Genomic DNA, 57,671 nt, shown 5'->3' with positions numbered 1-57,671 from the left:
GAACTAAAATTTGCCCCCGTATTGACGGAAGATGGGCTGTAACTAACCGGAAAGGATATCCGGGAGATACCCGATGAGGAACAGGGAATTTGGCGAAGATGTATGCAACTGGCTAGCTGGTATAAAAAATCAAAAAATAAATGGTGGGCACTGCCCCTAATTCTCCCCAGCCTGCTGCTGCCGCTGGTGGCAACGTTTAACGCGCAGACTGTACTGGACGGCGGGCGAGTATTCCTGCTGTATATGTCGCTGCCGCTGTTGACCGCCTGTCTCTTACTGTTCGGTCGCGCAGCTTTGCCCGGCATCATCCTGGCGCTGTTGATTCGCTACGTTCCCTCCGAGAGCGGCTGGGTTGCATTGCTGGCCGTTTTACACTTTGTCGTGCCGATTACGATTAGCTGGGGCTGTTACCGCTATTTTGTGCCGCGGCGCAGCGCTGTGACTTTTGGCATGTTGCAGCTCACCGCCCAGCGCATGTTTTGGCTGGTGCTGGTGAATGCTCTGCTGTTTTTGGTGTTCTACGAGCTGGGGTTATTTTTAGGCTGGTACGATCGCAGCTTTTCTATTCTGTCCGCCACGCCGTGGAGCCCCCGTACATTAATTAATTTCCAGGCCGTGCTGGTGTGGGGATTAACCGGGCTACCCTTCTTTTATTTTATTTTGCGGATGATAGTGCACCCGCGCTTTATCAAAAGCTTCTGGTCACGTATGTGTGGGCAGCGGCAGAAAGGCGTGACGCGAAGTGAAATGCTGCTATGGGCAGCGCTTGTTGGCCTGCTTATTTGGCTGCTGCTGTATCCGATTAGCCAAAGCAAAACTATTTTTAATACCGATTACACGCTGACGCTTATTCTGCCCGTTATGCTGTGGGGAGCGATGCGTTTCGGTTTCCTGTTTATCACCAACGCCTGGACCGTGGTGCTGATTATTCTCTGCGGTGGGTTCCACAATTATTTGCCTCCGGACATGGGCTTTCAGCTGCATTTAGCCATCGCCTCGTCCTGTTACGCGGTGTTCTCTATAACCATCTACTTAATGGCGGCGGTGACGACCCGGCAGCGCTTCTTGCACTACAAAGCGCGGCGCGTGGCGTTTATCGACCCGATGATGCAGATGCCGAATCTACGCGCGTTATGTCGTGACCTGGGGAACACGCCCTGGTCCGCGCTGGGATTTGTGTCGATTCCCGAACTGGAGCTGCTTGGGCGCAATTATGGCGTTTTACTGCGCATTCAATACAAACAGCAGCTGGCGGAGTATTTGCGCGGCCAGTTGTCGCCCGGAGAGAGGGTGTATAACCTTTCCGGGCACGACCTTGCCCTGCGCCTCAATTATGAGTCTCACCAGGCTAAAATCGAGTTCCTGTACGCCCACGCCCGGCGGTTCCGCTTTATGTGGGACGGCATGCCGCTGCAGCCGCAAATCGGCATCAGCTATTGCTTTGTGCGCCACCCGGTGTCCCATCTCTACTTATTGCTCGGTGAGTTAAGCACCATGGCCGGGGTGTCGCTTTCCACGCAGCAGCCCGAAAGCCTGCAGCAAAAAGGCTCAAATCACATTCAGAATGCGGTCAAACGTAAAGTTGAAATGATGAATCGCCTGCAAAACGCGCTCGACGAAGACCTGTTTGTGCTGATGGCACAGCGTATTGAAGGGCTGCGGGGCGACGCCTATTACGAGGTGCTGCTGCGGATGCGTGGGGATAAAGGCGAACTGCTGTCGCCGGATCTCTTTTTACCCGTAGCCCATGAGTTTGGGCTTTCATCCCGCATTGACCGCTGGGTGCTGAATGCCGCCCTTCAGTTTATGGATAAGCACCGCGACAGTTTGCCCGGCTGCAGGCTTGCGATTAACCTGACGCCCGCCTCAGTGTGCCAGTCTCAGCTTCCGGAAGATGTTCAGCATCTGCTGACGAAGTACCGCATTGAGCCGTGGCAGCTGGTCTTCGAAGTCACAGAAAGCCACTCTTTAACCAACCTTGAACAGGCCAATATAACGCTGAAGATGCTGCAGCGCATGGGCTGCCGGGTCGCCATCGACGACTTTGGGACCGGCTATGCCAGCTATGCACGCCTCAAAGAGCTGAGCGCCGACATCCTTAAAATCGACGGCAGTTTTATCCGCAATATTTTAACCAGCAGCCTGGACTACCAGGTGGTGAGCTCGATATGCCAGCTGGCAAGAATGAAGAAGATGCAGGTTGTGGCGGAATATGTGGAAACGCAGGCGTTGAAGGATGCCGTCCGGGCGATGGGCATGGATTATGTTCAGGGGTATTTGATTGGTCGCCCTCAGCCGCTGGAGAGCCTTATAAATGAACAAAGCCCCTCAGCGCCGGAAGGCGCAAAGGGGCTGATGGAGTGAATCAGGCGGAGAGCGCCGCCTCGGCCTCTTCTTCGATGGTCAGCTTCCACCCGGTCATGCTTTCCCAGTACAGCTGTTCGCGCTCCAAATCCAGCTGCACCAGCGTGTTCTGGCTGAACCAGTCGTGCGGGAAGCGCAGCGTCCAGTGGTTATCGTCGGTTTCCAGCACCAGCGTCGGTGGCGTGGTTGTCGCCTGGCGCTGGTTATTCAGCAGCGTGGCCAGACGAATCAACTGAATCAGCGGCAGGAACTGTTTCTTTTTAAACAGCGTGAAGCGCGGCAGATCGTCCAGCTTGATGGCTTTGCGGTGGTAGCGCACCAGGGAAGCCATCAGCATCTGCTGCTCCTGATTGAAGCCCGGCAGGTTGCTGTTTTGCAGAATATAGGCCGAGTGGCGATGCATCCCGCTGTGGTTGATGCTGAGGCCGACTTCGTGCAGCATCGCGGCCCATTTCAGCAGCGCTGCCATCTGCGGGTTAGCCAGCTTGTGGTTTTGTTTTTCCCACTGCTGGTAAAGCAGTTCAACGGTTTCCAGTACCCGGCGGGCCTGATCGCTGTCGATGTGATACTGCTCCGCCAGGCTTTGCGCGGTGCGAATACGAATATCCTGATGGCGGAAACGACCTTCCATTTCGTACAGCACGCCTTCGCGCAGAGCGCCGTCAGAGAGGCGCAGTTCGCGGATAGCGAGCGCATCAAACACGCCACACAGAATGGCAAGCCCTGGCACGAACACCGCTTTACGCTCTTCGGACAGGCCCGGCAGGCTCAGGGCGTCGAAGGTTTTAAACTTCAGCACTTCCTGCTGCAGCATCTCCAGGCGCTCCGGGGTGATCATCCCGTCTTTTTCGCCCATCTCAATCAGCACTTCATGCGCCGCTTTGATAGAGCCAGAGGCGCCCAGCGCGACTTTCCAGCCCTGCAGGCGATATTGCCAGGCAAGGGTTTCCAGTTTTTGGATAGCCGCCATGCGGGCGCGCTTAAAGCTTTCCGGGCTGATGACGCCGCCGGGGAAGAAGTTTTGCGCGAAGCTGACGCAGCCCATACGGCGGCTTTCCACCAGCATTGGCTCAAAATCTTCACCGATCACCAGCTCGGTGGAGCCACCACCGATATCAATCACCAGCTTGCGGCCTTTCTCCGGCTGAGTATGTTCCACTCCCATAAAAATCAGACGGGCTTCTTCGTTCCCGGGAATGATTTCGATCGGATAGGGGATCACTTTCTCCGCACGTTTCAGAAACTCCGCGGCATTGGTGGCCTCGCGAAGCGAGTGGGTGCCCACAATGCACACGTTGTCCGCTGCAAATCCCTGCAGGCGTTCGGCAAATAGCGCCAGGCAGGAGAGCCCACGCTCCATGGCCTCTTCGCTTAATTTGTTATCGGGCCCGAGGCCGTCCGCGAGGTGCACGCGCTGCTTCAGGCGGCCAATGATTTGCATGGCGCCATCCACCACACGGGCAATGACCATGTGGAAGCTGTTCGAGCCGAGGTCGACCGCAGCGAACTCCTGCGGCCGTGGAGCATGGTTTGATATCGGCATAATTTTATCTTCGCCTGAGAGCGTTAGTCAGGTTGTTCCAGAGATTTAATATAATCGTAGATCGCCAGTTGCGAACGCACTTTACGGCGGTTGCCGCGCGGTACATAGCGATTACTCAGTTCTTTGTCGATGATGCGCGCTTTCACCGTGTCGTTAAGCTGGATATCGATGATATCAAGCATACGCTGCTTCAGGCGCGGATCGAGGACCGGGACGGCCACTTCAATACGGTAGTCGATGTTACGGGTCATCCAGTCGGCTGAGGAGAGGAAGACTTTTTTATCGCCACCGTTTTCAAAAATATAGACCCGGTCGTGCTCAAGGTAACGGTCAACGATACTCAGCACGCGAATATTATCGCTGATCCCGTCGAGTTCTGGAATCAGCGAACACATGCCGCGCACCAGCAGGTTCACCTTCACGCCCGCGCTGGAGGCAGCATAAAGTCTATCCACCAGGCCTTTGTCCACCAGGTTATTCAGCTTCAGCGTGATCCCGGCTGGCTGTCCGCTTTGGGCGTTCTTGATTTCGCGATCGACCAAATCGTACAGCAGGCGACGCGAGTTTTGCGGCGACACCAGCAGATAGTCGAAGGTCACCGGGCGGTACGGATTTTCGATGAAGTTAAACACGCGACGCACTTCGTTGGTGATGCGGGCATCAGCGGTTAGCAGAGAATAGTCCGTGTAGAGACGGGCGGTTTTCTCGTTAAAGTTACCGGTCCCGATGTGCGCATAACGCACAATCTCTTCGCCTTCCATACGTGAGATAAGGAACAGCTTGGCGTGAATTTTCAGCCCCGGAGCGGAGAAGATAACGTGGACGCCCGCCTCGGTAAGACGCTTCGCCCAGTGGATATTCGCCTCTTCGTCAAAGCGTGCCTGCAGCTCTACCACCACGGTAACTTTCTTGCCGTTATGCGCGGCGTGGATCATTGAATCAATAATGCGCGAGTCTTTTGCCACGCGGTAAATATTGATTTTAATCGCCAGCACGCTCGGGTCGAAGGAGGCCTGGCGCAGCAGCTCAAGGACGTGTTCGAAGGTGTGGTACGGGTAATAAAGCAGCACGTCGCGCTCGCGGATGGCATCGAACCCGTTACGGAATTTATCGAACCAGATATGGCGCAGGCGCGGCAGCGGCTTGTTCACCAGGTTAGCTTTCCCGACGTTCGGGAAGCCAATAAAGTCTTTAAAGTTGTGGTAACGCCCGCCGGGGATGATCGAGTCGTAGTTGGAAATGGTCAGCTTGTCGCGCAGCATTTCCACCATCGCATCCGGCATGTCACGCTGATAAACAAAGCGCACCGGCTCGGCGGTCAGACGCTGTTTCAGGCTGGACGACATCAGTTCCAGCAGGCTGGATTCCATTTCGGTGACCAGATCGTACTCGGCGTCACGCGTCATTTTCATCGAATAGGCGTTGAGCGCGTCATAGTCGAAGAAGCCTTTGAAGATATCGTCCAGGCAGTAGCGCAGGATGTTATCCAGCAGGATCATCGGCTTACGGCGACGGGGCGCTTCAGGCGGCAGGTTCACAAAACGTGGGACTTTGTCTGACGGGATCTCCAGCAGCGCGTAGCGAATGCTGTCCCCGCGAATGATTTCCACCGCCAGATAGGTGTAGTCGTCCTTCAGGAACTGCACCAGGTCGGTATCGCGGTTGATCAAAATCGGCGTGATGTGCGGGCGAAGCTGATGTTTGAAGTAGCTGCGCAGCCAGCTTTGCTGATTCTCGGAAAGCTGACGTTCGTTAATCAGGAAGATTTGGTTCCGCGCCATCTCCAGCAGCAGCTCGTTATACAGGCTGTCAAATTCCTGATCGGCCTTCAGCACCCTGGCCTGAATCTTATTCAACAGGTGGCGCTGGTTGGAAGGAGAACCCTGTTCTTCACTGATTAAAATACGGCGTTTCAGTTCGGCGAAACGCACTTTATAGAATTCATCGAGGTTATTGGAATAGATGCCGAGAAAACGCATCCTTTCAATCAACGGGTTGAGCTTGTCCGCCGCTTCCTGCAGAACGCGTTCGTTAAAAGACAACCAGCTCAGTTCTTTTTCGATATACAGCTTATCCTGACCCATTAGTCCTCACACTCCGTTTTCGTGGACGTGGCAATGCCGTCACCGTCACGTCAGTTATTATGGCGAGCTTTAGCGGAGAATGTCCAACTATGCAGATGAAACTCTCTCATCTGACCATGACAACTTTATGAGAGACAGACAAAAATGTAGAAGCGCTTTCAATCTGGTTAAAAACTCAGGTGAGAGCAAAACTTGCAGAAGGCATCAAAAAAAATAAACCTGGAAAATCAATTCATTGATTTTCGGCAGATAAACAACAAAGAGGAAAAAACCACGCTTTTTCCCTCTTTGTTCATAACGTTAAAGGGCCGAAGCCCTTTTTAGTTAAATTATTCTGCTGCATGCCCCTGCGGGGGCAGCTGCACGCCATCAAGCCAGGCGGCGTTTTGGCGCATTTTTAGGCGATCGTCGAGGAACCAGCTTACGACCAGCGGGTAAATCGCATGTTCCTGATGCTGAACGCGGGCGGTGATTTCGTCCTCATCATCCCCTTCAAATACCGGCACTTTGGCCTGCAGAATGACCGGGCCGCCGTCCAGTTCATCGGTAACAAAATGCACGGAAGTGCCGTGCTCTTCGTCGCCGTTTTCCAGCACCTGGCGGTGGGTATGCAGGCCAGGGTATTTTGGCAGCAGGGAAGGGTGAATGTTGAGTAAACGACCGCTGTAGCGCGCCACAAAGGCCGGGCTGAGAATGCGCATATAACCCGCCAGCACCACAACGTCCGGCGCGTAGGCGTCGATCTCCTGCATTAGCTGGCGGTCAAACGCCTCGCGGCTGGCAAACTCGCTTGCCGCCAGAGCGTGGGTGGGGATCCCGGCTTCGCGGGCGCGCTCCAGTCCGAACGCATCGGCTTTATTGCTGAACACCGCACTGATGGTGCCGTTAATCTTTTTCTGCTGGCAGGCGTCAATGATCGCCTGCAGATTGCTTCCGTTACCGGAAATCAGCACCACAATGTGTTTCATTACTCAATAACCACGCGCTCTTCGGAATCAGATGCCTTGATAATACCGATTTTCCACGCCTTTTCACCTTTGGCCTGCATCAGCTCGACGGCTTTATCTGCTTCTGCCGCCGGCAGCGCAATGACCATGCCCACGCCGCAGTTAAAGGTGCGGTACATTTCGTGGCGGCTGATATTGCCGGCCTGCTGCAGCCAGTTGAAGACCGCCGGCCACTGCCAGGATGACTCGGTGATGACGGCCTGGGTGTTGTCCGGCAACACGCGCGGGATGTTTTCCCAGAAGCCGCCGCCGGTCAGGTGAGCGATGGCGTGAACATCCACGCTTTCAATCAGTTCAAGGATGTTTTTCACGTAAATGCGGGTTGGCTCGAGCAGGTGATCCGCCAGCGGTTTCCCTTCCAGTTCGGTAGTCAGCGGGTCGGTGCCGCTTACTTCCAGCACTTTGCGCACCAGCGAGTAGCCGTTGGAGTGCGGGCCGCTTGAACCCAGCGCAATCAGGACATCGCCATCGGCAACTTTAGAACCGTCGATGATTTCAGACTTCTCAACCACGCCGACGCAGAACCCGGCCACGTCGTAGTCTTCACCGTGGTACATGCCCGGCATTTCAGCGGTTTCACCGCCGACCAGCGAGCAGCCTGACTGCAGACAGCCTTCGGCGATGCCGGTGATAACGCTTGCGGCGGTATCCACGTCCAGCTTGCCGGTGGCGTAGTAGTCGAGGAAGAACAGCGGCTCGGCGCCCTGAACCACCAGGTCGTTGACGCACATGGCCACCAGGTCAATGCCGATAGCGTCGTGGCGTTTTAAATCCATGGCCAGACGCAGCTTGGTGCCCACACCGTCGGTGCCGGAAACCAGAACCGGTTCGCGATATTTTTGAGGTAACGCGCACAGCGCACCGAAACCGCCCAATCCACCCATCACTTCCGGGCGGCGGGTCTTTTTCACTACGCCTTTAATTCTGTCGACCAGAGCGTTACCAGCATCAATATCTACACCGGCATCTTTATAGCTGAGAGAGGTTTTATCGGTCACTGTACGTTCCCCACGGGTGGCATAAAATAAAAAACGCGGCAATTCTAACAGTGCAGGCAAACGTTTGCGAGCCTCTTATCATCGGCAAGAAAATAATTCCTGAGATAGACTCAATCCAGTCCGGTTGATCTCGATCATCCCATTAGCTGTAGCGCAGCGGCAAAAAAGCGGTATAATCCGGCGATTTTTTTTGTGGTAGCCAACTATCTCGGGGGAGAAAGAGTATGAAGATCGTGGAAGTGAAACACCCACTCGTCAAACACAAGCTGGGCCTGATGCGCGAGCAAGACATCAGTACCAAGCGCTTTCGTGAACTCGCCTCTGAAGTAGGCAGCCTGCTCACCTATGAAGCCACTGCTGATCTGGAAACCGAGAAAGTCACCATCGAAGGCTGGAACGGCCCGGTGGAAGTCGACCAGATCAAAGGCAAGAAAATTACCGTTGTGCCGATTCTGCGTGCCGGCCTTGGCATGATGGAAGGCGTGCTGGAAAACGTACCAAGCGCGCGTATCAGCGTCGTCGGCGTTTACCGTGATGAAGAAACCCTGCAGCCAGTACCTTACTTCCAGAAGCTGGTCTCTAATATAGAAGAACGCATGGCGCTGGTTGTTGACCCGATGCTGGCGACCGGCGGCTCTATGATTGCCACCATCGACCTGCTGAAAAAAGCGGGCTGCACCAGCATTAAGGTGCTGGTTCTGGTTGCTGCGCCGGAAGGCATCGCCGCGCTGGAAAAAGCGCACCCGGACGTAGAGCTGTACACCGCTTCTATCGATCAGGGCCTCAACGAGCACGGGTACATTATTCCTGGCCTCGGTGATGCGGGCGATAAGATATTCGGAACTAAATAAGATTCATCAGCCGACTTTGAAAGTCGGCTTTTTTTTGATTGCAGCAAACACCGTTCGTTAAAAATAACACGTAGAGGAAAACAACATGACCCGCCGCGCCATTGGGGTAAGTGAACGCCCGCCCTTACTGCAAACGATTCCGTTGAGCCTGCAGCATCTGTTCGCCATGTTCGGCGCAACCGTGCTGGTGCCAATTTTGTTCCACATCAACCCGGCCACGGTGCTGCTGTTTAACGGCATCGGCACTTTGCTTTACCTGTTCATCTGTAAGGGAAAAATCCCGGCTTACCTGGGGTCCAGCTTCGCGTTTATCTCCCCGGTATTGCTGCTGCTGCCGCTGGGATATGAAGTGGCGCTCGGCGGATTTATTATGTGCGGCGTGCTGTTTTGCATTGTGGCGCTGATTGTGAAAAAAGCCGGTACCGGCTGGCTGGACGTAATGTTCCCTCCGGCGGCGATGGGGGCGATTGTTGCCGTCATCGGCCTGGAACTGGCTGGTGTGGCGGCCAACATGGCCGGACTGCTGCCAGCGGAAGGCACATCCCCGGATTCCACTACCATTATTATCTCGCTGGTGACGCTGGCGGTAACGGTGTTTGGCTCCGTACTGTTCCGTGGTTTTATGGCCATTATCCCGATTCTCATCGGCGTGCTGGCGGGCTACGCGCTCTCCTTCGCCATGGGCGTGGTAGACGTGACGCCAATCCGCGAAGCGCACTGGTTCGCGCTGCCAACCTTCTATACGCCTCGCTTTGAATGGTTCGCCATCTTCACCATTTTGCCTGCGGCGCTGGTGGTTATTGCCGAGCATGTCGGTCACCTTGTGGTCACCGCGAATATCGTGAAAAAAGACCTGATTCGCGACCCGGGCCTGCACCGCTCAATGTTTGCCAACGGTATCTCTACCGTGTTCTCCGGCTTCTTTGGCTCTACGCCAAACACCACCTACGGTGAAAACATCGGGGTTATGGCGATCACTCGCGTGTACTCAACCTGGGTTATCGGCGGCGCGGCGATTATCGCCATTCTGCTGTCCTGCGTGGGCAAGCTGGCGGCCGCGATTCAAATCATCCCGGTGCCGGTGATGGGCGGCGTTTCTCTGCTGCTGTACGGCGTGATCGGTGCCTCCGGTATTCGCGTGCTGATCGAATCCAAAGTGGATTACAGCAAAGCGCAAAACCTGATCCTGACTTCCGTGATCCTGATCATCGGGGTGAGCGGGGCGAAGGTGCACATCGGGGCTGCAGAGCTGAAAGGCATGGCGCTGGCGACCATCGTCGGCGTGGGGCTGAGCCTTATTTTCAAAGTTATCAGCATACTGCGTCCGGAAGAAGTGGTGCTGGATGCGAAAGACAACGAGGCTCACCACTGATCGTTTAGCCACCGGGCGGATCCTCGCCCGGTTCTATCCTGCCCCAAAACTGTGTTAGACTCGTCTCGATTTTCTGCCTGTTATGGTTGAGGTACTTCTGAATACGCCGGCACAGCTCTCACTGCCACTCTATCTTCCCGACGATGAAACCTTTGCGAGTTTCTGGCCGGGTGACAACCCTTCTTTATTAGCCGCCCTGCAGGCGGTACTCCGTCAGGATCACAGCGGGTACATCTATTTCTGGTCGCGTGAAGGCGGCGGGCGCAGCCATTTGCTGCATGCGGCCTGCGCAGAGCTTTCCCAGCGTGGTGAAGCCGTGGGCTATGTGCCGCTGGATAAGCGTACCTGGTTTGTGCCGGAAGTGCTTGATGGGATGGAGCAGCTGTCGCTGGTTTGCATCGACAACATCGAATGCGTGGCCGGAGATGAACCGTGGGAAATGGCGATTTTCAATCTTTATAATCGTATTCTGGAGTCCGGTAAAACACGCCTGCTTATCACCGGCGACAGGCCGCCTCGCCAGCTAAATCTGCAGTTGCCTGACCTGGCTTCTCGCCTGGATTGGGGGCAAATCTACAAGCTGCAGCCGCTTTCCGATGACGATAAGCTTCAGGCGCTTCAGCTGCGTTCCAGGCTGAGAGGGTTTGAGCTGCCGGAAGATGTGGGGCGCTTTTTGTTGAAGCGTCTCGATCGTGAAATGCGTACCCTGTTTATGACGCTCGATCAGCTCGATCACGCCTCAATTACCGCCCAGCGCAAGCTCACCATTCCGTTCGTCAAAGAGATCCTCAGCCTGTAGTTTTCCCCGTCCGGCGACGGGGAATGTCGCTTTAGACTTTACGTAATCTTTCTGCGGCGGCGTCCAGCGTCGCTTCCTGCTTGGCAAAGCACAGGCGAATCAGCTTATGCGGGAAAGCATCCGCGCAGAATACTGACAGCGGGATCGCCGCCACACCCACTTCTTTGGTTAACCACTGGCAGAAACTCACGTCGTCGAGATCGGAGATTGCGCTGTAGTCGGCCAGCAGGAAGTAAGTACCTTCGCAGGGCAGAATTTCGAACCGGCTGTCGGACAGCGCCTCAACAAAGCGGTCGCGGCGCGCGCGGTAAAACTCCGGGAGTTCGCGGTAGTGCTCCGGCTCAGCACGCAGCATGTCGGCAATCGCAAGCTGCGCCGGGGTATTCACCGCGAACGTCAGATACTGATGCACTTTACGCAGCTCGGCGCTGATGGCCGCCGGCGCCACGCAGTAACCCACTTTCCAGCCTGTCATATGGAACGTTTTGCCGAAAGAGGACACAGAGATAGCACGCTCGCGCAGCTGCGGGTGAGCCAGCACGCTGGCATGGCCTTCTTCGTCAAAGCAGATATGCTCATACACTTCGTCGCTTAGCACGTAAACGTCGTGCTGCTCAATGGCCTGCCACAGCGCGGAAAAATCACTTTTGCGCCAGACGGTAGCGGACGGGTTGTGCGGCGTGTTAAGAATGACGAGACGAGTTTTGTCGCTCAGCAGGGCGGCAAACGCCTGCCAGTCGACGCGGAAGTGCGGCGGCTGGAGGGAAATACGCTTCAGAATACCGCCGGAAAGCGTCACTGCCGGGGCATAGCTGTCATAGCTCGGGTCAAAGCAAATTACCTCATCGCCCGGGCGAACCAGCGCGGTGATGGCGGCGTAAAGCGCTTCGGTTGCGCCAGCCGTGACAGTGATATCGGTATTGGCATCCGGCCTGTGGCCGTACAGGGCTTCGGTTTTCTCGGCGATAGCTTCACGCAGGGCCGGAACGCCGGTCATCGGTGCGTACTGGTTCGCGCCCTGGCTTACGTGAAACGCCAGGCGTTCCTGCAGGTAGCGCGGGCCGTCAAAATCCGGGAAGCCCTGGGAGAGGTTAATCGCATTGTGCTGCTGCGCGAGCGCGCTCATTTGCGTGAAAATGGTGGTGCCAAGCGCCGGCAGTTTGCTTTCTGGAATCAAAGGGGAGTGGCTCATTATTCTTCGACCTTAACGTGGTGCGTGTGTTTCCCTGTGTTGCCGGGACTATAACACGATGTTAAGATTTAGCAATCAAGACGCTTAGACGTCTAAATAATAATGACCTTAGTTGCCAACATAACGCAGCGCTAACGGCTGGAGAAATGATGATTCGCGCCATTGTTACCGATATTGAAGGCACCACCAGCGACATTCGCTTTGTGCACAACATCCTGTTCCCGTATGCCCGCGAACGCCTTGCAGGTTTTGTTCGCGAGCAGCAAAACGAAATAGCCCCAATACTCAATGACCTGCGGGCGGAAATTAATGAACCGCAGGCGGATATTGAACGGCTGATTGAGACGTTGTTTAGCTTCATGGATGTAGATCGTAAATCTACCGCGCTAAAGGCGCTGCAGGGCCTTATCTGGCGGGAAGGCTACGTGAATGGAGACTTCACCGGCCATCTCTATGATGACGTTCTGCCCGCGCTGAAGGCCTGGAAACAGCAGGGTATTGCTCTGTATGTCTATTCATCCGGCTCGGTGGCGGCGCAGAAGCTGCTTTTTGGCTACAGCGACGCCGGTAATATTACTGATTTGTTCAGCGGCTATTTTGACACCCACGTTGGGGCCAAGCGTGAAGCGCAGTCCTACCGCAACATCGCGGCGGAGATCGGCGTGGCACCTGAGGCGCTGCTGTTCTTGTCAGATATTCACCAGGAGCTGGATGCCGCACGGGAAGCCGGCTGGCAAACCGTGCAGCTTATTCGCGGCGAGGCGGATGACGTCAGCCGCCATCGCCAGGTAAACCGTTTCGACCACATTAATCCGGAGTCGTTTTCTTCATGAGCGCATTGACCATTTTTACCGATACCGAAGCAAAGGAGCCGGTATGGCACAGCACGGACGCGCAAGAGATTCGCGAGCAGCTGAACGCAAAAGATGTGCGTTTTGAACGCTGGGAAGCGAACCAGGATTTAGGGAATGACCCAACGCCGGACACGGTGATTCACGCTTATCAGCACGCGATCGACAAGCTGGTGGCGGAGAAGGGCTATCAGAGCTGGGATGTTATTAGCCTGCGTGCGGATAACCCTCAGAAAGATGTGTTGCGGACCAAATTCCTGTCCGAGCATACCCATGGCGAAGATGAAGTGCGTTTCTTCGTGGAAGGCGCGGGGCTGTTCTGCCTGCACCTGGACGACAAGGTGTATCAGATCCTGTGCGAGAAGAACGATCTGATTTCCGTCCCGGCGGGGACACCGCACTGGTTTGATATGGGATCGGAGCCGCATTTTACCGCGATTCGTATTTTCGATAATCCGGAAGGCTGGGTGGCACACTTTACCGGTGATGCGATTGCGGATGCTTACCCACGTTTGCCGTAGGCCGTGATTGACCCTCTCTCAGGAAAGGAGAGAGGGGAAATAGTGAGTTTGTAGTGCTTTCTAGGCCTTCTCCCCTCTGGGGAGAAGGCCATGATGAGGGGCATTATTTCTTAGGCAAAAATACCCCATCCCGAACTTGATCCGGCGTCACCACGCCCGTATCCAGAATCCAGCCGCTAATTAACTCCGCCGGGGTTACATCAAAGGCCGGGTTATACACGCTTGCGTTTTCTGGCGCCCACTGCACGCTGCCAAAACTGCCCGCCACGCCGGTCACTTCGCTGGCCGCACGCTGCTCAATCGGAATGGCTTCGCCGTTCGGACAGTTTCTGTCGAGCGTGGTGTGCGGGGCCGCAACATAGAACGGAACGCCGTGGTAATGCGCCAGCACGGCCAGGCTGTATGTACCGATCTTGTTTGCCACATCACCGTTCGCGGCGATGCGGTCCGCGCCAACCCAGATAGCGTCCACCTGCTTTTTCGCCATCAGGCTGGCGGCCATTGAATCGCAAATCAACTGGTACGGAATGCCGAGTTCACCCAGCTCCCAGGCCGTAAGCCTGCCGCCCTGAAGCAGCGGGCGAGTTTCATCCACCCAAACGCTGGCGACATTACCCTCATTAAATGCCCGCTGAATAACGCCCAATGCGGTGCCTACCCCGGCGGTAGCAAGGCCGCCGGTATTACAGTGGGTCAGCAGGCGGCTGCCGGGCTTAACCAGCGCGGCACCCGCGCGGGCGATGTTGTCGCACAGGACTTTGTCTTCCGCCACCAGGCGCAGCGCCTCTTCTTCGAGCGCAGCAGTAAAGTTTTCCTGCGCCAGCGCCAACTTCATACGGTCGAGGTTATTCATCAGATTCACCGCCGTCGGACGGGATGCCCGCAGGGTTTCCAGCGCTTCAGCGAGCTGAACTTTTGTTAGCCCTTGCTCCGCCAGCAGGGCCAATAGCAGGCTGGCGGAAAGACCGATTAGCGGCGCGCCACGCACGCTGAGGGCGTGAATATGGGCAACCAACTGGGCCACGGTGTGCGCCGGGAGCCAGTTTTTCTGCTGCGGCAGCGCCTGCTGGTCGAGGATCCAAAGCTGGTTGTCACGCACTTCAAGGCTGGTGGTTTTTAAATTATGCATTCGTGTTAATTCCATGTTGCGTTGTTGCGGTATATTGTGCCAACATGACTTCCAGATGTATAGACGTCCAAACGTCTTAATTAACTTTATTTTCTGAGAGGATCGCCATGTCGCAATACCGCACTTTTACCGCCGCTGACGCAGTGGCCTATGCTCAACAGTTTGGCGGGCTGCAGACGCCGTCTGAGCTGGTGGAGGCGCAGGAAGTGGGCGACGGCAACCTTAATCTGGTGTTTAAAATCTTTGATACTCAGGGCGTCAGCCGGACTATCGTTAAGCAGGCGCTGCCGTATGTGCGCTGCGTGGGCGAGTCTTGGCCGCTGACGCTGGATCGCGCTCGCCTTGAGGCACAAACCCTGGTGGAGCACTATCAGCACAGCCCGGAGCACACGGTTAACGTGGTGCATTACGACCCTGAGTTGGCGGTGATGGTGATGGAGGATCTCTCCAGCCATCGCATCTGGCGCGGCGAGCTGGTGAAGGGCGTTTACTATCCGCAGGCGGCTAGCCAGCTTGGAGAGTACCTGGCCAAGGCGTTGTTCCACACGTCGGATTTTTATCTGCATCCGCATGATAAGAAAGCGCTGGTTGCTCGCTTTATCAACCCGGAAATGTGCGAAATCACCGAGGATCTGTTCTTTAACGATCCGTATCAGATCCATGCCCGAAATAATTACCCGGCCGCGCTGGAGCAGCAGGTTGCCGCCCTGCGGAACGACACTGACCTGAAGCTGGCCGTAGCTTTACTGAAGCATAAATTCTTCTCCAGCGCCGAGGCGCTGCTGCATGGTGATATCCACAGCGGGTCGATTTTCGTGGCGGAAGGCAGCCTGAAAGCGATCGATGCTGAATTTGGCTACGTTGGCCCGATCGGATTTGATCTTGGGACCGCCATCGGCAACCTGCTGTTGAACTACTGTGCGCTGCCGGGACATTTTGGCCCGCGGGATGCCGCCAGCCAGCGCGAGCAGCGCCTGAAAGATATTCAGGAACTGTGGCTGAGCTTCTCAGAGCGCTTTACGGCGCTTGCCCGCGCTAAAACACGCGACGCGGCGCTGGCAGCTGAAGGCTACGTTGAGCACTATTTGCAGAAAGTTTGGGGGGATGCGGTGGGCTTCTGCGGCACCGAACTGATTCGCCGCTCGGTTGGTTTGTCTCACGTCGCCGATCTGGAAAGTATTGAGGATGAAGCTGCTCGCCTGGCCTGTATCAGCCATGCGATTGAGTTGGGCAAGTTCCTGATTCTGATTGCCGGACAGGTGGATTCGGTGGATGCGTTTATAGCCAGAGTTCGGCAGAAGGGGTGAGTTTGCTGCTGCGTTCACTTTAAATTGTATTCAGTGCTTCACTTCTGGTTTTTTACCCTCACCCTAACCCTCTCCCTGAAAGGGAGAGGGGATAAAGAACGCCTGCCGTCGTATGCTCTCTCCCTCTCCCCTGTGGGGAGGGGATAAAGAATGCCTGCCGTCGTATGTTTTCTCCCTCTCCCCTGTGGGGAGAGGATAAAGAATGCCTGCCGTCGTATGCTCTCTCCCTCTCCCCTGTGGAGAGAGGATAAAGAATGCCTGCCGTTATATGTTTTCTCCCTCTTCCCTGTGGGGAAGGGATAAAGAACGCCTGCCGTCGTATGCTCTCTTCCTCTCCCCTGTGGAGAGAGGATAAAGAATGCCTGCCGTCGTATGCTCTCTCCCTCTCCCCTGTGGAGAGAGGATAAAGAACGCCTGCCGTCGTATGTTTTCTCCCTCTCCCCTGTGGGGAGGAGATAAAGAACGCCTGCCGTCGTATGTTTTCTCCCTCTCCCCTGTGGGGAGGGGATAAAGAACACCTGCCGTCGTATGCTCTCTCCCTCTCCCCTGCGGGGAGAGGGACGGGGTGAGGGGCAAACTACCCCAAATACTCAATAATCGACAGCCCGCCGTTATAATCCGTGCTGTACACAATCCCCTGAGCGTCCACAAAGACATCGCAGGACTGGATCACCCGTGGGCGGCCAGGGCGAGTATCCATCATTTTTTCCGGGGCGGCGGGCACCAGCGCACCTGTTTCTATCGGCCGGTACGGGTTCGAAATATCGTAAGCTCTTACGCCCGCGTTCTGATAAGTCGCGAAAATCAGCGTATCGCTGATAAAACTGCCGGGGCGGTTTTCATGCAGGTTATGCGGGCCGAAGTGGGCGCCTTTCGCCACATAATCAATCTCATCCGGCTGCGGGAACGTGGAGATGCTGACCGGATTCGACGGGTCACGAATATCGAACAGCCAAATCAGCTTCTCGCCGTCCGCCTGATTGTCCAGTACCGCTTCGTCAAGCACCACCAGCAAATTTCGGTCAGGCAACGGCAGCGCCGTGTGCGTCCCGCCGCCAAACGGCGGGCTCCAGTTGCGGTGGCTGATGAGCTGCGGCTGCGAGCGGTCGGAAACGTCCAGCAGCGTCAGGCCGCCGTCGCGCCAGCTGGCATATGCCGTGTCGCCGCTGATAATCGCGTGGTGTAACGCATAGCGTTTTCCTTCCGGCCAGGTGGGCTGCTCGCCTGCGGCGGTGTTCATGCCCGGCAGCCACCAGTTGCCCGCGACCTGCGGGTTTCGCGGGTCGGCGAGGTCGATAGTCAGGAAGATATAATCGCTAAACCCATCGATCAACGCGGAAACATAGGCCCAGCGGCCGCCCACATACCAGCAGCGGTGAATGCCGATGCCGCTCAGCGACAGGAAACTGATTTCTTTGGGTTTGTCCGGCGTGGAGATATCAAAAATGCGTAACCCGGCGCTCCAGCCTTTGTCCTGCACGTCGCGAACCGTTTCGCCAACCGATTTGGTGTAGTAAACCTTTTCATCGGCGAAGCGCACGTCGGCAAACAGGTCACGGGCGTTAATCACCAGCAGCAGATCGTCGTGCGCCTGCAGGTGAATATTCCAGGTACCCGGCGGCGCGGGCACGAAGCCCGCCGCTTTCGGGTTTTTAGGATCGCGGACGTCAACAATCGAAAAGCCCTGCGACACCATATGGCCGATATACGCATAGCCCCGGTGCACCATCAGCTGTACGCCGTCCGGTTTTCCCCCCTGATCGCTATGGCCGATCAGCCGCATATTGCGGCTGTATTCGGGTTGTGGCAGTGCCATTGCGCGACTCCTTATTTATTTTTCGCTTCAAGCGTGGCGAACCACGGCGCGATAAAGTCGTCGGTCTGGCCCCAGCCTGGAATGATTTTACCCAGCGAAGTGACGTTGACCGGACCTGGCTGGCTGGCCAACAGGGCCTGAGGAATGGCCGCCGCTTTAAAGTCGTAGGTTGCCGGAGTTTGTTCCCCGGCAATCTTATAGGCCACCAGGCGCACGTTGGTGGCGCCGATCAGCTTAGGATCTACCGCCACGCTGACTTTCCACGGGCTGTTAGCCTCACGCATCAGCTGAATGTCCTGGTTGGAAACATCGATGCTATAGAGCTTAATTTCCGTGCGGCCGTTTTCCTGCAGCGCTTTATAAGCCCCCTGGCTGAAGGCGTCCCATGTGCCCCAGATAGCGTCGATTTTGCCTTTCGGATACTTCGCCAGCACCGCGCCCACTTTGTTGGCGGTGTCGCCCTGCACGTCGGAGGAAACCGCGCCGATGGACTCCAGCTCCTTAATGCCAGGGTTGGCTTTCAGCAGTTCCTGATAGGCGGTCTGGCGGCGCTCCATCGGTGGGAAACCGGCCACCCACAGCTTGATGATGTTGGCTTTACCGTTGAAATCTTTGACCAACTGGCCGAAGGAGAGGCTGGTCAGCGAGGCGTCGTCCTGTTGGGTTACGGTCACGCCGGGAATGGTGCCGTTCACGGCGGTATCAAAGACCGACACCGCGATGCCTGCGGCCACCGCTTTTTTCACCAGTTCGGTGGAGTAAGGATCGCGTCCCTGAGAAAGAATAATCCCGTCATACTTCTGGCTGATCGCCTGGTTTACAAAGTCCTGGAAGCGGGCATCGTCTCCGTTGCTCAGAAATGTGCTGACTTTGAAGCCCAGTTTTTTGGCCTGCTGAACTGCCCCGGCGACAAACTGCGTGGTGTTGTCGTCGGAACCCAGGTTGCGAATAACGGCGATGCGGATCGGGCCGTCGTGGGCGGCGATTTTTTCCGGCACCGGCGTTGGCGTAGCGGCGTGGCCCGGCAGAGCAGCAAGCAGGCTAAGCGCCAGCAGTGAAGTGGTCAGTTTTTTCATGGTCGTTACCCTGTGTGAAGTGTTGTTTTAGCGTCGTTGTATGTAAGTAATCGCCAGCGCTGCAGCCAGCACCAGGCCTTTAATAATGTCCATGGCGTAGTAGGGCACGGAGAGCATCACCAGCCCATTTTGCAGCACGCCCAGAATCACCGCGCCCACCAGCGTGCCCAGCGCGTTAGGTTTTCCAGAACCTGCCAGAGAGAAACCGATCCAGGCGGCGGCCACGGCGTCCATCAGGTAACCGCCGCCGGCATTGACCTGTGAAGATCCAATCCGGGAAGCCAGAAGGATGCCACCCAGGCCCGCCAGCAGTGAGGCCAGCACGTAGGCCGCCACGCGATAACGGATGGTGCGAATGCCGGAAAGGCGAGCCGCCTCCGGGTTGCCGCCGATGGCGTACATCCGGCGGCCATGCTTGGTCAGTGAGAGTGCGAGCTGGGCGACCAGCGTGACCACCAGCATAATAATTACGATGGTTGGCACCTGCCCGAGCAGGCCAAAGGCGGCCGGAATAGTGCCCTCGGCCATGTCGCCGCTCGGCAGCACCATGTTTTCGGTAATCGAGCCGCCGTAGCTGTAGGTCATCGCCACGCCCTGAATAACAAACAGGCTGGCAAGCGTGGCGAGCATGTCGGGAATTTTGAGCACCACTATGAGGAAGGCGTTGAACAGCCCGACCAGGGTGCACAGCACCAGAGTGATCAGAATCGCCTCGGTGGTGCCGAAGCCGTGCCAGACGAACAGCGAAATCACCAGCGCGTTTGCCAGCGAGGCGGTCGAGCCGACGGATAAATCAAAGCCGCCAACGGTGAGAGAGATAGACACGCCGATGGCAATCACCGTCACGATGGCGATGGAGCGCAGAATATTGATGATGTTGTTCGGCTCAAGGAAGCTGTCGGACGCGATGCCGAACAGCGCCACCAGAGCAACCACGGTGAGCAACATCCCCCATTTGTAGAGAAAGTCAAAAAACTGCTGGCGGCCGGACGCGCTGGCCTTAAGGGATAATGCTTTGCTCACGCGGGTGTTCCTCCGGTGGAGTAGAGTAATAAGGTTTCTTCGGTGGCCTGATGGCCGTCCAGTTCAGCGACGATGCGCCCGTCCCACAGGACGCAGATGCGGTCGCACAGCCCGACCAGTTCGGCAAATTCGCCTGAGGCATAAATCACCCCTTTTCCACGGCGGGCAAGCTGGTCAATCAGCACGAAGAGGTCGGTTTTAGCTTTGATGTCCACGCCTTTGGTCGGCTCGTCAAAAATCAGCACGTCGGCTTCGTTGCGCAGCCATTTGCCGATGGCTACTTTTTGCTGATTGCCGCCGGACAGGCGGCGCAGCGTTTGCGCCGGACCGCTGGTGCGAATGCCCAACTGTTGAATGGTTTCCTCCGCCCAGCGCCTGGCTTTGCGGTAGTCGAACAACCCCCAGCGGGTAAACTGGCTGTCGGCGCTGACGGCGAGATTCATGGTGACCGACTCGTCGATAAAAATGCCTTCTTTGCGCCGTTCTTCCGGCACCAGCACGATGCCACGCGCGACGGAGTCCGCCGGGTCGGTCGGGCGCCAGTTCCTGCCTTTTAATTCGCCGCGCTCAAGCGTGCTGCGGGTAGCGCCGAACAGCGCTTTGCAAAGCTCGGTTTTCCCGGCTCCCGCCAGGCCTGCAATACCCAGAATTTCGCCTTTGCGCAGGCGCAATGAGATGTTGTGCAGCAGCGAATCGTCATGCAGGCCTTCAACCGCCAGCAGCGTGTCGCCCTCAACCGACGGGCGGTGAGGGGGATAAATATCGTCTAACTGGTGGCCCAGCATTTTCTCGACAATCTCTTCGCCGCTCAGATGCCCCATTGGGCCGCTGTCTACCAGCCTGCCGTCGCGCAGGACCGTCATCTGGTCGCAAATAGCTTTCAGTTCATGGATACGGTGGGAGATAAACACCACGCCGATGCCACCGTTTTGTAGCCGCTGCACGACGCGGAAAAGATGCTCGCTTTCCTGGCTGTCCAGCGGGGCGGTGGGTTCATCGAGGATCAAAAAACGGCAATGATGAGAGAGCGCCCGGGCCAGCAGGATTTGCTGTTTTTCCGCCAGGGTGCATTGCTCAATGCGCTTTTTGACGTCTATTTCCACCTCGAGCTGCGCCAGCGCTTCGCGAGCCTGTCGGTAAATTTTCGACCAGCGGTAGACATGCCCCGTTTCGGCCAGCTTATCGAGCATGATGTTTTCCGCCACGCTAAGGCCCGGCACGAGGGCAGCGTCCACCTCCTGCTGCACCAGATGGATCCCCAAAAGCTTGGCGTCTCTCGGGCTACGGATAGTCACCGTCTCACCGTCGATCAGGACTTCGCCCTGGTAATGATCGTGCGCGCCGGAAAGCACCGCCATCAGCGTGGATTTACCCGCGCCGTTCGCGCCGGTCAATGCATGGACCGAGCCGCCATCCAGCCGGAAATTTACCTGGCTCAGCGCGTTAAAGCCCGCGAAGGCGATAGAGATTTCTCGCATCTCAAGGCGGTTAAGCGTAGTCATAGCGGCGGCGGCTTCCGGGTTTAATGAATTGATCTGTCGAATTTTTAGCGGCCTTCTGGGTTGCGGGCAATGAACGAAAAGACATAAGATAAAGCAAAATGATATTAGCCGTCCAGATGTCTGGACATATCATCGGCATAGAATATATCCCGCCAGCGAAGAAAAGGAAATGCATCATGACCAGCACCGCTATCCGCGTGGTTACCGGCCCCGCTAATTACTATTCACACCCCGGCAGCCTTGCCCGTCTGACTGAGTTTTACAGCGAAGAGCAACTGAATAACGCCGTGTGGATCTACGGCGAGCGTGCCTTTCAGGCGGCGCGTCCTTTCCTGCCGGACGCGTTTTCGCTGCCCGGGGCGAAGCATATTCAGTTTGGTGGGCACTGCAGCGAAAGCGACGTCCAGACGCTGGTGGCGGAGTCCGGCGAGCGGCAGGTGGTGATCGGCCTCGGCGGCGGAGCGCTGCTGGATACGGTCAAGGTGGTGGCCCGTCGTTTGAATGCTCCGGTCGTGGCGATCCCGACCATCGCGGCAACCTGCGCGGCCTGGACGCCACTGTCCGTGTGGTACAACGATGCCGGGCAGGCGCTGCGCTTCGAGATTTTCAACGATGCCAATCACCTGGTGCTGGTGGAGCCGGAAATTATCCTGCGTGCGCCCCAGGAATATCTGCTGGCCGGGATTGGAGACACGCTGGCGAAGTGGTACGAAGCAGTGGTGCTCAGCCCGCGGCCTGAGAATCTGCCGCTCACCGTGCGTCTTGGCATCGGTGCGGCGCTGGCGATCCGCGATGTTCTGCTGGAGAGCAGCGAGCAGGCGCTGGAAGATCAGCGGCAGGGCAGGTCAAGTCAGGCATTCCTGGATGTAGTTGAGGCGATTATTGCCGGAGGCGGCATGGTGGGTGGCCTGGGCGAGCGCTACACCCGCGTTGCTGCCGCGCATGCCGTACATAACGGCCTGACGACGCTGCCGCAAACCGACCGTTTCTTGCACGGGACTAAAGTGGCCTACGGAATTCTGGTGCAGAGCGCGCTGCTGGGGCAGGACGATGTTTTGGCACAGCTAACGCAGGCCTATAAGCGTTTCAATTTACCAACCAAACTGGCGCTGCTGGATGTGGATATTCACAACCGGGCTGACGTGGATAAGGTGATTGCCCGTACTTTACAGGCCGGGGAGTCGATTCATGCGCTGCCGGTAGCGCTGTCGCCGGAGAGTGTGCGGGCGGCGCTGGAGAAAGTGGAAGGGTTGTAAAAATTTGCCCCTCATCCTGCCTCTCTCCCCAAGGGGGCGAGGGAGAAAACAAGCGGTGGCGGGTTTTTTATTCCCTCTCCCTCCGGGAGAGGGGTAGGGTGAGGGAAAGCCGCACTGCTGTGGCTGAAGTCAGTCCCGGGTTAAAAGCGAGGCCCGATTCCGGCTTAAATCGCCTCCGTTTTCTCTCCGACTGGCCAGGGTCCGGCCGTCGGGAACGGCCGGAGGCTGAGAGCGTCGGGAACGCATCTCAGCCGACCCAGGACTGGGAGATAAAACGGAGGTCTGCCGCTTCAGCGGTCGATTTATTTCGCCGGGAGTCCGGGTTCTCAGGGGAATGACGGTGATTCCCCTGAGACGTTCACCGATGCGGTGGCAACATATAAAACTGCACTTAAGGTGAACGGAACTTGAGCCATGTTTGCATAGAAACGACCATGCTTAGGACGCTGATGCCAGCTCCCGCACCAAACTAAACCCCTGCTTCATATACTCCTCGCTGACGATAAACGCCCTTAACTGCTGCGCGGCGTCCATCCCTCTGGCAATCAGACCTTGCTGGCTGGCGGTAATCTGCCAGGTCAGGTCGCGGCGCTGGGTTTCCCCGGCCAGGTGCAGCGGCATCTCCGGCGTTTTCACCTTGACCAGCATCGCCGGGAGGGAAAGTGGGTCGCTCGCACCGAGCAGGTTTTTTGCCAGCGTCATGGCGCTGAGCTGAATCGGCTGCAGGAACGGCAGCACTTTACCGTCGATGGCCGCACAGTCGCCGAGGGCGTAAATATCCGGGTCAGAGGTTTGCAGCCGGCTGTTCACCTGGATGCCGCGGTTAACCTCGAGCCCTGCATGCTGGGCCAGGCCAACGTTTGGGCGCAGGCCGATGGCAGAGACTACCGCATCGACTGGCAGATCGCGCCCGTTGTTGAGCGTGGCGCACAGCCCTGACTCCGCCTGGCTCACCGCCGCCAGTTGCTGGTTAAACAGCAGCTCGACGCCCATCTGGTTCAGGCGGGATTGCAGGCGGCCGCTGACTTCAGCCGGAAGCAGGGATGCCATCAGGTGGCTGGCGTTATCCACCAGCACAACCTCTTTGCCCGCGCGGCAGAAATCCATCGCCAACTCGCTGCCGATCAGCCCGCCGCCGAGGATCATCACCCGCCGGGCGTCACGCAGCCGGGTTTCGCAGGCCTGATACTCCTGCTGGCTGTTGAGCGTTGTCATCAATTCTTTGCCGGAAACAGGTGGCAACAGGGCGGAGGAGCCGGTCGCCAGCACCAGTTTGTCGTAGTGCCAGTACTGCTCGCCACACTTGACCCGTTTATTTTTTGGGTCAAGGCTGCTGACCCAGCTATTGGCGTGCAGCGTCAGGTTGAACTGCTCCGCAAACGCGCCAGCCTGCTGGCGGGTCATTGCCTCGGCTCGCTGGTTTAAGCTGATGACGTGGCTCAGATCCGGTTTGTTGTACTCGTCGGCGCTGTCGGCGGCAATCAGCCGGATGGGCACCTCTGCGCTGTGTTTACGGATATTTTTCACCAATTGGCGGGCGGCGAAGCCCGAGCCGATTATCACGATACCGTTGTTCATTTTGCCTCCGTTGCCAGCGCGTCGAAGACATCTTTTCCCAGCGAACACTCAGGGCACAGGAAGTTGTCGGGCACTTCGCGCCACGGTGTGCCTGGCTCAACGGCCTGCATCGGCTCGCCCTGGGCCGGATCGTAAATCCACTGGCAAACGCTGCACTGCATGCAAGGGCCCAGGTCTGCGCTACGGGAGGCTGGCGCAGCTTCCTCGGCTTTCGGCGCGACCGTGGCCTCAGCCACCGGCAGCGGGGAAAGCGCCCACTGACGGGCTAGTTCGCGGCCATGCTCACGGCAAAGCTCCAGCGCGTTGCCGTCCGGGCGCCATTTCGCCTTCAGGCTGAGGGACATTTCAAACCCGGCGTCCTGCAGGCGGGTAGAAAGGCGATCTACCGCGCCGCCGCTCCAGCCGTGGGACCCGAAAGCGCTGGCGCGTTTATTACGGAATCGCAGCCCGGTTATCTCTTCTACCAGTCCGGCGATTTTCGGCATCATCACGTTGTTCATGGTGGAAGTGCCGACCAGCACGCCTTTGGAACGGAACACGTTGGTCAGAATTTCGTTCTTATCGCTGCGGGCCACGTTGAAGATTTTCACCGCCACGCGGGGATCAACTTCGTGAATGCCCTGGGCAATGGCGTCCGCCATCATGCGGGTGTTATTGGACATGGTGTCGTAGAACAGCGTGATGCGGTCTTCCTGATAATCGGCGGCCCATTTCAGGTACAGCTCAACGATTTGCGTCGGGTTGTCGCGCCAGACCACGCCGTGGGAAGTGGCAATCATCTCCACCGGCAGCCTGAAGCCGAGGATTTCGGTAATTTTCGGCGTTACCAGGCGGCTGAACGGCGTCAGGATGTTGGCGTAGTAGCGCTGACACTGCTCGAACAGCTCGGTCTGATCCACTTCGTCGTTAAACAGGTGTTCGTCGCAGTAATGCTGGCCGAAGGCGTCGTTGCTGAACAGCACCGCGTCGCCGGTCAGGTAAGTCATCATGCTGTCCGGCCAGTGCAGCATAGGTGTTTCGACAAAAATAAGCTGTTTTCCATTGCCGATGTCCAGGCTGTCGCCGGTTTTCACCACGTTAAAGTTCCACTCCGGGTGATGATGGTGCCCGGTAATGGAATCAATGCCGTTGGCCGTGCAGTAAATTGGCGTGTGTGGGATGCGTGACATCAGCTCTGTCAGCGCGCCCGCGTGATCCTCTTCCGCATGATTGATAATGATGTAGTCGAGCGTGTCGAGGTCGATTTCACGCTCAAGGTTCTGCACAAACTCGCGGCTGAACTTATGGTCGACGGTGTCGATCAGGACGGTTTTTTCTTCACGAATGAGGTAGCTGTTGTAGCTGCTGCCGCGCAGCGTTTTATATTCCGTGCCGTGAAAATCACGCACTTCCCAGTCACGTTGCCCAACCCACTGAATGTTGTTTTTAACCTGAATTGCCATTGAGAACCTCATTGATGTCATAGCGTTAAGTGCTTCAATGGCTGTGTTATTGCGAGTATCGTGCCAGTTTTTTAATGCTTTGATTTTTAATTGTTTATTATTTTACGTGCTGATTTTTATTGTCATAATGACAATGTTTATTTTGGTCATAATGACTCAGTCATTTGTCATTTTGACTACTCGGGCGTAAGCTGAACGCCCGCGTTCCCGGAGCCTCACCATGAGCCTGTCGATGTCTTCTCTCGCCGCCATTGCTATCGAACTGCAGAGCGGTATCAGCCATTCAGACCGCTTTTCCCGCGTCATCCGTACCCTGAGAAAGCTGCTTGGCGGCGATGCCACGGCGCTGCTGCGCTACGAGTCGCGACACTTTTACCCGCTGGCGATAGACGGCCTTGCCATTGATGTGCTGGGCCGGCGCTTTGCCGTTGACGCTCATCCGCGCCTGGAGGCTATTGCCCGCGCAGGGGACGTGGTGCGTTTCCCGGCCGACAGCGAGCTGCCCGATCCTTATGACGGCCTTATTCCAGACCACGAAGAGCTAAAGGTTCACGCCTGCCTGGGGTTACCGCTGTTCGCCGACCAGACGCTTATCGGGGCGCTGACCGTGGACGGCATGGATCCTTATCAGTTCGACAGTTTCAGCGATGAGGAGCTCAGGCTGATAGGCGTGCTGGCGGCCGGGGCGCTGAATAATGCTTTGCTGCTGGAACAGCTTGAGAAGCAAACCCCCGAGGGCACGGTGCAGCCCGCTATTTCTCGGGGAGCTGCCGGGGAGATGATTGGTCGCTCGGCGGGTATCAGCCAGTTGAAAAAAGAGATCGATATCGTTGCCAGTTCGGACCTGAACGTGCTCATAACCGGCGAAACGGGGGTCGGAAAAGAGCTGGTGGCGCGGGCGATCCATGCCGGTTCTGCCCGGGCGGCAAGTCCGCTGGTCTATCTTAACTGCGCCGCGCTGCCGGAAAGCGTGGCGGAGAGTGAGCTGTTCGGTCATGTGAAGGGGGCTTTTACCGGGGCGATTCATCACCGCACCGGCAAGTTTGAAATGGCGGATCGCGGCACGCTGTTCCTCGATGAAATCGGTGAACTGCCGCTGGCGCTTCAGGCCAAGCTGCTGCGGGTGCTGCAGTACGGCGATATTCAGCGGGTGGGGGACGATCGCAGCCAGCGCGTGGACGTTCGGGTATTGGCCGCCACTAACCGCGATCTTCGTCAGCAGGTACTGGCCGGCGAGTTCCGCGCCGACCTGTTTCACCGCCTCAGCGTCTTTCCGCTGCACGTTCCACCGCTGCGCGAGCGTGGGCAGGACATTGCGCTGCTGGCCGGTTTTTTCTGCGAGCAAAGCCGCGCGAAGATGGGGCTGAAGCAGGTTGTGCTTAGCGAAGCGGCTCGCGCGCACCTCACGCAGTATGGCTGGCCGGGGAACATTCGCGAGCTGGAGCATGCCATTTATCGCGCGATTGTTCTGGCCCGTGCCGGCTCTCCTCAGGGGGAGCCCGTGCTTCAGCCCCAACATTTCCAGCTGTCTGGTCGGGGGGATGTGGTCGCCCATGAACCAGACACCCCACCTTTGGCATCCCCCTCTGCCAGCCTGCGAGAAGCGACCGATGAGTTCCAGCGCGGCAGGGTTGCTGCAGCGCTTGCCCGCAACGGCAATAACTGGGCGGCCAGCGCCCGGGAGCTTGGCGTCGATGTGGCCAACCTTCACCGGCTGGCGAAGCGGCTGGGGGTGAAGTAACCCCGAGGGAGTACCTCTTAACTTCAACCGCAGATAAATTCATCATACAAACTCGTTGTTTAGCGGCGAAGCGGCGCGGATAATCGCTGTGTATTTTTATATATAACGAGGATGCTATGGCTTTGACTTCAGCACGCAGCGCGGGCGCCCTGGCGCTTTGCTCACTTCTTTTCAGCGCCTCGGCGCTGGCTTCTTCCGATATTCGCGTCACCTATGCAGGCTCGATGGGCAAGGTCATGGACCAGTCCCTCGGCCCGGCCTTTGCAAAAGAAAACCACGGCGATTATCAGGGACAGGGGCAGGGCGCTTACGGGATGGCGCGACTGCTCGCCAGCAAGAAAATTACCGCCGATGTGTTTGTCTCCATCACCCCTGGCCCTATGCAAATTCTGAAAGATGCCGGGTTGATTGACGATGCCGTGCCGGTGGCCAGTACCAGCATGGTTATCGCCTATAGCCCGAAAGGAAAATACGCCCCGCAATTTGCCGCCGCGAGCGGCAAAGACGCCAGCTGGCTGAAAGTGCTGGCGACGCCGGGGCTGAAGTTTGGCCGTACCGACCCGTATAACGATCCTAAAGGGCAGAATATTGTCTTTACGCTGCTGCTGGCGGAAAAATATTACCAGCAGCCGGGCGCGGCGAAGCAGGTGATGGGGGAAGTGCAAAACCCGGCTCAGGTCAGCCTGGAGGGTGGCCTGCTGACGCGGCTGGAGAGCGGGCAGGTTGACGCCGCCGCCGGGTATGAAAGCGAAGTGATTTCCGCCAAACTGCCGTACATCGCACTGCCGGATGAGATCAACCTCAGCAACCCTGATGAAGCCAAACAGTGGTATGACACCGTGAGCTTCACTATCAAGGACAGCGCCGGGAAAGATCGGGTGCTGCATACCCAGCCGCTGGTCTATTACGCTGCCGTGCTGAAAAACGCCCCTAACGGCGTGCAGCAGGGGCAGAAGTTTATCGACTTTATGCGCGGTGCCGAAGGCCAGAAGCTGTTTAAAGCGAATGGCTATGCGGCACCAAAAGGCCAGGCGATTTACGCTCAATGATACGCAGCCCGGCGCTGTGGCTGTCGCTACCGGCGTTGTTGCTGCTGGCGATTCCGTTTGCGACATTGCTCGGTGTTACGCCGTGGCATGGGTTTCATTTGGCCTGGGGCGACGGCGGCGCGATTGCCGTTTCCCTCGGGCTGGGCGGCCTCGCGCTGATGATTGTTGTCGCCCTGGGGCTGCCGGTGGCCTGGTGGCTGGCCTGGGCCAAAGGTCGGCGACGGCTGCTGGTCGAGATCCTGGTGTTGCTTCCCCTGTTAACGCCGCCGCTGGCGATGGGGATTTTGCTGATTTCCGCCTGGGGGCCGTACAGCCTGGCGGGGGAATGGCTGTCTCGCTTTGGGCTGACGCTGGTGAATAACCCCGGGGCTTTTGTGCTGGCGCAGGTGTACGGCTCGCTGCCTTATTTTATTACCGCCGCTCGCTCGGCGTTTGCCGCGGTACCGAAGGAGATCCTTGAAGCCGGTCGTACACTGGGGGCATCGCCCTGGCAGCGCTTCCTGCGCCTTGCTTTGCCGATGTCTGCTCCGGGCCTTGCATCCGCGCTTGCCGTGGCCTGGGTTCGGGCGATAGGAGAATTCGGCATCGTGATGATTTTTGCCTATTTCCCTCAGGGGATCCCCGTCAAGCTGTATACCAACCTGCAAAACGACGGCGTGGATGCGGTTTATACTTTGGTGTGGCTGCTGCTGCTGTTCACTTTGCCTCTGCCGATGATCTGCTTTGCTTTTGCCCGGCGAAAAGCGGCACATTTTCGTCGTCAGCTTCATGTCAGGTTGATGTCGGGTTGATGTCGGGCCGCTGTCGTGTTGAAGTGGCGCGGGCTGAGCCATAGTCAGGGCGGGTTAAATCATTCGAGGATCTCCAGCCATGAGTAACAACATTAAAGCGTTGCGTTTGTCCCGCGCCTGGTCCCAGGAGCAGCTGGCCGAACTCTCTTCCCTGAGCGTCAGAACCATTCAGCGTATTGAGAATGGCGGACAGGCGAGCCTGGAAACCATGAGCGCGATTGCGGCGGCGTTCGATCTCAACGTGACGGATTTGTACAACGATAATGAGTCGGACGGTGAGCCAGAGGATGCGCTCAATACGCGCATTCTTGAGGCTAAACGCCGCGTTGCCCGCGAGTATCGCTTCTACCGTTCGGTGCTGGTGTGGGCGATTGTGTGTACCGGCCTGGCCGCAATTAACTGGCTGACTTCGCCGGGCCAGAACTGGTTCCTGTGGCCAACGCTGATTTGGGGGGCGCTGCTGGTGATGGGCGGCCTGCGTTTGTTCCTGCTGAAAGGCTGGCTGGAGAGGCGCCAGCAGCAGCGCCTCCAGCAGCTGTTGCGGAAGTGATCAGCTCAGGGCGCGGTTACGGGCAATCCAGTCGATAAAGGCCTGTTTAGGCAGGGCTTTGCTATAAAGCCAGCCCTGCCCCCAGGCAACGCCGTGTTCTCGCAGCCATGCCGCCTGTGCCGCGGTTTCAATCCCTTCGGCGAGCGTCGCCAGATGAAGCGTTTTCGCCATTTCAATGATATAGGGCGTGACGTTTTTGTACTCCAGCGCGTCAACGAACGATTTGTCTATTTTAAGAATATCGACGTCGAGATCCTGCAGGTAGCTGAGGCTGGAGTAGCCGGTGCCAAAATCATCCAGGTAGATGGGATGGCCCGCCTCGCGGTATTTCGCCACAATCGGGGCGCTGACTTTCGGGTTGGCGAAGCCGCGCTCGGTGATCTCCAGCGCTATCTGCTCCGCTTTGATTTGGTACTTCAGCAACAGGGGCTTGATGACCTGTAAAATCTTGTCGTTAAGCACATCGGCCGGGGCGAGGTTGATCGAGACATGGTGGTGAGGGTGGGCGTGCAGCCAGTCACCGAGATCTGTGAAGGTTTTTTTAACCACCAGTTCGGTTATCTGTGAAATCAGCCCAGCCTGTTCGGCAATAGGAATAAAAATGTCCGGGCTGATGAAACTCCCGTCCGGTAGACGCCAGCGGATTAACGCTTCTGCCCCCACGCCTTCCCCGGTTTTCAAATCGACTATGGGCTGATATTCGAGGGTAAATTCCCGATCGCGAATCGCATCCTGAATGCGCGCCTGGGGAGATTCAAGGCGTCGCAGCAGGCGGGTGATAAACCAGCCGGCGCTCAGGCTGAAGAGAATACCAATCGGCAGCCAGAGCAGCATTTGCTTATACCAGGCCGTTTGCAACGGGGCGCTGGGTGCCCAGGCTATCATCGCCAGCCCCAGCTCTGATGAGCGGCGAATCACATAGTCGTTTTTCCCGTCCGAGTACGCCTCCGTGCCTTTACTTATTTCGCTCTCCCAGCTGCGATTCGGCAGCGGGGCGTTGCTGGCGATGAGCCGGTTGTGCTGCATGCCGACCATTGCCACGTCTACCGGGTTATGGCCAAAAGGGATCACATCAATAAAGGCAACCGGGTCTATTACCACCACATGCTGTAACTGGCCGATGTACATCATCGGGCGCTCAAAGCCCAGGTCGGTGACGTCGGTGTACCAGGCGAAGAAGCCTTTTGTACCGCTGGTGTCGGGCGGGCCCAGCTTCGCGCCGTCGTGGGTCGTTTCAAGCGACGAGCAAACGGTGCGGTTATTGACGATATAGACCACTTCCTGGATATAGAGGTAATTGAAAGCGACGCGGCGCATCGCATCCAGGTGGCCGCGGGAGCAATACTGGCCGCTGAAGCTGTTTATTTGTGTGAGCGCGGCGGTGGCCTGGTCAATCACTCTGTTGCTACGCAGCAGCGCGCGGTCGGCGTAATTTTCCAGCTCGCTGTGGAAGGTTTTCTCGGCCTTGTTATGCGCCAGATAGATGCTAAGCAAGACCGGCAGCAGCACGGCCATAATCAGCACGCCATTGACGAGACTGACCATTTTTTTGCTTGTCATAAGTGGGTTCCGGCGTAAGGGATTAAACGTTTGGGGTAATTTACCTGCCAGCATAGTTCACCGGGCGCAGGAATGTTATGTTTCAGCGCAAAGGTTAGGAGCCCGCGATGAAAAAGAAAGACTTTGTGACTCAGGATCTCCTGAGCAAAATTTATCAGCACAGCGAGCCGGGCCCGCGCAAACTGCCCCCGGAGCGTCAGCTGGCTGAAGAATATGGGGTTTCGCGGTTCACCATTCGCCAGGCGCTGGAAAAGTTGGTCAGCATTGGCGTGGTCTCCATCATTCAAGGTTCCGGGATATGGATTAACGAGCAGGCCCGCAGCAGCCCGCTGGTGTATAACTCGATCACTGAAAAGTCTTTCGACCGCATTACGTTTCGGCTGGTCAGCCTGCATAAAAAGCTCCCCGACCGCGAGGAGCAGCAGGTTTTTGGCCTCGCTGCGAATGAATTCATCTGGCAGTTTTGCCGCCTGAGGCTGGTGGATAACCAAAAAGTGCAGATTGAAACGTCGCGCATGCCGGCTAAAGATTTTCCCGATCTCAACCAGAAGGTGATTGAAAGCTCTTTGCAGCAGTACGTCCTGAGCAAGGGGTATCGCATTTCACATTTGTTGACCCGTTATCAGGCCGTCACGGTCAATAAAGAGCAGGCTCAAATGCTTGAATGCAAGAAAGGAGTGCCCGCGATGCAGATCAGCAACCGCGGCATCCTCGAAGGGGGACGGGTGTTTGAAATCAGCGACATTGTCGATATCAACTATTCCTGCACCTACGTCATCCCCTTTAACCATGCCAATCTCGCTCGCCGTAAAACGTCTTAAGGCGTGTGTATCGCGCCGTTGGGCAGTCGGCTCTGCGTCCATTCATGCGGGCGATATTCCACCGGGAAGCGTTCCGCCTGCCGCTGGTCAAACGCCACGCCAATGCCTGCTTTTTCCAGTGGATACATATAGCCTTTTTCCGCAGTCGGTGCGCCGGGGAACACGGCGGCGGTGTTCTCTTTGACGGGAATAAACTCCTGAATCGCCGCGTTATGCAGGTGAATATTCAGGTGGGTATTCACCGCTACGGCAATCGGCGTCATGTCCGGCGGCCCGTGCCAGGCGAGGCGCACGCCAAAGGCCTGGCAGAGCACCGCTAGTTTTAGCGCCGGGGTAATCCCGCCGATTTGCGAAACGTGGCAGCGAATAAAATCGATGCGGCGATTCACTATCAGGTCATGCCATTCCGCGGGGTTGTTGAACAGTTCGCCCATCGCCAGCGGTACCGAAGAGTGCTGGCGCACCTGTTCCAGCCACGCGCTTTGCTGCGGCGGCAGAATATCCTCGATAAACCACGGCTGGTAAGGTTCCAGCGCTTTCGCCAGCTGAATTGCTTGCTGCGGGAACAGGCGCTCGTGAACGTCGTGCAGGATATGGAAGCGGTGGCCGTATTTCTCACGCAAGGCGCGGAACATTTCCACCGTGTTTGCCATGTACTCGTCCTGGTCATAGTAGGCGCCGGGCGTGGGGGCTTTGGTCTGGTGCATGCCCTGAGACGTGCCGCCATAGAACCCTAACTGACAGCGGATGTAGCGGTACCCCTGCGCCAGCAGTTTGTTCACTTCCTGGTAGAGCCCGGCAAGCGTTTCGCTGGCGGCGTGGCTGTAGACCGCAATAGCATCCTTCGACTTACCGCCGAAAAGCTGGTAAAGCGGCATATTGGCCAACTGGCCTTTAATGTCCCACAGCGCCATATCCACGCCGGCGATGGCGTTGTTCATGATTGGGCCGTTTCGCCAGTAGGCGTTGACGGTCATCATCTGCCACAGGTCTTCGATGTGGTTGGCGTCGCGGCCGGTCAGCAGTGGCTTGAGGTATTCATCGACCAGGGTTTTAACCGCCAGCGGCCGCTGCTGGAAGGTGGCACACCCGAGACCGGTCACGCCTTTGTTGGTCGTGACCCGCACCGTTACCAGGTTGTGTCGGTCTGGTTTAGTAATAAAACATTCAATATTTTCGATAATTGTGGGTAGCACGAGAAAGCTCCACCATCAGGCTGATATAAACGCAGTGAATTAAGTTCTGCTATTACTATCACCCTATTTTTCCCCGGCGGTAAACGCTTTTTTTTACTCTTTTTTATTGGTCAGTTATTTCACTTTTAAATGCAATAAAACCGTACCAATTGTTGTTCTTGTTCTTTTGAATTGGCTAACTGTGATGCTTGTCATGTTTCATTGGTTTGTTTTTAATTTTTTGATTCTCTACCATCGGCGGCAACAACACATAACAATAAACCAACACCGGGGAGTTATTCATGGGGAGTCGTGACGTCATTGCTTCTATTATCCGTCTGGTCGGCGGGACGGATAATATTAATAAAGTCTGGCACTGCATGACGCGTCTGCGTTTCGATTTAATTGATGATAATAAAGTGAACCAGCCTGAGATCAAAAAGCTGCCCGGCGTGCTGGGGGCGCAGACGCAAAGCGATCAGTTTCAGATAATCATCGGCCCGCAGGTGAACAGCTGGTACGAGCAACTGACAGCGCTGCTCGGCGGCACAAAAGATGCCCCTGCCGCTTCTGCCGGCAAAAAAGAGCGCAAGAGCCTGGTTTCGCTGTTTATGGACACAGTTTCCGGCGTTTTTGGCCCGATTGTACCGGCGATTGCCGGGGCCGGGATGATCAAAGGCCTGTTGGCCGGGCTGGTGGCACTCAAGCTGATTTCGGCCAAAAGCGATACGGTGATTGTTATCGATCTCATCGCCAGCGGGGTGTTTTATTTTCTGCCGTTTTTCCTGGCAATTTCCGCGGCCCGAATTTTTAAAACTAACGAATACCTCGCGGCGGCGGTGGCGGCCTGTTTGATGTATCCGTCGCTGATTGAAGCGGCGAAAGCGTTGGCGGCGCATCAGGCCGGCGCGGTGGACGCTTTCTATTTTCTCAATGTGATCCCGGTTTCGGTCTTCAATTATGCCTCCAGCGTGATCCCGGTTATTTTCTCGGTGCTGGCGCTGAGCTATATCCATCGTTGGGTGGATAGCATCATGCCTGAGGTGCTTAAAACTGTGTTTACCCCGACGCTGACGTTGTTCATCTCCGCCCTTGTGGCGCTGGTGGTGATTGGTCCGCTGGGGATTTATCTGGGGAAAGGGCTGGCCTGGTTTATCGAAGGGTTGTTCGGGGTTTCCGCCAGCTTCGCCGGGCTGGTGGTGGGGGCTATTCGCCCGATAGCGATTTTGACCGGGATGCACCATGCCATGACTCCAATTGCGCTGCAGAACTTTACCGATCGCGGCTATGACATGCTTATGCCGATGATGTTTATGGCTAACATGGCTATCGCCGGGGCGACGTTTGCCATCTGGCGGCAGAGCAAGTCAAAATCGGATCGCTCGGTGGTGCTGTCCGCGGGGATCTCTGCGCTGCTGGGCATTACCGAACCGGCGCTGTTTGGGGTGTTAACCCGCTACAAGAAAGCGTTTATTGCCGCCACGATTGCCAGTTCGGTCGCTTCGGCCTTCATCGCTTTCTTCGGCGTGCGGCTGTACGGCTATATCCTGTCGAGCATCTTTAGCCTGCCTGCTTATATCGGGCCGTACTTTATCTTTGCCCTGCTGGGCGTGGCCCTGGCGCTGGGACTTTCTTTCGTGCTGACCACCGTGCTGGTGCGTGAGAAATAGACAAACGCATTCTCGTCGAGAAAAACCGTGTAAAAACCGCTACTATCGGTTTTTCTCTCGTGCTGAATGATTAGATATGGCTTCTCTGAAAGATGTAGCAACCCTGGCGGGCGTGTCGCTGATGACCGTTTCCAGGGTTATTAATCAGGCTGAACACGTTAGCCCGGCGACCCGGGAGCGGGTACAGCGGGCCATTGATGAGCTGAACTATGTACCGGACTATTCCGCCCGGAAGATCCGCAGCAAAGGCGTCAAAGCGTCGACAATCGGTATTCTGGCGCTGGACACCGCCACCACGCCCTATTCTGTAGAAATACTGTTGGCCATTGAGCAGACTGCGCGTGAGCGAGGCTGGAACAGTTTTCTGATTAATATCCTTTCTGCTGGCGACGCCGAGCGGGCGGTCAATCAGCTCCTGGCCCAGCGTCCGGACGGCATCATTTTTACCACGATGGGGCTGCGGCACGTTGAGCTCCCTGCGGTATTAAATACCCACCGGGTGGTGCTGGCTAACTGTATTAGTGACGATGCTGATTTACCGAGTTACATTCCGGATGATTTTAACGGGCAGTACCATGCCACTCGCTATCTGATTGAGCGGGGATACCGCCGTCCGCTTTGTCTGTGGCTGCCCGAAGAAGCGCTTGCCAGCGGTTCTCGCCGGGATGGGTTCGAGCAGGCCTGGCGTGAAGCCGGGCTCGACGTTGATGCTGTGTTGCAGTATCACATGCAGTGGGGCGATAGCCATTATCCTGTATTGGCAGGGCTTGTTCTGGCACATTGCCAGCAAGGAAAAGCGGATTTCGATGTGCTGGTGTGCGGTAATGACCGCATCGCTTTTGTGGCCTGGCAGACTCTGTTGGCGCAGGGCGTGGCAATTCCTGAGCAGGTGGCTGTTCTTGGATTCGATAACCAGGTAGGGATCGGTGATTTGTTCCTTCCGCCGCTGACGACGGTTCAGCTGCCGCATGACGCCATTGGTCGCCAGGCGGCACTGCATTTAATTGACGGGTTGGAGAGCAGGGGCATCCAGCGGCTGCCTTGCCCGCTGGTCAAGCGCGTTTCGCTATAACGCGCTCAATTGCCACAGCGTGCCGCCCCGGCATAAGGCTTTCCCGTGGCTGGCAAAAAGTTCCAGTTGACGTTCCCCTGGCTGAGGGTAGAGGCGGCTGCTGAGACAGTATTCGCCCTGGTTAACAAAGACTTCGATGGAAGATCGATCGATAAAAATCCGCAGATGCAGGTCGCCGTTTTCCGATAACGGCACGCTGCGATCGCCGTCCAGCTGCGCGTCCTGATAGCAGCGTGACAGCACCAGACGCCGGGTTAGCGCATCGACAAACAGCTCACAGCCCTGTCCCAGGCGAATGCCATAGCGTTCAGCCGTGCTTTGTCCGGCCTCCCAGGCTATCTCTAATTCCACGGCTTCTGCATTCGGGTGCAGCATCTGCTTTTGCGTGTCCAGCACGCAGGGCAACACCAATTGCTCCCTGGCGCGAAGCGTTGCCAGTTCGTGCACCGGATTTTGGTAAAGTTTGCCGTTTGGCATCATGCACAGTTCGCGTGGCACGGTAAGGCAACCCGCCCAGCCTTCGCGTTTAGAAGGCATGGGAGATTCCCACATGTCCATCCATCCCAGCACGATACGGCGGCCATCTTCGGCGACAAAGGACTGCGGGGCGTAAAAATCGTGGCCGTGATCCATCTCTTCAAACGGCTGATAAGGTAGGAAATCTTCCCCCGGTTGCCATCGCCCTCGCAAATAGCCGCTCTGGAACAGATTCTGATATGCCCAGCCTTTGGCCTTGATGCCCTGCGGGGAAAACATCAGGATCTTGCTGTTTCCGAGCGGGAAGAAGTCCGGGCATTCCCACATATAGCCCATATCCGCGTTGGCTTCCGCGAGAATGCGATCCAACTGCCAGTCATGAAGTGAATCGCCTCGATAAAGCAATACCTTGCCTCGATCGTGCTCGTCTCGGGCGCCAATGACCATCCACCAGGTGCCATCCTGTTGCCATACCTTCGGATCGCGGAAATGCATGATGCCGGGCGGTGGGGTGAGAATGACGCCTTGTTTCTGAAAGTGAACACCGTCTTCGCTGGTGGCGAGGCATTGCACCTGGCGTATCGCGCTATCGTTTCCGGCACCAGCCAGCCAGAGATGTCCGGTGTAAATCAGCGAGAGCACGCCGTTATCGGCCACCGCACAGCCGGAGAAACAGCCATCGCGATCCCATTCATCTCCTGGTGCCAGCGCAATGGGCTGATGTTTCCAGCGAACCATATCCCGGCTGGTGGCATGCCCCCAATGCATTGGCCCCCAGTTTTCATCGAACGGATGGTGCTGATAGAAGGCGTGGTAAAGCCCGTTGTGATAAATCAGGCCGTTAGGGTCGTTCATCCAGCCCGCGGGTGGTGCCAGATGATAGAGCGGATAAAAAGCGTTGCCGCGCGCTGTTTGCAGGGTTTCTAAGGCGGATTGCGCCTTGTTCAGTGGGGTATTCATAGCATTACCTGGTGGTCAGATTTAAAAGAAGGATGTTCGTTCCTGGGGGCCGAGTCTTTGAGCAGTAAAGCGGAAATCAGGGTGAGCGCCAGAACCAGTCCGGCCAGAATCATGTAGGTGTCTGCGAAGCCTAACTGGTCGTAGCCACGCCCTACCAGTGGAGAAAGTACGGTGGCGCAGATCGACGTTATAAACTGGAAGCCCACCAGATACAGCGTGGCGGAGAGTCGCTGATCGAACTGTGTGGTGATGTACTTAAACATTGAAATAAGCAGGATAGGAAGCTCAACGGCGTGCAATAGCTTCATGCAGGAGATGGTCAGCGGATCGCTTGCCATACCGGAGCCAAAAATACGCACGGCCATGATCAGGCCGCTGAGCAGCAACCCGCGTTTGGCCCCGATGCGGTTGACCAGCATCGGGGCGAGAAACATTCCGCCCGCTTCCAGAAAGACCTGGAAGGAGTTGAGAAAACCAAACATTTCGTTGCCGCGCTGTACGTCGTTAAACAGCGAGGCGAAGTACACCGGGAACTGCTGATCGTAAACGTTGTAGACGCTGACGCCGCACACAAAAAGGACCAGAGCCCAGAAGCGAGATAGCTTCAGCAGCCCGAAGGCATCGGCAAGGGTAAGGGCGCTGGCTTTGCCGTATTCCAGTTCGCTGAGGGCGTTGGGTTGCATATCGCGCATGCGCCATAGCAACAGCAGAAACAGGCAGGCTGAGACGCTACCCATCCAAAAATTCAGCTGTGGGTCGAGATTAAAGAGCAGCCCGGCAAAAAATGTGGCGCCAGCCCAACCTAAAGACCCCCACATGCGTGACTTGCCGTATTCAAAGCCGACGATGCGGCTGACGCGTTCAGTGTAGGATTCCAGCGCACCAATACCGGCGAAGAAGGTCGCACCGACATAAAGCCCGACGCTGATAGCCCCTGCGACGATATTGATCTCGAGCAGGGGCGTGCAGACGAAGATAAACCAGGGGCCGCTTATCAGAAGCAGGACGCCTATCACCCACAGCAGCGATTTACGAAGCCCCAGTTTGTCCTGAATAAAGCCGTACAGCGGCTGAGCACACAGCGCGGTAAAGGCGATGATGGAGAAGATCAGCCCGGTTTCCGCTCCTTTCAGGCCGATCTTCTGGTTTAGCCAAAGGGCGATCAGTGAAAACGCCGATGACCAGGTCCAGAAAAAGGTAAAAAGCAGCCCGCTCAGGATCAGATAGTGGTGTTTATTGCGTTTGGTCAGTGCCATGTGTGCAGTCTCTGAGTGCTTGAATGGCTGTATTGTTAACGTTAACTTTTAAGCAGGAGAAGAGCGTAGGCTTCATAAATGTGATGTTAATCGCAATAGTTAACGTTAACAATGTGGTTTTGTGATCCAGATTGGATCATCAGCAAAACGGGGAAATTAGAGAGAAGCCCGATGCAGGGCACCGGGCGTTCATCGGGGCGGATCAGCGGCGGTGGGCGAGGCGGCGAACCAAATGATCGCCGAGGCTTTGCACCAGATGCACCATCACAATCAGAATGATCACCGTCCCGACCATGACCTGGTTATTAAAGCGCTGGTAGCCGTAGCGAATAGCCAGATCCCCCAGGCCGCCACCGCCGATAACGCCGGCCATTGACGAAAAGCCGATCAGCATGACTATCGTTAGCGTGATGCCCGCCAGGATGGCAGGTAAAGCCTCGGGCAACAGCACTTTGCTTACCACATGCCAGGCGTTGCCGCCCATCGACAGAATGGCTTCAATCCGGCCTTTATCGACCTCATCGAGGGCGCTTTCGACCACCCGGGCGAAGAACGGGAAGGCGCCGATGGTGATGGGCACCACCGCCGCGGTGCTGCCGAGCGTGGTGCCGACGATAATCCGGGTGAGCGGGATCAGGGCGATGAGCAGGACAATAAACGGCAACGAGCGCCCCACGTTAATGATGCTGCCAAGCACCTGATTAAGGCGGGGGGCAGGGAGCACCGCATCCCGGCGGGTCAGGAACAGCAAGACGCCGAGCGGTAGCCCAATCAGCACGGTAAATAATCCGGCCAGGCCCACCATGTAAAGGGTATCGAGGGTGCCGTCCAGCAGCAGCGGCCACAGATCTTCCCAACTCATGCTACTTCGCATAAAACTCTCCCTTCCACGCCGTGGCGACGCAGGAACTCGCGTTCGGCTTCTTCGTCGTGCAGCAGCGAAGTGCGTAATTTGGAGAACGGGTCCACTAATCGTTCAGACAGCGGGCCGCTTTCAATTAATCTGCCGTGTTCCAGCAGCGCCGCGTGATCGCAAATGGCTTTGACGACTTCCAGTTGATGGGTGATCAGCACGATAGTCAGTCCAAGCTGACGGTTAATGTCCGCCAGCAAGGCCAGGATTGATGAGGTTGTGTCAGGATCCAGCGCGCTGGTGGCCTCATCGCAGAGCAGGATTTCCGGATGGGCGGCCAGCGCCCGGGCAATGCCGACGCGCTGTTTTTGTCCGCCGGAAAGCTGGGATGGAAAGGCTTTGGCTTTGTCGCTCAGGCCCACAAGGTTGAGCAACTCGGCAACGCGCTTTTGGCGAGCCTCACGCGGCGTGCCCGAGATTTCCAGCGGCACAGCAACGTTGTCTTCCACGCTGCGGGCGTGAATCAGGTTGAAATGCTGGAATACCATGCCCGTGCGCTGGCGGTGCTGACGAAGCTCGCGCTGGTTGAAGGTGGTGATGTCCCGGTCATTCATGATAATGCGGCCCGAAGTGGGCCGCTCCAGCAGATTGAGACAGCGAATAAGCGTACTTTTCCCGGCGCCGCTGCGGCCCAGAATGCCGTAAATTGCGCCATCCGGGACCACAAGGTTAATGTCATCCAGCGCCGGTCGGCCTTCTCCGGCGTACACTTTGCTCAGCCGCTCAAGGGCGATCATGACTTAGTCTCTACCGGGATCACTGAACCGTTGTACTGCTTGCGAATAAACTCGGCGACCTGAGGGGACTCGAGATCTTTTGCCAGCTGTTTGATGCGCGGGTCGTTTTCCAGATTCGGGTTGGTAACCAGGATATTGGCGTAGGGATTATGGGTCGCGCTTTCCAGGCCAAGGGAGTCTTTGGCCGGGCTGAGCCCTGCTTCCAGCGCATAGTTGCCGTTGATCACGCCCAGGCCAACGTCATCCAGAGAGCGGGGGATTTGCGGCGATTCGACTTCCAGAATTTTCAGCTTCTTCGGGTTGCTGGCGATGTCTTTGGGCGTGGCCTGGTTTGTGGCCGCATCTTTAAATTCCGGCTTGAGGGTGATTAACCCTTTGTCCTGGAGCAGGTAAAGGGCGCGGCTGAGGTTGGTGACGTTGTTTGGCACCGCGATGGTTGCGCCTTCCGGGACGGATTTCAGATCTTTGTATTTATGCGAGTAAATGCCCAGCGGTTCGATATGCACCGTCGCGGCGACGACAAATTTTTTGCCGAGCGCTTTTTCCTGGTCACGCAAATAAGGCACATGCTGAAAGTAGTTGGCATCGACGTCGCCGTTGGCCAGCAGTTCATTAGCGTTTACGCCGTTGCTCAGCTCGACGACCTTTAGCTTGAGGGCCGGATCGAGTTTCTGAACAAAGGCGAGGATTTCCGCATGTGGTACCGGGTCAGCCGCTACGCGCAGCGCGTCTGCGGCCTGCGCCGCGAAAGCCAGAGACAGTGACAGAGCAACGCCAGCCAATTTAAAAGCGGTCTTTTTCATCGTTGTTTTCCTTTTATTTTAATGTGTTATTAAGCGATCAGTTCACTGCTGTTACGAAGGACATCCGGGTAATAACGCTCCGCTACGTCGGGGTGTGAGCGCAGGCGGCCTTTCAGGTAGTTCCAGCCCACGTCGCGCAGCAGCGGGTTGTGCGGATCGCTTTCTGGCCCCTGAGCTTCACGAGCCAGCGCTTCCGGGAGCTGATAAACCGGCACAACGGCGTTGAGCTGTGCGCCCAGGAAGAAGGCGATGGACAGGCGTTCTTCATCCTGAGGGGGAGAAACCACGCGGTGGACGGTGGCGCGCAGGTAGCCGTTGGTGGCCAGCTCCAGCAGTTCGCCAATATTGACCACAAAGCTGCCCGGCAGCGGCTGGGCGTCAACCCAGTTGTCCGGCGAGACTTCGACCTGCAGGCCTTTTTTCTCGTCCTGAAGCAGGAAGCTCAGGAAACCTGAATCTTTATGAGCGCCCACGCCCTGGTTGCTCTGCGTGGCAGACTGCCCGGGGTAACGAATCAGCTTGATGTGTTCGTTTGGCAGGTTGCCGTACAGGTCATCAAAAGCATCGGCTGGCAGGCTCAGGGCTTCGGCAAAAGTGCGCAGCAGTTTTAACGCCACGGCGGTCATTTCGCTTTGCCACTGTAAAAGCGTCGGTTTGAGTTCCGGTCTTGCGGTTGGCCAGAGATTGGGGCCCTGAAGGCGGCGCCATGCCGGGGCATATTCATCCGTCGGCAGCGCCTGGCGTTCTGCGCCGAGATCAAACTGTTCGCGCCAGTCGGGCTGGCCGCGGGTAAGTTCGCTGGCGGCGCGGTTGTAGCCACGGAAATGCGGCGAATGGATCATCGCCACCTGCTGTTTTTCATCGTCGGGGAGGGCAAAGAAGCCGCGGGCTTCATCCTGGACTGCCTGCTGCAATTCAGGGCTGATGCCGTGGTTGATCAGGTAGAAAAAGCCAATTTCTCTTGCGGCGTAGCGCAGCTGGCTGAGGAAGGCTGAACGGTCATTTTCGCTGCCGTTAAGCTGGGAAAGGTCAAGAATCGGCAGCGCCAGGCCTGGATTGGTGCTCATAGTTTACTCCGGTAATCATGGTCTTGGATGAAGTGGTTACGTTGAGTTCGGCACAACAGCGGGGCAGCATCATGGCAATGTCCTTCTGGATACGGTCGGGTAGCGTTAGCGCTCACCTTGCCGCAATCAAAAAGCCTCGCCCAATATTGTTATCGTCTAAGGTATGACCCGGCAGGGTTCTAAGCATTTGCGGAAACGAGAAAAGTCTAATCATTGCAAAATATTTCAATGCATAGGGGTAACTTATGGATTTCACTGAGCGTTAATTACACTTTGAAATAATTAACGAGCAGTTAAATTATGGCAGCAGTTAAGTTTATGGGTTTTATGCCGAAGAGCTTGCTAAGCGTTTCGCTTTCTACCACCAGGTGTCTTCATCATGCTAAAAACTACACAATCCCGATTTATTACCTCTTTATGTTTGTTTTTCATGCTGTTAATTGCGGTCACCTCACTGGTGATTCACTTTTTTGTAACGCCGCAGCTTAAGCGCAATGAAACCCAGCTGATTCGCTTCGAAGTGGATAACGTTGCGGTCAATATCACCGAGCAGATGAACCGGGTGCAGGCGCAAATGCGCAGCATTACCCAGTCCGTGGCCGCGATGCAAAGCGATGATATTAATAAGTTATTGCCGACGCTGGTTGATCAGTACCAGGATGTGAACGTGTTTGGCGGCGGTATCTGGCCTCTGCCGGAGAAGCGCGAAGCGGGGCGTAATAAATTCAGCACTTTCTTTGCCCGCACCGGCAGCAATAAACTTGAAGAAAATACCTACTGGAACTCGGATGCAGCGCCAAACTACTACGAGCAGGTGTGGTACAAAGCCGGGCTTGCTTCGCCGGCAGGGCAGTGCGCCTGGGCGAACGCTTACCAGGATGATGCCAGCCCGCAGCCGAGAACTAACTGCGCAATGGCGATTACCAAAGAGGGGCAGCCGTGGGGCGTGGCGACCATCGATGTGACGCTGGGTTTCTTTAATCAGCTTGCGAAACAGATGAGCGAAGCGGTTAAAGGCCAGGTGCTGATCATTGAAGCCGATGGCAAAGTCGTCGGTAACGCGGATCAGATTGGCAAAACGGCGGGCCTAAAGAATCTTTCCGATCTGAGCGGCTCCCTGCCAATGGCGAAAGCGGTTCAGGAAATGCTGCCCGGTTTTAATGCCAGCCAAAGCAGTGAAAATGAGTACGATAACGACGGCACTTCGCACACCGTTATTTTGCAGACGGTAAAAGGCAGCCCGTGGATCCTGGCGGTTGACCTGCCAACCGCGCTGCTGACCAAGCAAACGGACGCTATTCTGCTGCGCCTTGGCATGGTGCAGATCCCGATGGCGATAGTTTTGCTTGGGATCCTGGTGCTGTTTGTTCGCAATATGATGCGTCGTCTGGGCGATCTTAATCACAACATCAGCCGCCTTTCCGCCGGTGGTGCCGACCTGACGCAGCGCCTTGAGCCGACCAGCAGCCCGGAATTTAACGCCATTATCAACAGCTTTAACGGCGTGATTAGTTACCTGCAAACCATGCTGCGCCAGGTAGGGGATAGCGCCCGGGCAATTTCCTCGGCTTCGCATCAGATTGCGACGGGCAACCAGGATCTTTCTGCCCGCACTGAAGATCAGGCCAGTTCGATTGAGCAAACGGCGGCATCGATGGAGGAGCTGACCAGCACCGTTCGCCAGAATGCCGATAACGCTGCCCACGCTAACGAGCTGGCGCGCGAAGCTTCCAGCGTAGCGGTGAAAGGAGGAGAAGTGGTGAAGCAGGTCGTCAGCACGATGAATGCTATCCAGACTTCTTCTGGCAAAGTGGTGGATATTATCAGCGTGATTGACAGCATCGCCTTCCAGACCAATATCCTGGCGCTCAACGCCGCCGTTGAGGCCGCCCGTGCCGGTGAGCAGGGCCGGGGTTTTGCGGTTGTTGCCTCTGAGGTTCGCAGTCTTGCCCAGCGCTCCGCACAGTCGGCGCGCGAAATTAAAGCGCTGATCGAAAACTCTGTGAGCAATGTGAATCTGGGGACCGAGCTGGTTAATCAGGCCGGCAGCACGATGGAAGAGCTGACTCAGGGCGTGCGCAACGTCACGACGCTGATGGCCGAAATAATGTCCTCCAGCCGTGAGCAAAGCACCGGTATTGAGCAAGTGAATCTGGCCATTAATCAGCTGGATAGCACCACGCAGCAGAATGCCGCGCTGGTTCAGGAAGTCTCTTCCGCCTCGCACTCCATGGCCGAACAATCTACCCAGCTTGAGCGTGTGGTAGCCGGATTTAAACTCTAATCACAGCGGGCACCCAGGCGGTGCCCGTTTCTTTTTGACGCCTCCTCCCGCTTAAGCCTCGCTTGCAATTTGCCCGATCATCTTTTATTTTATTGTTACGTTATAACATATCGGAGTGATTTTTATGCAGCGCGACATCCATCCGTTTTATCGGACGGTGGTGTTTCATGACACCAGCGTAAATGAATATTTTAAAGTGGGCTCGACGATCAAAACCGACCGCGAGATTGAGCTGGACGGGGTGACTTACCCTTACGTGACGATCGAAGTCTCTTCCGCTTCGCATCCTCATTACACCGGCAAACAGAAAGTCTTCGTCAATGAAGGCGGCCCGGCGCGCTTCCAGCAGCGTTTTGGCAAATTTTTTAGCGGGAAGGAGTCTTAAGAAATGCAGGTATTGAATTCACTTCGCAGTGCAAAACAGCGCCACCCTGACTGCCAGATTGTTAAGCGCAAGGGGCGGCTGTATGTGATTTGCAAATCTAATCCGCGTTTTAAAGCGGTTCAGGGACGTAAGAAACGTCGCTAGTTGTTATCGCTGACCTGCAGGCTGCTGGCGGGTCAGTGAGAAAACGTCATAAAACGATAGTTCCCCTTTGCGGCTCAGCATTTTGTGCAGCAAAGATTTTTGCTCATCGTCCACGCCAGGGGAGTTGAGAATTTCATCGATCAGCGCAGTGGGCACGTTGCGGGTGTTGTACCACTCGCCGTTATAGCAAACCCGCAGGTCGAGGACGTCAATATCGCTGTAGCGGTAGCGAGGGTTAACGTCAAAGAAGAAAAACGCGTTCATCAGCGCGAACAGCACGACAAGCAGCCATACTGAGTCCGCCAGCGTTTCTGATTCCAGCATCACCCACATTGTGGCAAACCAACCGATATACATGCCGATAAATAATCCGGGATGCTTACGGATAAAACTGATACTGAAGCGCGGGCGGTTATCGCGCTTTTCAGTTTCATTCAGATGTTCGATGGTATTGGTAAGCAGGCGCTGAATTTCTGACATGGTGTGCCTTCTAAGTTCTCTGTTTCGGTTGTACGCATGACCAGACTATTTTAAGAAGCACGGGCCAGGCAAAAAAGTAACAGATAAGCCAAAAATAACCATAACAGTTAATAGCCCTGGCCACTTCAAAGCATCTTGATGATACGTGCAGGATTACCCGCCACGACGCAGTTGGCCGGAACATCTTTGGTCACTACCGAACCCGATCCCACCACGACATTATCGCCAATGGTGACGCCGGGATTAATAACCGCTCGCCCACCAATCCAGACGTTATTGCCAATTGTCACCGGCTTGCCCAGTTCAACGCCGCTATTTCGTGTTTCGGCATCCAGGGGATGGGTCGCGGTATAAATGTGAACGCCAGGCGCCAGCATACAGTTGTCGCCAATGCGAATGGGGCAGGGATCCAGCATGACACATTCGAAATTGGCGTAGAAGTTCTTACCCAGATAGATGTTGTAGCCGTAGTCACAGCGAAACGTAGGTTCAATGTAAGCCCCTTCGCTCTGGCCGAGCAGCTCGGCGAGGATCTCATCGCGGTACGCTTGCTCGTCCGGTGAGCTTTGGTTGTAGCGATGCAGTAGCTGACGTGCTTTGTGGCTTTCGCGCTGTAGAGTTTCGTCTCCGGGCCGGTATAGCTCTCCGGCAATCATCTTACGCTTTTCTTCACTCATCATCGGTTCCCTCTTCAGTGGCCAGCAAGGCTACCTGAATTTCGAGAGAAAAGAGTGGGCATCTTTCCCTGAGCGTGATGAACCTCACGTCACAGACTGCAGCGTGGCAAGGTTAGCGTAGAGAAGTGCTTGCGGTATTTCGCTGGCTGGATAACGGGCGTTAATCCAAACCTGTGCAACATCGGCTGAGTCAAACCAGACAATAACGGGAGATAAATGTGATATTTAAAATATTATTTAATAAAATTTTATATTAGCGAATAAATTTCCACACTGAAGGTGGGATTTTGTCATACAGTTTATTCATCGTCAGTTCTGCAAGGCGGTGATCGGCTGCTGAATAAAACACCGCCAGCTCATTATCTGATAATTCATATTTATTTTTTTCTATTACGCGTTCCAGCGTATCAATTGTCTGACAACGTCGAAGACGCATCAAATAATCGGTCTTGGTGAGCTTGGTAGTCATAAATTCGCCTTAAGTATTTTAATATTTTTAGAACGAGTGGCTTACTGGGTTAGCGCGACTCTCACTGATGAAACATCTGAACAAGCGATTCCCCGATTTACGCCACCGCTGCAAATCTTGTGCATTAATGCCGTAATTGCTAAATAGCATGAAAGTATCGTCCAGGTATTCATCAATCTGTTCAATCAATTTGCTCTCATCTGGATACTTAATCTTATAATTAAGCGCAGATGCGGCAATGTGCTCAATCAATTCATTCAACTGTAGATTAATGGCCGATGTAGGATCATTAACCCATCCATGATTGCTCTCACCAAGATTGGTCAGACAATCGTGATACAGACTCTCACAGAGGAACTTAAGCTGCGCGATATCATGCCGCTTTGGTGAGTATTCGTCCATAGTGCTGCCCCCTTTATCGGTAAAACAAATGATAAACACAACGGGTTGGGGTGGACACACCTGATGAGGTGAAGAACTGTTGCCACGATTATTACATGTGCTGTAACTATAAATCAATGTTGCCTGGATTTCATGCCGCTCTAACGAAAAATTACAATTAAGTTAAAAAAAGGAGAATACGTTACTAAATGTGAATTAAAACTTTAGTATGAATTTTAACTTAAATTGTCAGAGATTCATTAACCCATAATGGGTAATATTTATAACTTTCAGCCGGTTAATCAATCTATAAGACTATTCTGTATCCGGCTAAAAAACAGGCGTTAATTTGTAAGAATATTCCCAAATAAATGTAATACTTCGGTTTTTGTTGTTTCGTTAATCATGGATTAACGAGTATTTAAGCGTTATTTTCTCCGAAATGAGACGATGTTTATGTTGAAGATAATGCGGGAGAGAGAAGTTAAGGCGGAATTAAGGAAACGCAATTAAACAAACTGAAACCGGTTTCTATATTCATAAAAAAGGCCGCATTATGCGGCCTTTTGTTATGTGATTGAACGGCTTACTGGTGATGTTCTACCGCGTGCGCATGTTCAATATCTTCACTCTTACGGCTGAAGCGGCGGCGTACCACCACGAAGAACACCGGTACGAAGAAGATAGCCAGCACGGTCGCGGTCACCATCCCGCCCATTACACCGGTACCTACGGCGTTCTGTGCGCCACTGCCCGCACCGGTACTGATAACCAGCGGCATTACCCCAAGGATAAACGCCAGAGAGGTCATCAGAATTGGACGCAGACGCATACGCACGGCTTCCAGCGTCGCTTCTATCAGGCCTTTGCCTTCTTTCTCCATTAGATCTTTGGCGAATTCAACGATAAGTATCGCGTTCTTCGCCGACAGGCCAATGGTTGTTAACAGGCCAACCTGGAAGTAAACGTCGTTGGTGAGGCCACGCATTGTTGCGGCCAGCAGGGCACCGAATACGCCAAGCGGAACAACCAGCATGACGGAGAACGGAATTGACCAGCTTTCATACAACGCCGCCAGACACAGGAATACAACAATCAGCGAGATGGCGTACAGGGCAGGGGCCTGGTTACCGGACAGACGTTCCTGGTAAGACATGCCCGTCCAGTCAAAGCCAATGCCGGTTGGCAGTTTCGCCGCCAGTTGCTCCATCATGTCCATGGCTTCACCGGTACTTTTACCCGGTGCGGCCTGGCCAAGAATTTCCATGGATGGCAAGCCGTTGTAACGTTCCAGACGCGGTGAACCGTATTCCCAGCGCGAGGTAGAGAACGCGGAGAATGGTACCATCTGTCCGGAAGAGCCACGCACGTACCAGTTACCGATATCGCTTGGCAGCATACGGTATGGCGCTTCGGCCATCACATACACTTTCTTCACGCGGCCACGGTCAATAAAGTCATTGACGTAGCTACCGCCCCAGGCCGCACCCAGCGTGGTGTTGATATCGCTGATGGAGACCCCCAGCGCCTGTGCTTTTTCCTGATCGATGTCGATTTTAAACTGCGGCGTATCTTCCAGGCCGTTCGGGCGCACGCCAACCAGTAGGTCAGGGTGTTGGGCAATCATACCGAACAGCTGGTTACGAGCCTGGGTGAGCTGCTCGTGGCCAAGGTTTGCCTGATCAATCAGCTGGAAGTCAAAGCCGGTAGCGGTACCCAGCTCGACAATCGCCGGCAGGTTAAAGGCAAAGACCATCGCATCTTTAATCTGCGAGAACGTACCCATGGCTCGGCCCGCAATGGCCGGAACCTTGTTTTCTTCCCCTGAACGTTCACTCCAGTCTTTTAGCGAAACGAACGCCAGGCCGGTGTTCTGACCACGACCGGAGAAGCCAAAGCCGTTAACGGTAAATACCGAGTTAACGTTCGCTTTCTCTTTTGTCAGGAAGTAATCCGTGACTTCATCCAGCACTTTCTGCGTACGTTCCTGGGTTGCACCCGCTGGCAATTGCGCCATGGCTAACAGTACGCCCTGGTCCTCGTCAGGCAGGAACGAGCTTGGCAGACGAACAAACAGAACCGCCATGCCGACCACAATCAGCAAATACACAACCAGATAGCGGCCGGTGCTGCGCAGAATGTTACCGACGCTGTCGGTGTAGTGGTGCGTGCTCTTCTCGAACATTCTGTTGAACCAGCCGAAGAATCCTTTCTTGTCATCATGATGACCTTTCGGGATTGGCTTAAGCATGGTTGCACAGAGTGCGGGAGTCAGGATCATCGCTACCAGTACCGAGAGCACCATCGCCGAAACAATGGTAATCGAGAACTGACGGTAGATTGCGCCGGTAGAGCCGCCGAAGAACGCCATCGGAATAAATACCGCCGACAGTACCATCGCGATACCCACCAGTGCGCCCTGAATCTGGCCCATGGATTTGCGCGTGGCTTCCTTCGGTGGCAGACCATCTTCCACCATCACGCGCTCGACGTTCTCAACCACAACGATGGCGTCATCCACCAACAGGCCTATCGCCAGCACCATGCCGAACATCGTCAGGGTGTTTATCGAGTAGCCAAAGGCGGCAAGGATAGCGAATGTGCCCAGCAGTACCACCGGTACCGCGATGGTTGGAATCAGCGTTGCCCGGAAGTTCTGCAGGAACAGATACATAACCAGGAACACCAGCACGATAGCTTCGACCAGCGTTTTCACCACTTCGTTAATAGAGATTTTAACGAACGGTGTGGTGTCGTACGGGTACACAACCTTCAGGCCCGCCGGGAAGTAAGGCTGAAGTTTTTCAACGGTGGCACGGACCGCCTCGGCGGTATCCAGGGCGTTCGCACCGGTAGCCAGTTTGACACCCAGACCGGCAGCAGGCTGGCCGTTATAGCGGGCGATAACGTCATAGCTTTCGCCGCCGAGCTCAACTTTTGCCACGTCTTTCAGCAGTACGCGAGACCCATCCTGATTCACTTTCATCAGGATTTTACTGAACTCTTCTGCCGATTTCAGGCGGGTTTGCGCAATGATGGAGGCGTTCAACTGCTGGCCTTTGACCGGTGGTGTCCCGCCGAGCTGGCCTGCTGCTACCTGGGCGTTCTGCGCCTTGATAGCGTTAATCACATCCACCGGCGTTAGCTGGTAGTTGTTGAGTTTGTTCGGATCCATCCAGATACGCATCGCGTACTGAGCACCAAACAGCTGAACGTCACCTACACCGTGGGTACGGCTGACCGGATCTTTAATGGTTGCGCCAACGTAGTCCGCAATATCCTGCTGGTTCATGGAACCGTCGGTACTGATCATACCGAGCACCATCAGGAAGCTGCTTGAGGACTTCTCGACGCTAACCCCTTGCTGCTGTACTTCCTGTGGCAGCAGCGGCATTGCCAGCTGCAGTTTGTTCTGCACCTGAACCTGGGCGATGTCGGCATCAGTGCCGGAGTCGAAGGTAATGGTGATTTGAACGGTACCAGAGGAATCACTGGTAGAGGACATGTATAACAGGCCATCGATACCGTTCATATTCTGTTCGATAACCTGGGTTACTGAATCCTGTACCGTTTTCGCATCTGCACCCGGGTAGTTTGCCGAGATCTGAATGGCCGGTGGCGCGATCGTTGGATACTGCGCGATAGGCAATTTCATGATCGCAAGCGCACCCGCCAACATAATGATGATGGCGATTACCCAGGCAAAGATGGGGCGATCGATAAAAAACTTAGACATGTCTTAACGGCTCCTGTTTGAGTTAAGACTTCGGTTGTTCTGACTGCGCGCCTGCGGCGGGTTGCTGTTGGCCTTTATTGTCTTCCGCAACTTCCTGCGCTTTTACCTGAACACCCGGTTTTACTTTCTGTAGGCCGGTAACAATCACGCGATCGCCTGTTTGTAACCCATCGGTAACCAGCCATTTGTCGCCGATCGCCTGGCTGGTTTGCAGCTGGCGAACTTCAACTTTGTCGTCCTTCCCAACGACCATCGCGGAGGCATCGCCGCGTGGAGTACGAGTGACCCCCTGCTGCGGAACCAGGATGGCATTCGGGTTAACGCCTTCTTCCAGCTTGGCGCGAACAAACATCCCTGGCAGCAGGGTTTTGTCCGGGTTAGGGAAGATTGCGCGCAGGGTGATAGACCCGGTGGTCTGGTCAACGGTCACTTCAGAGAATTCCAGCGAGCCTTCCTGAGGATAGGCGACACCGTTGTTCATCATCAGTTGGACCTTGGCTTTACCGTTTTCCTGTTTCAGCTTGCCGTCTGCCAGCTCCTGCTTAAGGCGCAGGAAATCATCGCTGGACTGGGTCACATCCACGTAGATAGGGTCAAGCTGCTGGACGGTGGCGAGGGCCGTGGTTTGCCCGCTGGTGACCAGAGCACCTTCGGTGACCGCGGATTTCCCGATGCGGCCGCTGATAGGCGAGGTCACTTTGGTGTACGCCAGGTTGATACGTGCAGTTTCAACAGCGGCTTTTGCTGCGACGACGTCAGCGTTTGCCTGCTGTGCGGTGGCTGCAGCCGTGTCGTAGTCAGACTGGCTGATGTACTTGGTACCCAGCAGTTTCTGATAACGTTTGACCGTCAGCTGGGCGAGATTCGCGCTGGACTGGGCTTTCGCCAGGTCGCCTTTCGCGCTGTCGTACGCAGCCTGATAGGTTGCAGGATCGATCTGATACAGCGAAACACCAGCCTGAATGTCGCTACCTTCGGTAAAGTTACGCTTCAGAATAATGCCGCTAACCTGAGGACGAACTTCTGCGATGCGGAAGGCGTTGGTGCGTCCTGGAAGCTCAGTAGTAATCTGTAATGGCGCGCTTTTCAGAGTCACTACACCCACTTCCGGGGCGTGCGGCGCACTCTGCTGGGTCTCTTTCTCGTTACATCCTGTAAGCGCTAAGCTGCCTGAGAGCATCAGAACGGCCGCCAGAGGCGTAAACCCTCTGTTTTTGTTCATATGTAAACCTCGAGTGTCCGATTTCAAAGTTGTTCAATGGATCAAATGTCCACAAACCCATTGCTGCGTTTATATTATCGTCGTGCTATGGTACATACGTTCACAAATGTATGTAAATCTGACTAAAGTAAATTCACCCACTTATGGCACGAAAAACCAAAGCTCAGGCGCTTGAAACCCGCCAGCACATCCTCGACGTTGCGATTCGCCTGTTTTCACAGCAGGGCGTCTCTGCGACTTCGCTCGCGGATATCGCGCAGGCTGCCGGGGTAACACGTGGTGCGATTTACTGGCATTTCAAAAATAAGTCGGAATTGTTTAGTGAGATCTGGGAGCTAACCGAATCCAGTATTGGTGACTTAGAGATTGAGTATCGGGCAAAATATCCAGACGATCCACTGTCTGTGACAAGAGAATTACTCATTTATATATTACAGGCAACGGTGACAGAAGAGCGCCGTCGCTTAATGACGGAAATCATTTTCCACAAGTGCGAGTTTGTGGGCGAGCTTGAGGTTTTGCAGCAGGCCAGACGCACGCTTTATATGGAAGGCAACGAACGTATTGAAGCCGCTTTGCAGCGCTGTATCGACGCCGGAAAGCTGCCTGCGAGTCTGCGCCTTTCCCTCGCCGTCACGCTGATGCGTAGCTACATTACTGGCCTGATTGAAAACTGGCTGGTTGCACCAGAAACCTTTGATTTACATGCTAAAGCACCAGACTTTATCGCCATCCTGCTGGAGATGTTCCAGCTCAGCCCAACGCTGAATAAATCGGCGTAATTCTCGGCCGCCGTTCACCCGATAAATCATTTGAGATTCCTCCGAGGGCGATTGCTATTCTGCGCCCTGAAGCCGTGCTATTCTGCGCGTCTTCCGTGGCCTTTTACTTTTAGCTGGCACTTACATGCGCGGCACCGTAATTACTCAACCATGACTACGCAGCACAACGCTCTGTCGCGGACTTCCCGTTCCGCATTCATTCTTTTCCTGTTTTTATTGGTTTCCGTCCTGCTGCCTTTTTCCGTGGCTCAGGCGGCGCAAAGTAATGGCGATCTGCCTGCCAGGGCGGAGGTGCAGTCGCAGCTGGACACGCTGAACAAGCAAAAAACGCTGACCCCTGACGATAAGCTCACCCAAAAAGATCTCACCGAAACGCTTGAGATGCTGGACAAGCTCGACCGCGTGAAGCAAGAGACGGCGCAGCTTAAAACCACGGTTGCCCAGGCCCCCGATAAGCTAAAGCAGGCGACCGACGCGCTGAATTCACTGAGTACGCCAGCCGATGACGAAGCTACACGTAAAACGCTGGGCTCGCTTTCTCTGCGCCAGCTGGAAACCCGGCTGACCAGCGTGCTGGATCAACTGCAGTCGGCCAACAACGATTTATCCACGCTGAACAGCCAGCTGGTTTCGCTGCAAACTCAACCCGAGCGCGTGCAGAATGCCATGTACAGCGCCTCCCAGCAGTTGCTGCAGGTGCGTAACAGGCTGAACGGCACCACGCCGGGTGAAGCCACTCTGCGCCCAAGCCAACAAAACTTGCTGCTGGTGCAGCAGGCGCTGCTGAATACCCAAATTGAACAGCAGCGTAAAAGTCTGGAAGGCAACACCGTCTTGCAGGATGCGCTGCAAAAACAGCGTGACTACACCAACGCCAATATCGGCCAGCTCGAGCATACGCTTCAGTTGCTGCAGGAAGCGGTTAACAGCAAACGCTTAACCCTGACGGAAAAAACGGCTCAGGAAGCCGTCACGCCGGACGACGCTGATGCCAGCGCGGTGCAGAATAACCCGCTGGTGCGCCAGGAGCTGGACGTCAACCACCAGCTCAGCCAGCGCCTGATTAACGCCACCCAAAGTGGGAACGAGCTGGTTCAGCGTAATATCCGCGTCAAAAACTGGCTCGATCGCGCGTTGCAGTCCGAGCGCAACCTGAAAGAACAAATCTCGGTACTGAAGGGCAGCCTCTTGCTGTCCCGAATTCTGTATCAGCAGCAGCAAACGCTGCCGTCTGCCGACGACCTGGAAGACCTCACCAACCGCATTGCCGACCTGCGCCTGGAGCAGTTCGACATCAACCAGCAGCGTGATGCTCTGTTCCAAAGCGACAGCTACGTTGACAAGATTGTTGAAGGTCATAAAAACGAGGTTAACGACGAAGTTCACGATGCGCTGATGCAGGTGGTGGACATGCGCCGCGAGCTTCTGGACCAGCTTAACAAGCAGCTGGGCAATCAGCTGATGATGGCGATTAACCTGCAAATTAACCAGCAGCAGCTGATGAGCGTCAGCACCAGCCTGCAGAAAATGCTGACCCAGCAAATCTTTTGGGTTAACAGTAACAAGCCGATGAATTGGGAATGGATTAAATCCTTCCCGGGCGCGCTGCACGACCAAATCAAAGGCATGAAGCTGGATATCAGCTGGCACAAAGTGCTGGACGGGCTGTTTATGTCCCTGTTCACCGCGCTGCCGCTGATGCTGCTGGCCGGTCTGCTGCGCTGGCGTTACCAATGGATAGACAAGCAGCTGGCTAAGCTGGCGTCGGAAGTCGGGCAACTGCGCACGGACACCCAGCTCAATACGCCCAAAGCGATTTTGCTTAACTTCCTGAAAGTGCTGCCGCTGACCATGGCCATTCTCTCGGTGGGGCTGGTGTTGCTGTTTATGCAGCTCAACATCAGCGAACTGCTGTGGGCGTTTGCCAAAGAGCTGGCGCTGTTCTGGCTAGTGTTTGGCATGGCCTGGCGAATTCTGACCAGCCGTGGCCTGGCGGTGATCTGGTTTAACATGCCGGAGCACCTGACCCGCCATTATCGCCGCCAGATTGTGCGCATCAGCTTTGCTTTGCTGCCGCTACTGTTCTGGTCCGTCGTGGGTGAGCTCTCGCCGCTGCACCTGATGGACGATGTGCTCGGGCAGTTTATGATTTTCCTTAACCTGCTGCTGATCACCGCCCTGATTATCCCGATGTGCCGCGACAACTGGCGTGATAAAGAGTCCCATCCGATGCGTCTGTTGACCATCACGGTGCTCTCTATTGTGCCGGTAGCGCTGCTGGTACTGACGGCAACGGGTTATTTCTATACCACGCTGCGTCTCGCTAACCGCTGGATAGACACGGTTTACCTGGTGATTATCTGGAACCTGATCCACCAGACGGTGATCCGTGGCCTGAGCGTTGCGGCGCGCCGTATTGCCTACCGCCGTGCGCTGGCTCGCCGCCAGAATATGGTTAAAGAGGGTGCGGAGGGTGCGGAGCCAGTCGAAGAGCCGCCGCTGGCGCTGGATCAGATCAACCAGCAGACCATGCGATTAACCATGCTGCTGATGTTCGCCCTGTTCGGCGTAGTGTTTTACGCCATTTGGTCTGATTTAATTACCGTCTTTGCCTATCTCGACAGCATCGTGCTGTGGCACTACACCGGCAGCGAAGCGGGCGCCACGGTGATGAAAAACGTCACCATGGGCAGCATCCTGTTTGCGCTGGTGGCCGCGATGGTCGCCTGGGCGCTGATTCGAAACTTGCCGGGCCTGCTTGAAGTGCTGGTCCTGTCGCGGCTGAAAATGCGCCAGGGCGCTTCCTATGCCATCACCACTATCCTCAACTATGCCATCATCGTGATTGGGGCGATGACGGTGTTTGGTTCGCTGGGGGTATCGTGGGACAAACTGCAGTGGCTGGCGGCGGCGTTGTCGGTTGGCCTGGGCTTTGGCCTGCAGGAGATCTTCGGTAACTTCGTCTCCGGCCTGATCATCCTGTTCGAACGCCCGGTACGTATCGGCGATACCGTCACCATCGGGACGTTCTCAGGCAGCGTCAGCAAGATCCGCATTCGCGCGACGACGATCACCGACTTTGACCGTAAAGAAGTGATCATCCCGAACAAAGCGTTTGTGACCGAACGGTTGATCAACTGGTCGCTGACGGACACCATCACCCGCGTGGTTATCAAGCTCGGCGTGGCGTATGGATCCGATCTCGATAAAGTGAAAGAGATCCTGCTGAAGGCGGCAATGGAGCACCCGCGGGTTATGCATGATCCTGAGCCTGCGGTCTATTTCACGACGTTTGGTGCCAGCACGCTTGACCACGAACTGCGCCTGTATGTTCGTGAACTGCGCGACCGCAGCATCACTGTGGATGAGCTGAACCGCGCCATCGACAGACTGTGCCGGGAAAACAATATCAACATCGCCTTCAACCAGCTTGAAGTGCATCTGCACAATGAAAAGGGCGATGAGCTGACGGAAGTGAAGCGCGACTTAGGCAAAAACGGCGGCTTGCTGCCGCCGACCAGCCTGCCTTAGTCGCCGGCGGGGGGCGTGTGTGCTTTCCGCTGCTTACGCAGAAAATCCTGACGGACAATGTCCAGCGCCGCAAGGACGGTGTCCGTTGGGATCTGGTGCTGCTCCAGCAGCATGATTAAATCGACGGCCAGTTTGACCTCGTCCGGGGCGTTATCCAGCGACATTCTTGCTCCTTATTTTGGGGTTAACTCAGCCCGCGCTCACGTCTTTCAATAGCTTTTTCTATGCGAGTCAGCGCCTGACGGCAGCGCTGCAGGCGGCCTTCCAGCGCGGCCAGTTCACGCTGAAGCTTTTGCTGGCCGGCGAGCGTGGTTTGCAGTGAAAGCTGACTTTCGCGATCGCTCACCATCGCCAGCAGCCTGCGTTCGTAATCCTGATGGGTGGCCAGCTTTTCGTACAAGTTTTCCTGCACCTTTTGCGGCGGCTCGCTTTGACGTAAATGTGCGGTGGCTAATTCCCGCTGCAGCGCGGCAATCTGCGCCACCAGCTTTTCGGCGATAAATGCCACCTGGTCCGTTTTACCGTGGCTGACGCTGAGCTGAAGCTGGGCGAGATTAGCCTGAGCTTCATGGAGATAATCTTTCAGCTGCGTGCTATGGGTATGGAAGAGCTTGCGGTCGAAGCGCGCCTGGCCTGCCCGAAGGAGGGCGACCGGCTCAACGGCGGCGGCCAGCTCGGCGACCCGAGTTTCCAGGGCTTGTAACAGCGAAGCGGTTTTCACAAAATGGCTCTCCAGGGATTGTCAGAGGTTACAGCATGAAGCGTCTTATTCTACTCATCATCGGCTGGCTGGCGGTAGTGCTTGCGACGCTGGGCGTGATATTACCGCTGTTGCCGACCACGCCTTTTTTGCTGCTGGCCGCGTGGTGTTTCGCCCGTTCATCGCCGCGTTTTCACCACTGGCTGCTCTACCGTTCATGGTTTGGCAGCTATCTGCGGCACTGGCAAATGCACCGCGCGATGCCCCGCGGATCTAAGCCAAAAGCTATCCTGTTTATTCTCGTCACCTTCGCGATTTCGCTGTGGCTGGTGAAGATAGTGTGGGTTAGAATTTTGCTGCTGGTGATACTTTGTGCGCTGCTGATCTTTATGTGGCGCATTCCGGTGGTTGATGAAGCACAACAAAAGCGATAAACCGCAGCAGAAGCTGTTGCAATTGTCGCGTCCAGCCAGTAAATTCGAGCGTTTTCGAGCACGGGTACAGCTGGTTAACCGTTAACCAGTGGT

48 protein-coding genes and 1 pseudogene are annotated in these 57,671 nt (G+C 55.8%); 21 read left to right on the top strand and 28 right to left on the bottom strand.

Translation table 11 applies throughout. The annotated features are described in order from the left end of the window. Window positions 1-102: 102 nt before the first annotated feature. Window positions 103-2,364, top strand: a complete 2,262-nt coding sequence (locus tag VW41_16975; GenBank protein AJZ90598.1) for a c-di-GMP phosphodiesterase — start codon at window positions 103-105, stop codon at window positions 2,362-2,364. Between the two features lies 1 nt (window position 2,365). Here VW41_16975 and VW41_16970 read toward each other — a convergent pair whose 3' ends face one another. From VW41_16970 to VW41_16955, 4 genes are all read right to left on the bottom strand, one after another. Then, on the bottom strand, window positions 2,366-3,907 hold the full coding sequence (locus tag VW41_16970) for an exopolyphosphatase (GenBank protein AJZ90597.1): 1,542 nt from the start codon (window positions 3,905-3,907) through the stop codon (window positions 2,366-2,368). Between the two features lie 23 nt (window positions 3,908-3,930). After that, window positions 3,931-5,991, bottom strand: a complete 2,061-nt coding sequence (locus tag VW41_16965; GenBank protein ID AJZ90596.1) for a polyphosphate kinase — start codon at window positions 5,989-5,991, stop codon at window positions 3,931-3,933. A gap of 329 nt (window positions 5,992-6,320) precedes the next feature. Beyond that, complete coding sequence (gene purN, locus VW41_16960; protein ID AJZ90595.1) at window positions 6,321-6,959, bottom strand: phosphoribosylglycinamide formyltransferase; 639 nt, start codon at window positions 6,957-6,959, stop codon at window positions 6,321-6,323. Then, complete coding sequence (locus tag VW41_16955) at window positions 6,959-7,996, bottom strand: phosphoribosylaminoimidazole synthetase (protein AJZ92010.1); 1,038 nt, start codon at window positions 7,994-7,996, stop codon at window positions 6,959-6,961. Before VW41_16955 ends, purN begins: the two co-directional genes overlap by 1 nt. A 224-nt stretch (window positions 7,997-8,220) precedes the next feature. On the opposite strand from VW41_16955, the gene upp reads away from it, so the two are divergent. The 3 genes from upp (at window position 8,221) to VW41_16940 (ending at window position 11,018) form a co-directional block, all read left to right on the top strand. Continuing rightward, window positions 8,221-8,847, top strand: coding sequence for a uracil phosphoribosyltransferase (gene upp, locus VW41_16950; GenBank protein ID AJZ90594.1), 627 nt, complete (start codon window positions 8,221-8,223; stop codon window positions 8,845-8,847). Window positions 8,848-8,932: 85 nt separating this feature from the next. Beyond that, on the top strand, window positions 8,933-10,219 hold the full coding sequence (locus VW41_16945) for a uracil transporter (GenBank protein AJZ90593.1): 1,287 nt from the start codon (window positions 8,933-8,935) through the stop codon (window positions 10,217-10,219). Window positions 10,220-10,301: 82 nt separating this feature from the next. Next, window positions 10,302-11,018 (top strand): DNA replication initiation factor, encoded by a 717-nt coding sequence (locus VW41_16940; protein AJZ90592.1) that lies wholly within the window; start codon window positions 10,302-10,304, stop codon window positions 11,016-11,018. Between the two features lie 31 nt (window positions 11,019-11,049). Here VW41_16940 and VW41_16935 read toward each other — a convergent pair whose 3' ends face one another. Then, a complete protein-coding gene (locus tag VW41_16935; protein AJZ90591.1) occupies window positions 11,050-12,210 on the bottom strand; it encodes a methionine aminotransferase in 1,161 nt (386 codons plus the stop codon). A 149-nt stretch (window positions 12,211-12,359) separates the two neighbouring features. Here VW41_16935 and VW41_16930 point away from each other — a divergent pair, with 149 nt between their 5' ends. Next, window positions 12,360-13,043, top strand: a complete 684-nt coding sequence (locus VW41_16930; protein ID AJZ90590.1) for a haloacid dehalogenase — start codon at window positions 12,360-12,362, stop codon at window positions 13,041-13,043. After that, window positions 13,040-13,582 carry an acireductone dioxygenase gene (locus tag VW41_16925; GenBank protein ID AJZ90589.1) on the top strand — a complete coding sequence of 181 codons (543 nt, stop codon included), beginning with the start codon at window positions 13,040-13,042 and terminating at the stop codon, window positions 13,580-13,582. The genes VW41_16930 and VW41_16925 overlap by 4 nt, the downstream gene beginning before the upstream one ends. A 103-nt stretch (window positions 13,583-13,685) precedes the next feature. Here the strand turns inward: VW41_16925 and VW41_16920 are convergent, their stop codons facing one another. Beyond that, window positions 13,686-14,711 (bottom strand): methylthioribose-1-phosphate isomerase, encoded by a 1,026-nt coding sequence (locus VW41_16920; GenBank protein ID AJZ90588.1) that lies wholly within the window; start codon window positions 14,709-14,711, stop codon window positions 13,686-13,688. A gap of 107 nt (window positions 14,712-14,818) precedes the next feature. On the opposite strand from VW41_16920, the gene VW41_16915 reads away from it, so the two are divergent. Further along, complete coding sequence (locus tag VW41_16915) at window positions 14,819-16,018, top strand: methylthioribose kinase (protein AJZ90587.1); 1,200 nt, start codon at window positions 14,819-14,821, stop codon at window positions 16,016-16,018. A 577-nt stretch (window positions 16,019-16,595) separates the two neighbouring features. On the opposite strand, the gene VW41_16910 is transcribed toward VW41_16915, so the two are convergent. The 5 genes from VW41_16910 to VW41_16890 are packed head-to-tail and all read right to left on the bottom strand — an operon-like array spanning window position 16,596 to window position 21,613. Continuing rightward, window positions 16,596-17,834, bottom strand: a complete 1,239-nt coding sequence (locus VW41_16910) for a signal peptide protein (GenBank protein AJZ90586.1) — start codon at window positions 17,832-17,834, stop codon at window positions 16,596-16,598. 11 nt (window positions 17,835-17,845) lie between these two features. Next, complete coding sequence (locus VW41_16905) at window positions 17,846-18,910, bottom strand: sugar ABC transporter substrate-binding protein (protein AJZ90585.1); 1,065 nt, start codon at window positions 18,908-18,910, stop codon at window positions 17,846-17,848. Between the two features lie 27 nt (window positions 18,911-18,937). Further along, entirely contained in the window at window positions 18,938-19,933 is a 996-nt protein-coding gene (locus VW41_16900; GenBank protein AJZ90584.1) for a sugar ABC transporter permease, read from the bottom strand. Then, entirely contained in the window at window positions 19,930-21,435 is a 1,506-nt protein-coding gene (locus VW41_16895) for an ABC transporter (protein ID AJZ90583.1), read from the bottom strand. The genes VW41_16900 and VW41_16895 overlap by 4 nt, the downstream gene beginning before the upstream one ends. Next, on the bottom strand, window positions 21,422-21,613 hold the full coding sequence (locus VW41_16890; GenBank protein ID AJZ90582.1) for a hypothetical protein: 192 nt from the start codon (window positions 21,611-21,613) through the stop codon (window positions 21,422-21,424). Before VW41_16890 ends, VW41_16895 begins: the two co-directional genes overlap by 14 nt. On the opposite strand from VW41_16890, the gene VW41_16885 reads away from it, so the two are divergent. After that, the gene (locus VW41_16885; protein AJZ90581.1) at window positions 21,612-22,691 is read left to right on the top strand and encodes an oxidoreductase; all 1,080 of its coding nucleotides are present in this window, start codon (window positions 21,612-21,614) and stop codon (window positions 22,689-22,691) included. The genes VW41_16890 and VW41_16885 overlap by 2 nt on opposite strands. Window positions 22,692-23,129: 438 nt before the next feature. Here the strand turns inward: VW41_16885 and VW41_16880 are convergent, their stop codons facing one another. Then, on the bottom strand, window positions 23,130-24,269 hold the full coding sequence (locus VW41_16880; GenBank protein ID AJZ90580.1) for an NADH:flavorubredoxin oxidoreductase: 1,140 nt from the start codon (window positions 24,267-24,269) through the stop codon (window positions 23,130-23,132). Then, window positions 24,266-25,711 carry a nitric oxide reductase gene (locus VW41_16875; protein AJZ90579.1) on the bottom strand — a complete coding sequence of 482 codons (1,446 nt, stop codon included), beginning with the start codon at window positions 25,709-25,711 and terminating at the stop codon, window positions 24,266-24,268. The genes VW41_16880 and VW41_16875 overlap by 4 nt, the downstream gene beginning before the upstream one ends. A gap of 220 nt (window positions 25,712-25,931) precedes the next feature. Between VW41_16875 and VW41_16870 the strand changes: the two genes are divergently transcribed. From VW41_16870 to VW41_16855, 4 genes are all read left to right on the top strand, one after another. Then, window positions 25,932-27,452, top strand: a complete 1,521-nt coding sequence (locus VW41_16870) for a transcriptional regulator (GenBank protein AJZ90578.1) — start codon at window positions 25,932-25,934, stop codon at window positions 27,450-27,452. A gap of 116 nt (window positions 27,453-27,568) precedes the next feature. Then, on the top strand, window positions 27,569-28,501 hold the full coding sequence (locus tag VW41_16865; GenBank protein ID AJZ90577.1) for an ABC transporter substrate-binding protein: 933 nt from the start codon (window positions 27,569-27,571) through the stop codon (window positions 28,499-28,501). Beyond that, window positions 28,498-29,292, top strand: coding sequence for a sulfate ABC transporter permease (locus tag VW41_16860; GenBank protein ID AJZ90576.1), 795 nt, complete (start codon window positions 28,498-28,500; stop codon window positions 29,290-29,292). The genes VW41_16865 and VW41_16860 overlap by 4 nt, the downstream gene beginning before the upstream one ends. Before the next feature lie 79 nt (window positions 29,293-29,371). Then, a complete protein-coding gene (locus VW41_16855) occupies window positions 29,372-29,842 on the top strand; it encodes a DNA-binding protein (GenBank protein AJZ90575.1) in 471 nt (156 codons plus the stop codon). Here the strand turns inward: VW41_16855 and VW41_16850 are convergent, their stop codons facing one another. Continuing rightward, window positions 29,843-31,402, bottom strand: a complete 1,560-nt coding sequence (locus VW41_16850; protein ID AJZ90574.1) for a hypothetical protein — start codon at window positions 31,400-31,402, stop codon at window positions 29,843-29,845. A gap of 107 nt (window positions 31,403-31,509) precedes the next feature. Here VW41_16850 and VW41_16845 point away from each other — a divergent pair, with 107 nt between their 5' ends. Further along, complete coding sequence (locus tag VW41_16845) at window positions 31,510-32,223, top strand: GntR family transcriptional regulator (protein ID AJZ90573.1); 714 nt, start codon at window positions 31,510-31,512, stop codon at window positions 32,221-32,223. Here VW41_16845 and VW41_16840 read toward each other — a convergent pair. Continuing rightward, window positions 32,220-33,419 carry a 2-dehydro-3-deoxy-6-phosphogalactonate aldolase gene (locus tag VW41_16840; GenBank protein AJZ90572.1) on the bottom strand — a complete coding sequence of 400 codons (1,200 nt, stop codon included), beginning with the start codon at window positions 33,417-33,419 and terminating at the stop codon, window positions 32,220-32,222. The two genes, VW41_16845 and VW41_16840, sit on opposite strands and share 4 nt — an antisense overlap. A gap of 281 nt (window positions 33,420-33,700) precedes the next feature. On the opposite strand from VW41_16840, the gene VW41_16835 reads away from it, so the two are divergent. Further along, a complete protein-coding gene (locus tag VW41_16835; protein AJZ90571.1) occupies window positions 33,701-35,068 on the top strand; it encodes a PTS sugar transporter in 1,368 nt (455 codons plus the stop codon). A 76-nt stretch (window positions 35,069-35,144) separates the two neighbouring features. After that, entirely contained in the window at window positions 35,145-36,140 is a 996-nt protein-coding gene (locus tag VW41_16830) for a sucrose operon repressor (GenBank protein AJZ90570.1), read from the top strand. On the opposite strand, the gene VW41_16825 is transcribed toward VW41_16830, so the two are convergent. From VW41_16825 to VW41_16800, 6 genes and pseudogenes are all read right to left on the bottom strand, one after another. Further along, window positions 36,135-37,577, bottom strand: a complete 1,443-nt coding sequence (locus VW41_16825; protein AJZ90569.1) for a glycosyl hydrolase family 32 — start codon at window positions 37,575-37,577, stop codon at window positions 36,135-36,137. The genes VW41_16830 and VW41_16825 overlap by 6 nt on opposite strands. Next, window positions 37,574-38,833: a galactoside permease gene (locus VW41_16820; GenBank protein ID AJZ90568.1), complete on the bottom strand. Its 1,260-nt coding sequence runs from the start codon at window positions 38,831-38,833 to the stop codon at window positions 37,574-37,576. The genes VW41_16825 and VW41_16820 overlap by 4 nt, the downstream gene beginning before the upstream one ends. Before the next feature lie 202 nt (window positions 38,834-39,035). Then, window positions 39,036-39,707 (bottom strand): metal ABC transporter permease, encoded by a 672-nt coding sequence (locus tag VW41_16815; protein AJZ90567.1) that lies wholly within the window; start codon window positions 39,705-39,707, stop codon window positions 39,036-39,038. Window positions 39,708-39,751: 44 nt separating this feature from the next. Beyond that, a pseudogene (locus tag VW41_16810) lies at window positions 39,752-40,483 on the bottom strand (methionine ABC transporter ATP-binding protein). Further along, on the bottom strand, window positions 40,480-41,286 hold the full coding sequence (locus VW41_16805) for a metal ABC transporter substrate-binding protein (GenBank protein AJZ90566.1): 807 nt from the start codon (window positions 41,284-41,286) through the stop codon (window positions 40,480-40,482). Before VW41_16805 ends, VW41_16810 begins: the two are co-directional and overlap by 4 nt. 29 nt (window positions 41,287-41,315) lie before the next feature. Continuing rightward, window positions 41,316-42,353, bottom strand: coding sequence for a 2-oxobutyrate oxidase (locus VW41_16800; GenBank protein AJZ90565.1), 1,038 nt, complete (start codon window positions 42,351-42,353; stop codon window positions 41,316-41,318). Window positions 42,354-42,732: 379 nt separating this feature from the next. On the opposite strand from VW41_16800, the gene VW41_16795 reads away from it, so the two are divergent. The 3 genes from VW41_16795 (at window position 42,733) to rpmJ (ending at window position 45,166) form a co-directional block, all read left to right on the top strand. Then, window positions 42,733-44,637: a chemotaxis protein gene (locus VW41_16795; protein ID AJZ90564.1), complete on the top strand. Its 1,905-nt coding sequence runs from the start codon at window positions 42,733-42,735 to the stop codon at window positions 44,635-44,637. A gap of 124 nt (window positions 44,638-44,761) precedes the next feature. Next, the gene (locus VW41_16790; GenBank protein AJZ90563.1) at window positions 44,762-45,022 is read left to right on the top strand and encodes a 50S ribosomal protein L31; all 261 of its coding nucleotides are present in this window, start codon (window positions 44,762-44,764) and stop codon (window positions 45,020-45,022) included. Between the two features lie 3 nt (window positions 45,023-45,025). Then, entirely contained in the window at window positions 45,026-45,166 is a 141-nt protein-coding gene (gene rpmJ / locus VW41_16785) for a 50S ribosomal protein L36 (protein ID AJZ90562.1), read from the top strand. Window positions 45,167-45,169: 3 nt separating this feature from the next. Here rpmJ and VW41_16780 read toward each other — a convergent pair whose 3' ends face one another. The 6 genes from VW41_16780 to VW41_16755 form a co-directional block, all read right to left on the bottom strand. Continuing rightward, the gene (locus VW41_16780) at window positions 45,170-45,646 is read right to left on the bottom strand and encodes a membrane protein (GenBank protein AJZ90561.1); all 477 of its coding nucleotides are present in this window, start codon (window positions 45,644-45,646) and stop codon (window positions 45,170-45,172) included. Window positions 45,647-45,771: 125 nt separating this feature from the next. Further along, complete coding sequence (locus VW41_16775; protein AJZ90560.1) at window positions 45,772-46,323, bottom strand: maltose acetyltransferase; 552 nt, start codon at window positions 46,321-46,323, stop codon at window positions 45,772-45,774. Window positions 46,324-46,576: 253 nt separating this feature from the next. After that, window positions 46,577-46,792, bottom strand: coding sequence for a gene expression modulator (locus tag VW41_16770; GenBank protein ID AJZ90559.1), 216 nt, complete (start codon window positions 46,790-46,792; stop codon window positions 46,577-46,579). A gap of 27 nt (window positions 46,793-46,819) precedes the next feature. Beyond that, window positions 46,820-47,194, bottom strand: a complete 375-nt coding sequence (locus VW41_16765) for an Hha toxicity attenuator (protein AJZ90558.1) — start codon at window positions 47,192-47,194, stop codon at window positions 46,820-46,822. 565 nt (window positions 47,195-47,759) lie between these two features. Continuing rightward, on the bottom strand, window positions 47,760-50,909 hold the full coding sequence (locus tag VW41_16760; GenBank protein AJZ90557.1) for a multidrug transporter: 3,150 nt from the start codon (window positions 50,907-50,909) through the stop codon (window positions 47,760-47,762). Between the two features lie 22 nt (window positions 50,910-50,931). Beyond that, a complete protein-coding gene (locus VW41_16755) occupies window positions 50,932-52,131 on the bottom strand; it encodes a multidrug transporter (GenBank protein ID AJZ90556.1) in 1,200 nt (399 codons plus the stop codon). Between the two features lie 143 nt (window positions 52,132-52,274). On the opposite strand from VW41_16755, the gene VW41_16750 reads away from it, so the two are divergent. After that, window positions 52,275-52,913 carry a transcriptional regulator gene (locus tag VW41_16750; protein ID AJZ90555.1) on the top strand — a complete coding sequence of 213 codons (639 nt, stop codon included), beginning with the start codon at window positions 52,275-52,277 and terminating at the stop codon, window positions 52,911-52,913. 150 nt (window positions 52,914-53,063) lie between these two features. Further along, window positions 53,064-56,444 (top strand): hypothetical protein, encoded by a 3,381-nt coding sequence (locus VW41_16745; protein ID AJZ90554.1) that lies wholly within the window; start codon window positions 53,064-53,066, stop codon window positions 56,442-56,444. A 184-nt stretch (window positions 56,445-56,628) separates the two neighbouring features. Here VW41_16745 and VW41_16740 read toward each other — a convergent pair whose 3' ends face one another. After that, on the bottom strand, window positions 56,629-57,165 hold the full coding sequence (locus VW41_16740) for a prephenate dehydrogenase (protein AJZ90553.1): 537 nt from the start codon (window positions 57,163-57,165) through the stop codon (window positions 56,629-56,631). A 35-nt stretch (window positions 57,166-57,200) separates the two neighbouring features. Between VW41_16740 and VW41_16735 the strand changes: the two genes are divergently transcribed. Further along, the gene (locus VW41_16735; protein AJZ90552.1) at window positions 57,201-57,578 is read left to right on the top strand and encodes a hypothetical protein; all 378 of its coding nucleotides are present in this window, start codon (window positions 57,201-57,203) and stop codon (window positions 57,576-57,578) included. The last annotated feature ends 93 nt before the right edge of the window (window positions 57,579-57,671 follow it).

This window comes from Klebsiella michiganensis, assembly GCA_000963575.1.
Classification (GTDB): domain Bacteria; phylum Pseudomonadota; class Gammaproteobacteria; order Enterobacterales; family Enterobacteriaceae; genus Cedecea; species Cedecea michiganensis_A.
The sequence above is the reverse complement of the archived record's forward strand: the minus strand, read 5'-3'. Positions and strand labels throughout refer to the sequence as shown.

Excerpts from the sequence above, each read along its gene's own strand:
- VW41_16880 (AJZ90580.1), bottom strand. The coding sequence starts at position 24,269 with ATGAACAACGGTATCGTGATAATCGGCTCGGGCTTCGCCGCCCGCCAA.
- upp (AJZ90594.1), top strand. The coding sequence starts at position 8,221 with ATGAAGATCGTGGAAGTGAAACACCCACTCGTCAAACACAAGCTGGGC.
- VW41_16895 (AJZ90583.1), bottom strand. The coding sequence starts at position 21,435 with ATGACTACGCTTAACCGCCTTGAGATGCGAGAAATCTCTATCGCCTTC.
- VW41_16755 (AJZ90556.1), bottom strand. The coding sequence starts at position 52,131 with ATGAACAAAAACAGAGGGTTTACGCCTCTGGCGGCCGTTCTGATGCTC.
- VW41_16910 (AJZ90586.1), bottom strand. The coding sequence starts at position 17,834 with ATGGCACTGCCACAACCCGAATACAGCCGCAATATGCGGCTGATCGGC.
- VW41_16905 (AJZ90585.1), bottom strand. The coding sequence starts at position 18,910 with ATGAAAAAACTGACCACTTCACTGCTGGCGCTTAGCCTGCTTGCTGCT.
- VW41_16870 (AJZ90578.1), top strand. The coding sequence starts at position 25,932 with ATGAGCCTGTCGATGTCTTCTCTCGCCGCCATTGCTATCGAACTGCAG.
- VW41_16825 (AJZ90569.1), bottom strand. The coding sequence starts at position 37,577 with ATGAATACCCCACTGAACAAGGCGCAATCCGCCTTAGAAACCCTGCAA.
- VW41_16975 (AJZ90598.1), top strand. The coding sequence starts at position 103 with ATGCAACTGGCTAGCTGGTATAAAAAATCAAAAAATAAATGGTGGGCA.
- VW41_16890 (AJZ90582.1), bottom strand. The coding sequence starts at position 21,613 with ATGATGCATTTCCTTTTCTTCGCTGGCGGGATATATTCTATGCCGATG.
- VW41_16885 (AJZ90581.1), top strand. The coding sequence starts at position 21,612 with ATGACCAGCACCGCTATCCGCGTGGTTACCGGCCCCGCTAATTACTAT.
- VW41_16970 (AJZ90597.1), bottom strand. The coding sequence starts at position 3,907 with ATGCCGATATCAAACCATGCTCCACGGCCGCAGGAGTTCGCTGCGGTC.
- VW41_16835 (AJZ90571.1), top strand. The coding sequence starts at position 33,701 with ATGGGGAGTCGTGACGTCATTGCTTCTATTATCCGTCTGGTCGGCGGG.
- rpmJ (AJZ90562.1), top strand. The coding sequence starts at position 45,026 with ATGCAGGTATTGAATTCACTTCGCAGTGCAAAACAGCGCCACCCTGAC.
- VW41_16820 (AJZ90568.1), bottom strand. The coding sequence starts at position 38,833 with ATGGCACTGACCAAACGCAATAAACACCACTATCTGATCCTGAGCGGG.
- VW41_16845 (AJZ90573.1), top strand. The coding sequence starts at position 31,510 with ATGAAAAAGAAAGACTTTGTGACTCAGGATCTCCTGAGCAAAATTTAT.
- VW41_16925 (AJZ90589.1), top strand. The coding sequence starts at position 13,040 with ATGAGCGCATTGACCATTTTTACCGATACCGAAGCAAAGGAGCCGGTA.
- VW41_16775 (AJZ90560.1), bottom strand. The coding sequence starts at position 46,323 with ATGAGTGAAGAAAAGCGTAAGATGATTGCCGGAGAGCTATACCGGCCC.
- VW41_16745 (AJZ90554.1), top strand. The coding sequence starts at position 53,064 with ATGACTACGCAGCACAACGCTCTGTCGCGGACTTCCCGTTCCGCATTC.
- VW41_16735 (AJZ90552.1), top strand. The coding sequence starts at position 57,201 with ATGAAGCGTCTTATTCTACTCATCATCGGCTGGCTGGCGGTAGTGCTT.
- VW41_16795 (AJZ90564.1), top strand. The coding sequence starts at position 42,733 with ATGCTAAAAACTACACAATCCCGATTTATTACCTCTTTATGTTTGTTT.
- VW41_16920 (AJZ90588.1), bottom strand. The coding sequence starts at position 14,711 with ATGCATAATTTAAAAACCACCAGCCTTGAAGTGCGTGACAACCAGCTT.
- VW41_16945 (AJZ90593.1), top strand. The coding sequence starts at position 8,933 with ATGACCCGCCGCGCCATTGGGGTAAGTGAACGCCCGCCCTTACTGCAA.
- VW41_16760 (AJZ90557.1), bottom strand. The coding sequence starts at position 50,909 with ATGTCTAAGTTTTTTATCGATCGCCCCATCTTTGCCTGGGTAATCGCC.
- VW41_16915 (AJZ90587.1), top strand. The coding sequence starts at position 14,819 with ATGTCGCAATACCGCACTTTTACCGCCGCTGACGCAGTGGCCTATGCT.
- VW41_16875 (AJZ90579.1), bottom strand. The coding sequence starts at position 25,711 with ATGGCAATTCAGGTTAAAAACAACATTCAGTGGGTTGGGCAACGTGAC.
- VW41_16815 (AJZ90567.1), bottom strand. The coding sequence starts at position 39,707 with ATGCGAAGTAGCATGAGTTGGGAAGATCTGTGGCCGCTGCTGCTGGAC.
- VW41_16855 (AJZ90575.1), top strand. The coding sequence starts at position 29,372 with ATGAGTAACAACATTAAAGCGTTGCGTTTGTCCCGCGCCTGGTCCCAG.
- VW41_16830 (AJZ90570.1), top strand. The coding sequence starts at position 35,145 with ATGGCTTCTCTGAAAGATGTAGCAACCCTGGCGGGCGTGTCGCTGATG.
- purN (AJZ90595.1), bottom strand. The coding sequence starts at position 6,959 with ATGAAACACATTGTGGTGCTGATTTCCGGTAACGGAAGCAATCTGCAG.
- VW41_16800 (AJZ90565.1), bottom strand. The coding sequence starts at position 42,353 with ATGAGCACCAATCCAGGCCTGGCGCTGCCGATTCTTGACCTTTCCCAG.
- VW41_16940 (AJZ90592.1), top strand. The coding sequence starts at position 10,302 with ATGGTTGAGGTACTTCTGAATACGCCGGCACAGCTCTCACTGCCACTC.
- VW41_16780 (AJZ90561.1), bottom strand. The coding sequence starts at position 45,646 with ATGTCAGAAATTCAGCGCCTGCTTACCAATACCATCGAACATCTGAAT.
- VW41_16765 (AJZ90558.1), bottom strand. The coding sequence starts at position 47,194 with ATGGACGAATACTCACCAAAGCGGCATGATATCGCGCAGCTTAAGTTC.
- VW41_16750 (AJZ90555.1), top strand. The coding sequence starts at position 52,275 with ATGGCACGAAAAACCAAAGCTCAGGCGCTTGAAACCCGCCAGCACATC.
- VW41_16850 (AJZ90574.1), bottom strand. The coding sequence starts at position 31,402 with ATGACAAGCAAAAAAATGGTCAGTCTCGTCAATGGCGTGCTGATTATG.
- VW41_16930 (AJZ90590.1), top strand. The coding sequence starts at position 12,360 with ATGATTCGCGCCATTGTTACCGATATTGAAGGCACCACCAGCGACATT.
- VW41_16770 (AJZ90559.1), bottom strand. The coding sequence starts at position 46,792 with ATGACTACCAAGCTCACCAAGACCGATTATTTGATGCGTCTTCGACGT.
- VW41_16805 (AJZ90566.1), bottom strand. The coding sequence starts at position 41,286 with ATGAAAAAGACCGCTTTTAAATTGGCTGGCGTTGCTCTGTCACTGTCT.
- VW41_16965 (AJZ90596.1), bottom strand. The coding sequence starts at position 5,991 with ATGGGTCAGGATAAGCTGTATATCGAAAAAGAACTGAGCTGGTTGTCT.
- VW41_16865 (AJZ90577.1), top strand. The coding sequence starts at position 27,569 with ATGGCTTTGACTTCAGCACGCAGCGCGGGCGCCCTGGCGCTTTGCTCA.
- VW41_16935 (AJZ90591.1), bottom strand. The coding sequence starts at position 12,210 with ATGAGCCACTCCCCTTTGATTCCAGAAAGCAAACTGCCGGCGCTTGGC.
- VW41_16790 (AJZ90563.1), top strand. The coding sequence starts at position 44,762 with ATGCAGCGCGACATCCATCCGTTTTATCGGACGGTGGTGTTTCATGAC.
- VW41_16860 (AJZ90576.1), top strand. The coding sequence starts at position 28,498 with ATGATACGCAGCCCGGCGCTGTGGCTGTCGCTACCGGCGTTGTTGCTG.